A 57,671-nucleotide genomic window follows, 5' to 3' on the forward strand; every position below is an offset into this window, starting at 1 on the left:
GCTGCCTTAACGAGTAGCGGCGGATCAGCGGCAGGCCGCTTATCCGGGTAGTATCGCAAGCACGATTACGAGCAGGATGAACAGGACGATAACCAGTATAGTCCACGAGGTGATCGGCATACGGAAGGCTCCCATCGTCTTGACGTTGGATCATACCCTTCATTATATGCATGCGCTCGCATCCGGACCGAGGCATTCGCCCAACGTTCGCGAAGGCACGTCAAACGCCGACCCGAACGACCGCATTCTCCCAGCGGGGAACGGGAATATGCCGAGCCGACACGATCGCCTCCAGCGCCTGCAGCGACGACGTCTCCATATGCAGCCGTTCGGCGTCGAGCCGCATCGCTTGGAGCGTCTCCGGGGACGCGATCAACGTGAAGACGAGCGCCGTCAGCTCCTCGTCGTCCTCGGCCCGAACGGCTACCCCGGCCCCGGTCAAAAATTCCGCATTATCCTCCTCCTGTCCCGGAAGCGGACGGTACAGCACCATCGGCAGCCGCATGGCGATCGCTTCCGCCGTCGTCAGTCCGCCCGGCTTCGTCACGATCAAATCGCTGGCTCCCATATATTCTTCCATATTGCGAATGAAGCCCGTCACCCGCACGTCATGCCCCGGGGCCTCCAAAGCCAGACGCTCCTCGAGCTTGTGCCGGAGCTTCTCGTTATGGCCGCAGACGACGACGACCTGCATCGCCTTCGATTTCGCGGCCTCCACCGTCAGCCGGATCATGCCGGCGCTCATCATGCCGTAGCCGCCGCCCATGAGCAGCAGCACCGGTTTGTCCGTCCGCAGCCCGAGCTTCGCCCGCAGCGCGGACCGGTCGACGTTCGCGGCGCCCGTGAAAAACGTGGGCCGGACCGGGATGCCGGTTACCGTCACGCGATAATCCGCCACGCCCCATCCTCCGAGCCCCTTGCGCACTTTCTCCGAGCCGACGACGTACCGGTCCGTCCCCGGGTGGATCCAGTAGCTGTGATCCGTATGGTCCGTAATGACGGTTACCGTCGGAATGTCGGTCAGGCCGGCCGTTTTCAGAGCGGACATGGCCGCCGCGGCGAGCGGAAACGTGCTGACGACGACCGACGGCCGAACGTCGTCCAGCAGCTTGACGATCCGCTTCAGTCCGTACCAGCGCAGCCGGGACGTCAAGGACGAGAGCGTCGAAGGCTTGCGCGTCCGCTTGAACAAGTAGCCGTACAGCGAAGGAAACTTTTGCACCCCTTGATGAAATACGGTTTTGCTCAGGCCGTGCAGTCTCGGCAGCGTCCACTCCATGAAATCGACGACGACCGCCTCCGCGTTCGGCTTCGCCAGCTTGCACGTCTCGAGCAGCGCCTGCGCCGCCTGCTTGTGGCCCTCCCCGAACGGCCCGGATAATATCAATATTTTTTCTTTCATGACAACCACCCCGCCCTGTCGGCTTCTTTATGGTTTCATCATAACTCGCGCACGCGGCGATCCGATACGGACTGCCGTCGGTTTCGTCCCCGGACCTAAGTCCAGTCCGATTCCCCGTCCGGTTATCCCTCATAGTTCGATTGATACGAAGTATACGGGACGAAGCTTAATTTTTATGCGGGGAAATTCTGAAGCATTTCTTAATAAAACCGTTTTGTCGTTGACAGCCGGCCGAGCACCCGAAGCGCCGGATTTCTGCTATAATGGACCCAATTCGCATACCGGGGAGAGAACGCCGTGGACGCCGGAACCGTATCCGAGCAAGCCGTATTCGCCGAAGAGCTGCGCATATTGAAAGCCGCCAAAGCCGACGTGGCCAAGGGCAGGACGCCCGAGCCGCATGAATTCGAGCAGTTGACCCGCCACTATGAGAAATTGCTGAAGACGACGATGAAGCTGTCGCGCATCAGCGACATTCAGGGCCGGACGCTCAAGGAGCGGGAGCAGGAATTGAAGGCCGCCCATTCCGAGCTGCAGCACGTCGAACAGCTGCGCCGCCAGCTCATCAGCGACATCTCCCACGAGCTCCGTACGCCGATCACGTCCGTGCAGGGCTACGTGAAAGCGTTTCTGGACGACGTCATTCCGCCCGACGAATCGTACTTGAAGATGATCTACCAGAAGCTTCTGACGATCAGCGACCTCATCTCCGATCTGTTCCAGCTGTCCACGCTCAAGGCGAACCAGCTGCGCTTTCATTTCAATCCGGTTCCGGTCGCGCTCTGGTTCTCGGCGCTGCAGGGCAAGTACGCGCTGGAGGCGGCCCGTTGCGGAGTCGAGCTAACCGTCGGACCGGACATCGGCGTAGACGCCGGCACCGGCGCGTCGCCGGAGCGCGCCCACATCGTCGTCGACTCGCTGCGCATCGAGCAGGTCGTCACGAATTTCGTCGACAACGCATTGAAATTTACGCCGCACGGCGGCTCCGTCCGGATAACCGGCCGGCTAACGGCCGAGCCTCCCGACGCGGCGCCGCCGATCGAGCACGCGGGCGAACGGAAGCCGCCGCTTTGGTTTACGCTGGCCGTGGAGGATACCGGCCCCGGCATCCCGGCCGAAGAGCTTCCGCGCATTTTCGACCGCTTTTACCGGGGAGGCCATTCCGCCGCCCGCGGCGTGCAGGGAACCGGCCTCGGCCTCGCGATCGCGAAGGAGATCGTCGCCCAGCACGGCGGCCGAATCGGAGCGGTCAGCGCCGCGGGCGCGGGCAGCCGTTTTCTGTTTGCCGTACCGGCGTTTCACGACGCCGCAGACGCCGATGGGAATACACCCGATTTCGACACGGACCGGTCGAAACTTTTTTCCACATAGGTCCTTTTTCCTGATAAACTGGGGAGGAAATCATCGCAAGAACAGGGGGAACGAGCCAAGTGATTCACAACCGTTTGTTGCAGGTGCAGTCGATGCTGAGGGACAACGGCATCCTGATCAGCTTCGCCGGCAAGCTGTCGCAAAGCTTGATCGAGGAATACGGCGCCGCGGTGAAGTCGTATTTGGAAAACGAGGAGCGGCCGCAAAACGAAGTGACGCACATTTTCTCCATCTTCATCGAACAGACGCAGAACATCAAAAATTACTGCTCCGGCAAAAAAGACAGCGCGCATTACGACGCGATCGCCCAGTCCAGCATCGTCACGATCGGCAAGACGGACAACGGCCATTTCATCTGCTCGGGCAATGTCGTCGACAAAGCGGACTTGGCCGCCCTGACGGCGCGGATCGATCCGCTGATCGCGATGGACAAGCCGGCGCTGAAGACGTACTACAAGGAAATGCTCCGCAAGGAAACGCCGGACGGATCGGAAGGCGCCGGCCTCGGATTGATCGATATCGCGCGCAAGGCCCGGGATCCGCTCGAATATTCGGTGACGCCGCTGGACGAGCATTTGTCGTTTTTTACTTTGAAGGCGGTCGTATAGGAGTGGATATGATGGAACGATTACATATTGCCGGAACGAAAAGCTCCCCCGCCGTCGACTTCGATCCCGTCGCCAACCGTCTGTCCTTGAACGGCCAATCTTATCCGGAAAACGCCTTCAAGTTCTATGAGCCGATTCTCGATTGGGCGGACGCGTACTTGCGGCAGCTCGCCCCCGACGCGACGACGGTCGTCGAGCTGCGCATGCCTTACATCAATACGAGCAGCACGAAATGCCTCATGATGCTGCTCGACAAGTTCGAGGTCGCCCATGCCGAAGGGAAGGCCGTCTTCATCCGCTGGTATTGCAACCCTGGCAACGAAACCGAGTTCGAATGCGCCGAGGAGCTGAAGGAAGATTTGACGCTTCCGTTCGACATCGTCGCCCAAGAGGAAAGCTCCCCGTGAGCGGCCCCGCCCGAACCCGGCGCTCGGCGATCCGCGACAACCCGCTGTACGATTCCGGCGTGGCGAAGGTGACCGCGTTCGCGGCTGCCCTCATCGTCGTCTCGATCGTCGTCACCGGCGTCATCGCGTATTACATCACGAAGGGCCAGTCGGTCAAGAAGCTGAAGGAAAGCGATCTCGTCTACATCGCCAGCTCGATATCGGCGAAAATCGACGGCAGCATCGAACGGGCGGTCGAAACGTCGCTCATTCTGGCCGAGGACCGCCAAGTGAAGCAGTGGATCGCGGACGGCGAGCGCAGCGGCGAGCAGCGCTCGCAAGTGCTGGACAAAATCGTCGGCTTGAAGGAGCGGTTCGGCTACGACAATTCGTTTGTCGTCAGCGTGCCGACGGGCCAGTATTGGTCGGAGGCCGGGAACGTCATCGACGTCGTCTCCCCGAACGACCCGGACGACGATTGGTTTTACGAGGTGCTGCGGGAAAACAACCCGATCAAGGTGATGATCGACTATAACGACGAACGGAAGGATACGTTCGTGTTCGTCGACGCGATCATGCGCAGCGGCGGCAACCCGCTCGCGATCGTCGGCGTGGGGCTCAGTCTGCGGGACTTGTCCCGCAAGTTCGAGGAGTACAAGTACGGCCGGAACGGCAGCCTGTGGCTGATCGACCGGAGCGGCACGATCTACTTGTCCGACGAGTTCGACCAGAACGGCAAAACGATTCGCGAATTCATGCCCGCCGAAGCGGCCGACCGGGCGATCGCGCTGCTGGATCGCGACCAGCAGGTGCTCGAATACGAATCCGCGGACGGCAAGACGAACGACGCGATCTTGTTCCCGATCCGATCGACCGATTGGCATCTGATGGTATCGGTCGACCGCGAGGAAGCCGTCTCGTTCCTGAAGACGATTCAGGCGCAGACCGCCGCGGCGGTGGCGATCTCGCTGCTGTCCATCGTGTTCTTCTTCTATTATATGTCGCGTAAGCTGGCCGATCCGTACAAGCGCGCGGTGGCGCTGAATGAAGAGCTGGAGCGGCAAATCGCCGAGCGAACGAAGGAACTCGCCGAGCAGAACGGCAAAATCGTCGACAGCCTCGATTACGCGAGCCGTATCCAAGTATCGTCGCTTCCGGCCGAGGCGGAGCTGATGTCGGCGCTGCCCGATCATTTCGTCCTATGGAAGCCGCGAGACCGGGTCGGCGGCGATTTTTACTGGATCAAGCGAATCGACGGAGGGCTGCTCGTCGCCGTCGGCGACTGCACCGGACACGGCGTCCCCGGAGCGCTCATGTCGATCATGACCGTCTCGCTGCTCGATCAGATCGCCGAGCGGGGAACGGCGGACGACCCGGCCGGGCTGCTGTCGGCTTTGAACCGGACGATCAAGACGACGCTCAATCAGGAAGGCAAGGACGGCTTGACCGACGACGGTCTCGACATCGGCCTGTGCCGGATCAAGGACGGCCGCGTCCTGTTCGCCGGAGCCGGATGCTCGCTCTATGTCCGGACGCCGGACGGCGTGACGGAGGTCGAAGGCACGCGCAAGGCGATCGGCTACCGGAAAACGCCGGCCGATTACCCGTTCGTCCATACGGAGCTGACGCCGGGACCGGACGACGGGCTGTTTCTCGCGACCGACGGCTTGGCCGATCAGAACGGCGGGGACAAAGGCTATTCGTTCGGCAAGACGAGGTGGAAGGCGTGGATCGAACGATACGGGGACAGGCCGATGGCCGAGCAGCGGGAGCTGCTCGAGGCGGAGCTGGCGCGTTACCGCGGCGACGAGCCGCAGCGCGACGACGTCACCGTCCTCGGCTTCCGGCTCCCCGGACGCTAACGGCGGCGCCGCGTCAGCGGTCCGCCGTTCCGCGGAACCGGTAGCCCATGCCGCGGACGCTGACGATATATTGCGGATGCGCCGGGTCCGCTTCGAGTTTTTTGCGCATGTTGTAAATGTGAACCATCACCGTCCGCGGATCGTCGTTGCTGTCGCTGCCCCATACGCGCTCGTACAGATCGGTCGCCGCGAACACTTCGCCCGGCCGGCTCGCCAGGAAGGCGAGCAGCTGGAACTCTTTGGCCGACAGCCGCACTTCCCGACCGTCCGCATGGACGGTCATTTTTTTCGTATCGATATGGACGCCCTTGCCCGACACGTTCCGTTCGTGCGCCGCCGCCTGGGGCGCCGCCGGCTCGAACCGCCGATATATCGGCGCCCGCCGGAGGTTCGCCTTCACCCGGGCGACGACGACGGCGGGATCGAACGGCTTCGGGATATAATCGTCCGCGCCGAGCTGGAGTCCGTGTACGATGTCCTCCGATTCGCCGCGGGCGCTGACGAAGATGATCGGCACGTTCGAGACGCCGCGAATCCGCTCGCACACCTCGAGCCCGCTTTCGCCGGGCAGTTGGATATCGAGCAGGACAAGGTCCGGACGGACGTTCTCGAATTCGCGCAGGGCGGTCGCGCCGTCGCTCGCCTCCGCGACGCGAAGGCCGTTCTTGATCAAATAGAGCCGAATGAGCTCGCGAATTTCGTTATCGTCTTCGACGACGAGCACCGTCGCCGTTTTCACGGTTTCCACCGCGCTCCCTCCCCCGTCTGTCTGTCGGCACTCGGTATAAGTCGAGGCTTGCATTCGGTTCCGCTCAACCTATAACGTCGTATCCAGTGTAGCATGTCGGGGGGCGGGTCGCCATACCGTCTTCAGCCGCCGGATACGGTTCTCCGTTTTTCCCGCCCTTCGCGGAACGGCTGCAGGATGTTGTCGGGGTTGTATCGGATGCTCGGCGACCGCGGACGAACACTCCATCCCATGCATCGTTGGCGATGTTCGTCTTGACGTCCGTAATCTTCATTATGATCGAAGCCCGGGCGGGCTTCAGTCTCCCGTCGGACGAATCATCAGCTCCGGGCGGACGAGCCTATCGAACTGCTCCTCCGTCAGCAGCCCCGTCCGGACGGCCGCCTCGCGCAGCGTAAGGCCTTCCTTGTGCGCCGTCTTCGCGACGAGCGCCGCCTTCTCGTAGCCGATATGCGGATTGAGCGCGGTCACGAGCATGAGCGAGCGGTCCAGGTGGGCGCGGATCGATTCGGGAATCGGCTCGATGCCGACCGCGCAATGATCGTTGAACGACACCATCGCGTCGGCAAGCAGACGCGCCGATTGCAGGAAATTGTAAGCGATGACCGGCTTGAACACGTTCAGCTCGAAGTTGCCCTGGCTCGCCGCGAAGCCGATCGTCGCATCGTTGCCCATCACCTGGCAGACGACCATCGTCATCGCCTCGCTCTGCGTCGGATTCACTTTGCCCGGCATGATCGAGCTGCCCGGCTCGTTCTCGGGAATGCGGATTTCGCCGATGCCGCTGCGCGGACCGCTGGCGAGCCAGCGAACGTCGTTGGCGATTTTCATCAGGTCGGCGGCGAGCGCCTTCATCGCGCCGTGCACGTAGACGATCTCGTCGTGGCTCGTCAACGCATGGAATTTGTTCGGGGCGGACACGAACGTTTTGCCGGTCAGCCTGCCGAGCTCCTCGGCCACGAGCTCGCCGAACCGCGGATGCGCGTTGATGCCCGTCCCGACCGCCGTGCCGCCGATCGCCAGCTCCCGCAGCGCGTTCACGCTTTCCTTCAGCATCGCTTCCGTCTTCTCCAGCATCCGGTGCCAGCCGCTCATTTCTTGACCGAGCGTGAGCGGCGTCGCGTCCTGCAAATGGGTGCGTCCGATTTTGATGACGTCCATATACTCGTCGCTTTTCCGCTTGAGCGTCTCCTTCAGCTTCGCGAGCGCCGGCAGCAGCCGGTCCTCGACCGCGATCAGACAGGCGGCGTGCATCGCCGTCGGAAACGTGTCGTTCGAGCTTTGCGACCGGTTGACGTCGTCGTTCGGGTGAATGCGCTTTTCGATGCCCCGCTCCTGCAGCAGCCGGCTCGCGCGGTTTGCGATCACTTCGTTGACGTTCATGTTCGACTGCGTGCCGCTGCCCGTCTGCCAGACGACGAGCGGAAATTCGTCGTCCCACCGGCCGGCGATAATTTCGTCGGCGGCGTCCGCAATCGCCTCCGCCTTGTCCTCGTCCAGCTGGCCGAGCGTCCGGTTGGCGAGCGCCGCACTCTTCTTCAGCATGGCGAACACGCGGATGAGCTCGATCGGCATCCGCTCGGTGCCGATGCGGAAATTTTCGAAGCTGCGCTGCGTCTGGGCCGCCCACAGCTTGTCGGCGGGCACCTTCACTTCGCCGAGCGTATCTTTCTCGATGCGGTACTCCATGAACGATTCCTCCCTCGTGGTGGCGATGCTTCCCTTCCAGTTTGTCCCGCCGGCGGCAGCCGTAATCGCATTCCGAACCGACCGCCCGTCGTAGGCGTCATATGACAAACCGGGGATAGCGGAAGCCGCAGCTTCCGTTACCCCCGGTCGAGGCCGGCGCGTCTCAAGCCGAGCCGGTCTTCACCCGGACGCGGCCGCCTTCGTCGCCCGAGGCGAACAGCGCGTCCATGACGCGCGCTTGCGCCAATATCGCTTCCCCGCCGTCCGGCATCGGGTCGGAAGCCCCGGCCCGCTCCGCGAACCGTTCCGCCTGCAGCCGGAACGGCTCGATCCGGTCGGTGACGAAATCGCGCGTCTCGCCGTTCAGGGTCACCTGCAGCGTAATCGAGCCCGCATCCGCGAACTGCCGTACCTCGAGCCCCCCTCGCGTCCCCTTGATCTCGTAGCCGCAGCCGTACGGCATATCGATCGCGCCCGTCATGTGGGCGGTTCCGCCGCCCGGGAAGGCGAGCGTCCCTGCGAAACGGCGGTCGAGCCGCGTCCCTTCGTCGCGTGTAAACCGGCAATCCGCGTATGTCGGCTCCTCGCCGAACTGGTAGCGGCTCCAGGCGACGAGGTAGCAGCCGATGTCGTACAGCGCGCCGCCTCCCCATTCCTCGACGAGCCGCGTGCTGTTCCCGGCCGCCGTAAACGAGAAGTGGCCGCGGAAAAAGACCGGCTCCCCGATCTTCCCGTCCCGGATCGCCTCGCGAGCCGCCGCGTGCCCTTCCATATGCCGCCAGACGAACGCCTCCTCGACCCGGACGCCGCGGCTTCTCGCCGCTTCGACGATAATCCGGGCATCCCGCTCGTTCAGCGCGAACGGCTTTTCGAGCAGCACGTGCTTCCCCGCCTTGACCGCCTCCAGCGCCCATTCCAGATGCAGATGGTTGAGCAGCGCGATATAAACCGCGTCGATGTCGGGGTCGTCCAGCAGCTCCCGGTACCCGGCATACGCTCTCGGCACGCCGTACGTCTCGGCCGCCCTCCTGCCGTTTTCCGGATTGCGCCCCGCTACGCCGAGCCATTCGCCGTTCGCGGACCGCTGGATGCCGGCCCCCCCTTTGGCGACGATATTGCCGGTACCGAGCACGCCCCAGCGCCATCTCTTCATCCCGATTCCTCCTTCGTTCCCGTTTCATTCCAATTATAACCGGAAGCGGGCACGATGGCACGCGCGACGGAACGGACGGCCATGGAGCAGCCGGACGCCTCTACGGACGGAGCGCTTCTTCATATCCTTCCGGGCGCATCGCCTTCAGCTGCTTCTCGTACAGCTCGCGGTACAAGCCGTTCAGCCGAAGCAGCTGCTCGTGCGTCCCCGACTCCGCGATTTCGCCTTCGTTCATGACGATAATCCGGTCGGCCCGGACGACCGTGGCGAGCCGGTGGGCGATGACGAACGTCGTACGGCCGCGCATGAGCCGGTCGAGCGCATCGGTGACGAGCGCCTCCGATTCGGCGTCGAGCGCCGACGTCGCTTCGTCGAGAATGAGGATGCGCGGGTTTTTCAGCAGCGCGCGGGCGATGGCGAGCCGCTGCTTTTGCCCGCCCGACAGCCTCATGCCCCGTTCCCCCAGCACCGTGTCGTAGCCTTTCTCCCATTTCGAGACGAATTCGTGGGCGTTGGCCGCCTTCGCCGCCGCGACGACATCGAAGCGTCGGGGCGGCCGTACGCGATGTTGTCGTATACCGTGCCGGAGAACAAAATGTTGTCCTGCAGGACGACCGCAATCTGCTTGCGCAAATCGTGGATGTCGTATTCCTTGATGTCGATGCCGTCCAGGTAGACGGTCCCGGCCCCTGCGTCGTAAAAGCGCGGGATGAAGTTGATCAGCGTCGACTTGCCCGCGCCGCTCGGCCCGACGAGCGCAATCACTTGACCGGGAAGCGCATGAAAGCTGACGTTGCGGAGCGCCGTCCGCGTCTCCGTCGTCGTCTGCGGCGGATCGGGCTTCGTCTTCGGCGGGATCCAGTAAAACGACTTCGGCGGACGCTGCCGCTCCACGAGATCCGGATCGAACCCTTGACGCGAACTGCGCGCCACGGGCAGCTCCGTCTCGTAATCGAACGAGACGTTCTCGAACCGGATGTCGCCGCGGCACGTCCGAAGCGGCACGGGATGCTCCGCGTTGCGCACGTCGGGCTCGATGTCGAGCACCTCGAAGATGCGCTCGACGTTCACGAGCGCGTTCTGCACCGTCACGTTCACCTCCGCGAACCGTTGAATCGGGCCGTACAGCTGTCCCAAATAAGCGTGAAAGGCGACGAGCGAGCCGATCGTCATATGCCCCTTCAGCACGAGAGTGCCGCCGACGGCCCACGTGATGAGCGTGCCGGAGTAGCCGACCCCTTGGCTGATTCGGCCGAGGACGTTGGACAGCGTCTGCGCCGCGAGCGAATGCGTCATATGCTGCTCCGCCTGGCGGTCGAACCGGTCCAGCTCCGTTCGTTCCCGGCCGAACGACTGGACGATCTTCATCCCGGAGATGCGCTCGACGAGCACGCCCGATATGCGTTCCATCTGGCGCTGGACCGAACGGGAGGCGAAGCGGATGCGCACGTTCAAGTTCGTGAACGTCAAGTAGTAGACGGGCAATATCCACAGCGACAGCAGGGCGAGCTCCCGGTTCAGCGAGAACAGGAAAAAGGCCGCAAACACGACCATGACCATGTCGAACGCCACGTTGATGACGTTCGTGCCGATCAAGCTTTGCGCGCCGTTGACGTCGTTGATGACCCGGGACAAAATGCTCCCCACTTGCCGGCTGTCGTAAAATTTTTGCGACAGCTTCTGGATGTGCTCGTACAGCTGCCGGCGGATGCCCGCCACCATCCGGCTCCCGAGCCGGGCGGTTACGGCGTTGCGCGCGAAGCTAGCGATCAGGCTGAGCGCGTAGATCGCGGCGAACAGCGAGGCGACCCGCCGCATCGTCCAGCCCGAGTCCTCGCCGCCCAGTACGTCGTCGATCATGATTTTCGTCAGCCATGGGCTGGCGAGCGGCACGACAAACTGGACGAGCCCGAGTGCCGCGATCGCGAGCAAGTAATAGCGGTACGGCTTCACGAACTGCAAATAACGCCGGACGAGCTTGCGCTTGCTCGCCCCTAGGGCGCGGCTCGCCTCCGCGGCCGATCCCGAGGCCGTGCCGGTACTTCGTATCGGCTCCAACGTCCATTCCCCCTAAGCGCCGTTTTTTCGCCTTTATTATAGGCGCGCTCATGTGAAGATGGTGTGAATCCGGACAGCGGAAGACGGAACGGTTCCGGCGCGCGGGGCGCGCCCGTCTCGAATTGATCGTGGAGGACGACAGCGGATCGCGGAAATCAACCGGCGGTTCGTGGAAAGGTGGAAGGGGTTCGAGGTAGTCAGACAGCCGGTCATCGACGAGCTGATCCGCGGCGGCGAGCGATCCCGCGACCCGCTCGGTCCCAAGGAATCGACAGCTTGACGCTGGAGAAGGTAACCGGATACGTCGCTTCTTCCGACGGTCCGTTGACCGCCGAGCAGACGAGCGCGGCGCTCGGCATCAGCCGGTCCACGTCGCGGCGATACTTGGAGTATCTCGTCACGCTCGGCAAAGTGCGCGCCGACCTCGCGTACGGCACGGTCGGCGACCGGAGCGCGTCTACCGGAAGACGTAGCGGGGACGGCCTTGGCCTCACGCATGCAGCGCCTTTCCGACCGGGGACACCCCGGGCAGCGGCAAAACGACGTCGACGACCGTTCCCTCGCCCAACCGGCTTGCGATGCGAATCGAGCCGTTATGGTTTTCGACGATGCGGTGGCTGATCATGAGGCCGAGCCCGGTGCCGGACGGCTTCGTCGTCAGGAAAGGCTCGCCCAGCTTTTGGACGAGCGGCTCGGGGATACCCGGACCGCGGTCGCGAATTTTGACGCTGACGCGGTTCGCCTCGATCCTCTCCGCCGTTACCGTCACCTCGCCTCCGGCCGGCATCGCTTCGATGGCGTTTTTGATCAGGTTGATGAATACCTGCTTCAGCTGGTTTTCTTCGCAGTACAGCTCCGGCAGCGTCTCGTCGGCGTGGAGCGCGAGGTTGACGTTCGTCATGATCGCCTGATGGCTCAAAATCGAAATGACGGTGCCGAGTATCGCGTGCAGGCTACCGAAGCCGAACCGCGACAGCTTCGGCTTGGCGAGCGACATGAAATCGCCCACGATCACATTGATCCGCTCCAGCTCGGTCAACATCAGCTCGTAGTAGGCCGATTGATCGGGATTGCGCGCCTTGAGCAGCTGGTTGAACCCTTTCAGCGACGTAAGCGGATTGCGGATTTCGTGCGCGAGCCCCGCCGCAAGCTGGCCGACGACGGACAACTTCTCCGACCGGATGAGCAGCTCTTCGGCGCGCTTGCGGTCCGTCAAGTCGCGAAGCACGGTCAGCGTGACGGTTTTGCCCATAAAATCGTGGATGCGGATGCTGGACATTTCCGCCTCGATCGATTGGCCGTCGCAGCAGACGAGCATCCGCTCCTGGAACTCGGACGGCTCGTCCGTCTCCATGACGCGGTCGACGACCTGCCTCGACGCTTCCCGCTGCTGCGGGTGGACGAGCCCGAACAAGTCCCGGCCGATCAGCTCGTTCTCGTCGCCCGCCCGGACGAGCTTCATCGCCGATCGGTTCGCGTACAGAATCGTCCCGCCGTCGCTCACGACGATCGGCTCCGGCAAAAACTTGATCAGCCGCTTGTATCGGCCTGCGCTTTCCCGCAGCTCCCGCTCGACGTCCTTCTTGTAGGTAACGTCCTGCACCGTCCCGAGCAAAGCCGCTTCCCCGCGATACGGGATGCGCGTTACGATGCCTTCCAGATGGAGAATCCGTCCGTCCTTCCGGATGGCGCGGAACGCGAAGGGGAAGCTCGAGACGGCGCCTTCGAGCGTCCGGACCGCCAAGTCGAATACCGGCTCCATATCGTCCCCGGCCAGCACCTCCGACAGATCGAGACGAAGCATCTCCTCGCGCGTATAGCCGAGCATGTCCGCCAGATGCGAGTTCGCGTACACCATCTCGCCGTTTTGGTACAAGTAGACGCCGACCATCGCGTTTTCGATCAGACATTGGTATAGATGCTCCGCTTCGAGCAGCGATTCCTCCGCCTTTTTGCGCTTCGACACGTCCCGGAACAGCAGCTGGACGGAGTCGCCGCCGACGGAACGGAACGGCACGATTTTCACCTCGGCGTCGACCGGCGTCCGGTCGCTTCGGATCAGCTTGACCGGAACGATGCTCGACGGCTTCCCGAGCACGCATGCCCTCTCGATCATAAACTGCAGCTCCACCGCGTAGCCGTCATGGAGAAAATCCCGGTACGGCCGGCCGGCGACCGCATCGAGCCGCTCCGCGCCGATCAGCTCGAGCGCAGCCGGATTCGCGTATCGGACGGCGTCGCCCCCGACGACCACGATCGGCTCCGGCGACAGCTCCACGAGCTGCCGGTACCGCTCCTCGCTCTCCGCCAGCTTCTTCTCCGCCGTCTTCTGCGCGGTAATGTCCCGCTCGACTCCGACAAGCGCGACGATCCGTCCCGTTTCGTCCATGACCGGCGACAGAGTGAGGCTGGCGTAAAACGTCGTTCCGTCCTTTTTCAGCTTGACCGTCTCGTAACCGCTTACACAATTGCCGGACAACACTTCCGCATGCAGCCGTCTCGCTTCGCTCAGGAGATGGGGCGGCGTCGCCGGGAGCACCGTCCCGATCACCTCGTCCCTCGTCCAGCCGTGCAGCCTCTCGAACGCCGGGTTCACCTCCAGCACTTTGCCTTCCAGATCGATGATGATGATGCCGTCGCTCATATGCGTAATGAACGATTTCAGCAGCTCGTGTTGTATGGATCCCAAGTTTTCCAATACGTTCGCCATCCGGTCATCATCCCTTTATCGCACGAATATGGTTCGGATCATGTTCAGCGGATCACGGTAACCTATTTTGACAAAAACTTGAAAATCCCTGCCGGCTCGAAAAAAAATAAGAAAGCATGAAAGGGGAGAAGTCGGGTACCCTATCGATGGAAACGGAGCGTTTTCCATATTTTTATCGCTTCGCTCGTTCGAGGAGGGAATGCCATGCAACAGAACCGTTCGCGGTCCGGGCGCCAATCGTTTAAGAGGTACGTAACGATCTATTCCGTCATCGCGGCGATCGGCGGTTTTTTATTCGGCTACGACACCGCGGTCATATCCGGAGCGATCGGCTTTCTCAAAACGCGCTTCGACATGGACTCCGGGCTGCTCGGCTGGACCGTCTCCAGCCTGATCGTCGGCGCCGCGATCGGCGCCGCCCTATCCGGCTCGTCCAGCGACCGGTTCGGGCGCAAGCGGACGCTGCTCGCGGCGGCGGCGCTGTTCACGGTCGGATCGATCGGCTCGGCGGTTCCGGATTCGGTCGCCGGACTGGTGGCGGCACGAATGATCGGAGGGCTCGGTGTCGGCATGGCGTCCACGTTAACTCCGTTGTACATCGCCGAAATCGCGCCGGCCCGACACCGCGGCCGTCTCGTGTCGTACTACCAGTTCGCCGTCGTTACCGGCATATTCGTTACGTTTTTCATCAACGCGGCGATCGCGGGAATCGGCGACGACCGATGGGACGTCGAATACGCCTGGCGCTGGATGTTCGGCTTCGGCGTCGTCCCGGGCGTCCTTTATTTCGCGCTGCTGCTCGCGCTGCCGGAGAGCCCGCGCTGGCTCATGAAGCAAAAGCGCGAGGTGGACGCGCTGGAAGTGCTGGAGAAGATGAACGGCAAAGAAGCGGCGAAGGAGGAGCTTCACGAGATGCTCCGCCTGAAAGACGAGGACGTCGGATCGATCCGCGAGCTGTTCGGACGCTCGCTGCGGCTTCCGCTTATCGTCGGCGTCCTGCTGGCCGTTTTCCAGCAAATGATCGGGATCAACGCGATCATGTACTACGCGCCGGAAATTTTCAAGCAGACCGGAGCGGGGACGAACGCGGCGCTTGTCCAGACCGTGCTCGTCGGCGTCGTCAATTTCGCCTTCACGCTCGTCGCGTTATGGCTGATCGACCGGGTCGGGCGAAGATCGCTCCTGTTGATCGGCGCCTGCCTCATGACGGTCAGCTTGATCGTCGTCGGCATCTGCTTTCGGGCGGAGAGCGTGCCCGTCTACGTCGTGCTCTTCTTTATTTTGTTGTATGTCGCCGCCTTCGCCGTCTCCTTCGGACCGGTCGTATGGGTCATGATCGCGGAAATTTTCCCGACCCGCATCCGCGGCCGCGCGACCGCGATCGCCTCGCTCTGCTTGTGGGCGGCCGACTTCGCCGTTTCCCAGACGTTCCCGATGCTCGTCGATTCGATCGGGACGGCTTCTACGTTTTGGATGTTCGGGGCGATCGCCGCCGCGGCCATCGTCTTCTGCGCCAAAGTCGTGCCGGAGACGAAAGGCAAGTCGCTCGAGCAGATCGAACGCGAATGGTCGTCGCGGTAACGGGTGATTTCGGATTACAGAACGACTCGATGCCACCCCGCTTCGCCGAGGAAGTCATTCCGGGTCAACCCGGTCTCCTTGAATAGAGCGCGATAATGGGTGATCGTGCCGTCATGGGAAACGACGAACGTCCGAGCCGCGCCCTGCCGCCGGATCCAGTCGATCAGCCGGTCGCCCAGCCGCCGAAACTCGGCCGGACTTATCGTATTGATGCCGTCCGTCCATAAGCGTACGTCGTCCCCCTCGTGCGTGATATAATCGGGGTGATGCCGTTTCACATACGATACCGGGCAGACGTCGTCGCATCTCACGGCATGCCGCCCGGGATCGTCCGGCAAAGGAAACATTCTCGGCCCGACAAGCGGACTCGCCATCTTGTGCGGGGCGGTCAAATGCGCCGTCAGAAGGTCGGCCGTCTCGATCGTACGCACGGTCGGACTGACGACGAACAGATCGTCGGCCGTACAGGCGAATACGGACACAAGCCGCCGGACTTGGGCTCTCCCCTTGTCGGTCAAGCGGGGATGAGCTACGTTAAGCCGGTCGGGAATGTCGGTGTTATGGACGCCTTGCCCGTGCCGGATGAAAACAATCTCCATGCCTCTCAGCCTTCCGTCAATTCGATCTCCAGTCCTTGGGAGAGCGTATCGAGCAAGAGCCTTACAAAACCGAGGCGCTCTTGCAACGAAAGCTCCCTGTCGAGAAAGCGCGTTTGAAACGCTTGCTGAAAGCAGGTTCCGAGCAGCATATCTGCGGCGGCACGCGGATTCGCCCCACGGGCGATTCCCCCCCGTTCTTGCTCGCCCCTCAAATACGATTCCACAGCCTCATTTGCCCGATGGGGGCCTTCATTACGCGAAACGGCCGAACGAACGATCCGAAGATCGTCCGCTCGACCGATGCCCTATTCGTCTTCGCGGAATACCGGGCGGATCGTCAGCCCGAATTCGAACTCCTTCTCGTTCAGCCGATACGGCTCCATCAGCTGCGGGCCGCAAGACCCGGAGCCGACGCCGCTCATCTTGTAGTCCAGATGGACGATCGTCTCCTTGCGCTTGACCAGCTCATGGTCGTGCCCGGCTGCGGTCAAATCTTCGGGCGCATAGTGCGAAGCGTTGAACGAAAACGTGCCGCCGGGCGACGCGAACGCCAGCCCCATCCCTTGCGCGTTCGACACGACGGCCCATTCGGTGCCGTACCGGGAGCCGTTTTCCTGCGGCTTGACGTACGGCTCGAACATGTCGTCGACCGTCGTCCGGAACAGGCCCCGTCTCACGCTTTGCCGCTTGTCGACATAGCTCTCGTGCGGCCCGTAGCCGAAATACTCGACCTCGTCGCTGCCGCGCGGCATCGTCAGCTGCAGGCCGAACCGCGGCAAGTAATCGAGATTGTTCTTCACTTGGACGTGAACGCGCAGCGCCACTTCCCCGGACCCGTCCACCGACCAGACCGCCTTGCCCCGCACGATCGGCGAACGGATATAGCCGCCGAGCGAGAAATCGACGGCGATGTCGACGGCCGAGCGGTCCCGCTTCGTCCATTCGCACCGGTACACCTTCATGAAGGCGCGGTCGAATCCTTCCTCGAGCCATTTCTTCTTCGCATACATGTCGTTGTCGGTCGGCGCCCGCCAGACGTTGAACCTCGCCGGCGCGGCCAGCATCGGAACGCCGTGCTTCGACAAGCCGACGAACGTGCCGAGGGACAAGTCGAACCTGTGGCGGAAATCGAACCCTTCGATCGTCAGCACGCCTCCGTCCTCGTTCGCCGTCACGTCGAACGTCTCCCGGACGATCTTACGTCCGGCGTCCGATCCCGCGGCGGCGGGCAGCTCGAACTGGGCGAACGCGATCTCGTGTCCGGGTGCGGCCCATCGTGTCTCCCGATTCAGCCGGACGGACATCGTGAGCACGTAGCGCCCCGGCACCGTGACCGACCGCTCCCAAGGAACCGTCACCGTCTGAGACTGCCGCGGCCCCGCCTCGAGCTCCCACAGCTGGCCTTGCCCGGCTAGCTCGCCGTCCCGCTCGACCGTCCAATGGATCGCCAGATGCGACAGATCGATGAAGTCGTACCGGTTCGTCACCCGGATCGAACCGGCCGCCAGGTCGGCCGCCTCCACGAGGACGGGCGCGATAACCTGCTTCAGCTCCAGCAGACCGGTATGCGGCTTCCGGTCCGGATAGACGAGGCCGTCGATGCAGAAGTTGCCGTCGTTCGGCTTGTCGCCGAAGTCGCCCCCATACGCGTAGAACGGAACGCCCTCCGGTGTCTCGGTCTTGATCCCGTGGTCGCACCATTCCCAGACGCAGCCGCCCATCAGCTTCGGATGCTTGTAGATGACATCCCAGTAATCGCGCAGGTCGCCGGGGCCGTTGCCCATCGCATGGCTGTATTCGCACAGGAACAGCGGCTTCCTGTTGGTCGGATCGGCGGCATACTGCTCCACCCATTCGACGGAAGGGTACATCCGGCTTTCCATGTCGAGACAGTCGACGTTCGGATCGCCGTTGTAGATCGACGCCGCCCCTTCGTAATGGATCGGTCTCGACGGGTCTCGCTCCTTCGTCCATTCCGCCATCGCCATATGGTTCGTCCCGTAGCCGGATTCGTTGCCCATCGACCAGATAACGATCGAAGCGTGGTTTTTGTCCCGCTCGACCATACGGACCGCACGATCGACGAAAGCCGCCTTCCAGTCCGGATGTTTGGCCAGCGTATGGAACGCGCCTTCCGGCACGGCGTCGTAGCTGCGTATACCGTGGCATTCCAAATCCGCTTCGTCGATGACGTAGAAGCCGTATTCGTCGCACAAATCGAGGAAGCGCGGATCGTTCGGGTAATGGGACGTCCGGATCGTGTTGACGTTATGCCGCTTCATCAGCTCGAGATCGCGGATCATGTGGCGGATCGGAATCGTCTGACCCAGCTCCGGATGCGAATCGTGCCGGTTGACGCCCTTCAGCTTCACCGGAACGCCGTTGATCCGGAATACGCCATCCGAAATTTCGATGCGCCGGAAGCCGACGCGGAACCGCAGCACCTCGTCCCCCGCCTTCACGAACAGCTCGTACAAATACGGCCGTTCGGCGTTCCACAGCTCCGGCTTCGCCAAAGCGATCGTCAGGACCCCTTTCCCGTCGACTGCCGCGCTCGCCGTCCGAAGCGTCCTTCCTTCGGCGTCCCTCAGCTCCGCGGTCACGTCCAGACGGCCGTTCGTCTCCACCTCGGCGTACAGCTCGGCTTCGCCGAAATCGTCGGACAGCCGCTGCCTGACGAACGCGTCCCGCACATGCGTCTTGTCCCGCGCCAGCAAGTAGACGTCTCGGAAAATGCCCGAAAACCGCCACAAGTCCTGGTCCTCCAAATAGGTGCCGTCGCACCATTTCAACACCATGACGGCGATCCGGTTCGAGCCGCTGCGGACGTAACGGGAAATGTCGAATTCCGCGGGCACGCGGCTCCCTTGGCTGTACCCGACGAAGACGCCGTTGACCCAGACGTACAGGCACGAGTTCACGCCTTCGAAGACGAGGTACGGCACCTTCTCCGACCAGCTGTCGCGGATCAAGAAATCGCGGACGTACAAGCCCGCCGGGTTCGCGTCCGGCACGTACGGCGGATCGCACGGGATCGGGTAATTGACGTTCGTGTAGTGCAGCTGATCGTAGCCGTTCGTCTGCCAGCACGACGGAACGAGCAGGTCGTCCCAGCCGGCGGTATCCGCACCGTCCGCGTAAAACCCGTCCTCGACCCGGCTGACGGATTCGTAGTAACGGAATTTCCAAGTCCCGTTCAACGTCTGATAATAAGGTGAACGTCCCCGTTTGCCCTCCCGGGCCGTATCCGCGTCCGCATAAGGGATATACGAAGCGCGGGGCGCCTCCCGGTTGACGTGCAGGACGCTCGGGTCCTCCCAATATTTGCCGATCTGCAGCATGTCGCACTCAGCTCTCCTCTCGCATGATGGACCGTCCGGCGCGCCGATCCGGTCCGCTGCCTCCATTATAGTTGTGTTATACTGGGAGAACATAGCGACCAAATCGGACAACATGCCGTACAAAACGGACAAGAAGGAGGAAGCCGTGGAGCTGCTCAAGCTGAGGACCAACCTGCAGGATTCGTTCGGGGATGACGTGCCCGTCTCCGTATATACTGTAGGAACGGAGCATCAAAGCTCGATTTCGCGGCTGAAGGGATTTTCCGCGAACCAGCTGTTTGTGACGTTTTCGGGAACCGGGCTGTTCCGGACGCTCGATCGGGATAAGGACATTTCGGACACCGTCGGTCCGAATACGCTGCTGTACATCCCGGCGGGCTTGCCGCATCAATATTGGCCGCAGGGCGAGGCGCCGTGGAGCGTCGGCTACGTGACGTTCGTCGAGAACCGGCCCGGCTTTCTCGCCGGCTGGGGGTTCGGCGACTCGCCGATCCGGCTGCCGCTTGCGCGAACGGACCGGCTGCACGAGCTGCTCGGCCGGATATGGCGGCGGTCCGGCCCCGACGACTTCGACCCGTGGGGCAGCACCGAGCTGCTGCTGGCGTTCTGCGTCGAAGCGAAAAAGCAGGCCGCCCTCGGCCGCACGGCGGCGACCGACGAAGCGCCGTTCCGGACGGTCCGCTATCGCGACTCCGCCGTCGACAGCGCCGTCCGCTTCCTGCACGACCATCTGCAGCGCGACTTGACGATGACCGAGCTTGCCGCGCACGTCGGCTATTCGCCGAAGCAGCTGAGCCGGCTGTTCGTCCGCTCGCTCGGCTCGACGCCGCTGCAGTATTGGCAGCGGCTCCGCCTGCATACCGCCGCCCTGCTGCTCGCGGAGCAGCCGGGCATGACCGTCCGGCAAGCCGCCGCCCATATCGGCATGGAGCCGGTGTACTTCACCCGGCTGTTCCGTCGAACGTACGGGGTCGTTCCGTCCGCGTACAAAGCGCGGGACCGGGAAGGTTCGCCCTATTGACGCACCGATGCGCGCCCTAGGCGCTCCCCGGGTTCGTCCGCCTTCCGCCCGGCCGCCCTCCGTTCCGCTTCCGCCAAGCGAGAAACGCCCAATACAAAATCGGGACGAGCTGGACGGTGTAGGCAAACGCCGCCCACGACGATTCGAACGCGTGCTGAAGCTCGGCCGAATTCGACGCCAAATGGAGCGACATGCCGACCGCGAGCGCTCCGATCGACAGCGAGAGGGGACGATGGTCTCGCAGACGGAGCAGCCGGGAGGCGATAAGGAGAACGACGTACAGCAGCAGGCTCATTTTGACGAAAAGGGCGGTCGTCCAGATGGCGACCATCAACGGGTCCAAATTTTCCAGAAAGTCGCCGAGCCGGATGTAGCGCACCAGCTCCAGCGCCGGATACGTAAAGTGGGACGTGACGTCCGAGCCGAACAGCAGCATGCAGAGGACGAATTTGATCGCAAGCGCGACGGCGCCGCAGCCGAGCGACCAGGCGAGCGTGCGCGCGGTTTTGTCCGCCTCCCGGAGCTGCGGCAGAAGGAAGAAGACGATGAACGTTTCCCCGAACCACGGCGTCGTCTTGACGATTCCCTTCGTCATGCCGGAAGCGTCCCAATGCGTGGCCAGCGCGACGATCCGGTCGTATTCGAGCTCTCTCGCCACGAGAGGCGGCAGCAGCAGAACCGAAGCGGCGGTTATGAAAAAAAAGCCGGAGCCGCATCGGGCGATCGCCTCGAGACCCGAACGCGCGGCGATCGAGATGGTCGCGCCGAACAGCAGGCTGATCACCCACTCCGGCGTATTCGGCAAGTAGAAATGGACCATGAAATCGTCGTATTCCCTTAAGTTATAGGCAACCAGATGGAGACAAAACAAACCGCACAGCAGCGAGTACGCGCCATGCACCCAACGGCCCAGTCTTCCGCCCGCGTCATCCGCGGGCAGCCGACGGGCCGCCGCGGCCGCCGCCGTTCCGATCGCCCAGCCGCCGGCCGCGCTCGCGAATAAAACGGCCCAGCCTTGATAGGACGCGACGCCGGTCAGCGGTCCGATCAAAAAGCCCGTGGCGGACGAGTAATGGAACAATATGAACATGAGCCCGAGCTGAAGCTGCGTAATTCGCTGCACGGCCATTTCCCCCTATGAAAACCAGCGTTGGATCGGACCGAATATCGCTTCGAGCGCCCGGTTCGGCGACAACCGACCGGGAAAGAAATGGGAGACGGCGTTATAGGCGAACGAAACGGCCATCATGCCCAGCACGATCCGGTACGTTCTTGCTTTCCTTCCGTTACGGCGCAGAAACGCGAGCTCGAAAACCGTAATCGCCCCGTACATCAACACGATCGCGATCATCCTTCGCCTTCCCCTCTCGCCCCGTTCTGCCGAATCATCGAATTGATTTCGCCGCCCGGATGCTTCACCCGGATGCTCGCCTTCACGTCGAATTTCATGTTTCGGTACAGGTCGGGCCAACGATCGCGCACCGCCGTCCACGTTTTCGGATACCGCCATTCGAGACGCTGCGCGAATTGAAACGAATCGACGCCCAGCTTCTGCGTCTTGTCCAGCGCCGAGCGGATGCGGCCGGCGACTTGGTCGGCCAGCGTCTTTTCGAGCTTCGCCATTTCGGCCGGGCTCGTCACGTCGATGGCGGATTCCGAGGAGACGAGGTAGGCGTCCGCCTCGATCCGGATCCGGAACGAAATCGACTCGTCCCGAAGGAGCGGCTTCGTTTTCGTTTGGGCGGATACGACGGAGAAGCTCATCGGCTTCCCGTCGGTCGGGGACGGGATCGAGATGACCGCCCGCTCCATCTCGCCCTTGATCCACATCGCTCCGCGCGTCTCCTGCTTGTCCAGCGTACCCGCGACGCGCGAGTCCGAGAATAGAACGGCTCCGTCGGTTCCGGCCCATGGAGATGCCTGGCCCTTCTCGCTCAACATCTTCTTCTCGCCGATCGTGAGCATGCTCGCGACGGTCGCCCCCCCGAAGCTTTGCGCCTCGTAAAAATCTTTCAGCGTGGCGCGCAGGGCGACGCGGCGTTGCGAATATTCGCGCAGCACCTCCGCCGGAAACCGCTCGAACACCGGAGTCAAGCCGCTCGTATCCCGCGCTTTGCCGCGTGCGACCAAGACGTACGTCTTCGTATGGAACGCCGGGAGTCTCGCCAAAAATTCGAGCACGGGTCCGACTCCCCGTTTGGCGGTTTCCCAGCCGATGACCAAGACGCGGGTATGGCCCCACGCGATTTCCCGGGACATGTCGGACCGGATGCTTTGGTACGCCATCGGAATCGTTTTTCCCGACTTCGTCACGATTGTGTACGGATTGCCCTCGCCGCCCCCGCCGCTTTGCGTTCCTTTCCCGAGACGGTTGGGAAGCGGAAAGCCGAGCGACAGCTCGTAGTCGCCGTTCTCGCCCGAATCCAGGTAAATGGCGGTGACGAAGGCGCGGTCGTTCAGCTCGATGCGGTTCCAGCAGCCGGTCGAGAGCAGCAGCGGCACGACGGCCATGACCAGGACAACGACGTGTTTACGCATTCAATCCTCCGTCGGATCGGATTCCGTCCGTTTCCGGACGCTCATCCGTTGTCGATTCGCGTTGCCGTACAGGACGGGACGCTTCTTCATGAGCCACCAAGGGGCGCGCACGAGCACGTCCTTGAAATCGCCGAACCGGAGCGGTGCGGTCGGGGTCAAGTACGGCGTACCGAACGAACGCAGCGTCACGAGGTGCAGATAGATGAGGAAAATGCCGATCATGATGCCGAACAAGCCGAAGCTGCCGGCCAACACCATGATCGGGAAGCGGAGCAAGCGAAACGTCAGCCCGAGATCGAAGTGCGGGATGATGAACGAAGCGATACCCGTTATCGAGACGACGATCAGCATCGGGGACGATACGATGCCCGCCTCGATCGCCGCCTGGCCGAGGACGAGCGCTCCGATGATCGACACCGTCTGCCCGATCGGCTTCGGGATGCGAAGTCCCGCCTCGCGCAGCGCCTCGAACGTAAGCTCCATCAGAAACGCTTCCACGATGGCGGGGAACGGCACGTTTTCCCTCGCGGCGGCGACCGTCAGCAGCAAATTGGGCGGCAGCATTTCCGGATGGAACGTCGTAATGGCGACGTACAGCGAAGGCAGCAAAAACGAGACGAGCAGAAACAAGTAGCGGATCCAGCGGATCCAAGTCGCGGCCATATACCGCTGATAATAGTCTTCGGCCGACTGCAGCAGCATGTACAGCGTAACGGGTACGAGGAGCGCCATCGGGGTTCCGTCCACGACAACCGCGATCCGGCCCTCGAGCAGCGCGGCGGCCGTCGTATCGGGCCTCTCCGTATATTGCACCTGCGGGAACGGCGAGAACGGATTGTCCTCGATGAATTCTTCGACATAGCTGCTGCCGAGTACGCCGTCGATGTCGATGAGGGACATCCGCCGGCGCAGCTCGTCCACGAGCTCCTTGCGGCACAGCCCTTCGATGTAAAGGATGGCGACGTCCGTTCCCGTATAGGCGCCCAGCTCGACGGATTCCATCTTCAAATCCGGGTGCTTGATCCGCTTGCGGACGAGCGACAAGTTCGTGGCCAAATCTTCGGCGAACGCTTCCTTCGGTCCCCGGATGACGTTTTCGCTCACCGTCTCCCCGACCGGGCGCTTCTTGACCGCGCGCAGCGGCACGACGACCAGCTCGTCGTACGGCTCCGCCATGATCGCGACCGCGCCGTTCAGAACGGCGAGCAGCGTTTTTCGGCAATCGGGCGTCGTGTGCGCGGCCGGGACCGGGATCGCTTTCCGCAGCGCATCCGCCGACGCGACGCTTTCCGCCGGAAGACCGTCGGCGATCGGTCGAAGCAGCTGCTCCCGCAGCACCTTCATGTCGACGATTTCTTCGATGTAGACGATGACGCCCGAGACGGTGTCGGACAGCGCGATTTCGTGAAAATAAACGTCGGAGCAATGCGCCAGCCGATCGCGAAACCAGCCGGGCCGCTCCGGCGGCTCGACGAACGCCGGACTATCGCGGACATCGGCGCGAAAACGCGGCTTCGGGCCGACCGCTCCTCCTTGGCGAAACCACATTCGTTCCCTCTCCCCCCGACGGCAGTAGTTATAGGTTTCCATCCGGGGATCGAGTTCATTCCAGTTTTTTCTCGTAAAACGCCTAGACCGCCGGGCGCACAGCAAAAAACATCCGCGGCCGGAAACGCCCGGCTGCCGATGTTTTTAATGGACAACTCTTCTTTCATTTTGCGACGTCTAGCAGCACCTTTCCGGTGCTTTGCCGGCTTTCCACCCATTCGTGCGCCTTCGCGGCTTCCGCCAGCGGAAACCGTCCGCCGATCCGGATGCGCAGGCTGCCGTCGGCGAGCAGCGGAATGACCTTCTCCGCCGTATCCTGAAGCAGATGCGGCCGTTTGCTCCGCGTCGTGCCAAGGCTAAAGCCGAGCACCGACCGGCAGCTCGCGTGCAGGTCCTGCGTCCGGATCGTCCCCGTCGCGCCCCCGGCGCTGCCGAAATGCACGAGCCGGCCGTACGGCGCGAGGCACTCCATGCTTTTCTCCGACACTGCGCCGGATATCGAATCCAGCACGACGTTCGCGCCTTCCCCGTCCGTCAGCTCGTTCACTCTCGCGGCGAAATCTTCCCGGCCGTGCACGATGACATGGTCCGCGCCCGCCTCCTCCGCGATCGCCGCCTTCTCCTCGCTGCCGACGGTCCCGATTACCCGGCCGGCGCCCAGCAGCTTGGCGAGCTGGATCGCCGTCGTGCCGACGCCGCCCGCGGCCGCGTGGACGAGCACCGTCTCGCCCCGCTCGAGCCGGGCGACGTCCGCGAGCAGCCGGTACGCCGTGAACGACACGATCGGGCAAGCCGCCGCCATGTCGAAGTCGATCGTCTCCGGAATCGCGAACGTCAGCGTTTCGTTCGCGACCGCGTACTCCGCGTAGGAGCCGTGGGCCGGGAAGGCGATGACGCGCTGGCCGGGCTTCAGGTGCCGGACGTCGGCTCCGACGCTGGCGATGACGCCGGCGACGTCCAGTCCCGGAATGAACGGCGGCGTCCCGGCCCCCTTGCCTCCGGTTCTCGATTTGATGTCGGCGTAATTGACGCTCGTCGCCTCTACCTGTATCAAGACTTGGTCGGCTTGAATGCGCGGGATGTCGGTATCCGTGTAACGCAGCACGTCCGGTCCGCCGAATTCGGTTACGATGATCGCTTTCATTCGCTGGCACCTCCTGTTGACGATTCAAAACAAAGCCGGCTTCAACGTCCATGTCTGCAGCTTCGACATCCGGACGACGTTCGGAACGCGCAGCTCCTCGGGGAAAATGATCCAACGCGGCCCCCATAAATCGTCGTCGCCGGCATGCTTGGCCGACTCCAACGCGCCCCGCACGAGCTCGACCCGGTCCCCGTCGCCGAGTCCGTCCGCGATGATGCGGGCCATCGTACAGGTGAGATCGACCGCATGGACCCGCACCCCGCCGACCTCGAACGTCTCCGGCAGCTGAGGCGTGCCGAGCGCTTCGGGATATTCGACCGCAAGCGCCCGCTTGACGTCGTCCACCCGAATCGCTCCGGCTCCGACTTCGGCTCCCGGCGCGGCTGCGTCGGCTTCCGGCCCGTACAGCAGCTCCGGCAGCAGCTCCATTCCGAGCAAATAACGCCGGAATAACGAGTGCAGCTCGGCCGCCGAGAACGAACGCCCTCCGGCGATCCGGAAGCCGAGCGCATTCCCGATTCCGGCGGCCAGCTCCTTCACGAGGGACGGTTCGACCGGACCGGTCCCGGACCGCTCCAAGGCGAGCGCCTGCTCCGAGCCGATATATTCGACGTTCTCTTTCGACAGCGTATAGTCGATGAACCTGCCGAGCATGTCCAAGTACCGCTCCGTCTCCCCTTCGGGGCGCAGAGGGGCCGGCCGCCATTCCTCCCTCGGCGTATTGCGGCCGCGGGCGAAGTTGGCGGCGTCCCAAAAGCCGCGGCAGGCGAATTCGCAGGGGTGATAATAAATGCTGACGAAGCCGACCGGCTCCGAAGCCAGCGACGCGTACAGCTCGTCGAACTGCTCCTTCGCTTTCTCCAATCCGTCCGCGACGAGCTCCATCCGCATCGTGCCGCGCAGGTTCGTCAAGTTCAGCAGCCCGCCGTACCAGAACGGCCGTCCGTCCAGCCGGATATGGTCGTGATCGTCCAAATAGACGGGAATGCCCCAATGCTTCAAGGCCGCATACGTTTGCGGCGCCCACGCGTAGCCGGCTTGGCCGAAGCAGATCGCCGGCTTCCCGGCGATTCGCCGCAAATCGGCGAGTCCGCCCCGTTCGCGAGCCTCGTATTCGACGGCTCCGTCGCGAAAGCCGCAGCGCTCCAAATATTCGGTGCTGACAGGGTGCTCGCTGTGCATGTCGGTATGATACCCGATCTCGTGGCCGGACATCTCCGCCCAAATATCGGTTCGCCCGTCCCGTTCCAGCCTCCGCGCCTTTTCGCCCACGATTTTGAATATTCCTTTTACGTTGCGCCGGTTCAGCATGCGCAGCAGGGCGAGCAGCGATTCCTGCGCCTGCGGCGTGATATAATCCTCGACGTCGAACCATAGCATCACTTTGACGTTGGCCAACCCGTTCACCGCCTTCCAAGGCATTACGATAAGCATACCTCATGTTTCGGGGATATGGAAATAGTCTTCGCAGCGCATGCCGGGAATATCGTCCGTACGCCCGTCCGCGCCGAAGAAACAAGTATCGCGGCAGCTACGAAAAAAAGCGGCATGACGAACGATTCATCGTGCCGCAGTACGTTTTTCAATGCCCAGGATCGCTCTCTCCCGGCCAGCTCCACCGCTCCAAATCGTCGCTCCAGGCGATTCCGATGCAGGCGTGCGTGTCGAAGATCACGTCTTCCCCTTCCGGTCCCGTACCGTGAAAGAACAACAAATAACGGCCGATCCCTTCCACATCCCAGCAATCGAGCAGGAAGCCCGCCGTTATTCGGCCTTTCGCCCAATCCCAGTCCCGTTGGCCCAACGTCAACAGCGTCTCCTTGGGGGTCCAGCGCATCAGGTCCGGGGAAGTCATCAGGCCGATCCCGTTCTCCGGAGAGTGAAGCATCAGGTACTGATCGTCGACCGGAACGATGCATACGTTCTCCCCGGCATTTTCATGACCGTAGTACGTCCAATGCGTCAGATCGTAAGAGTACGACAGACTGACCCCGTTCTGCTTGTAAAAGCACCACCATTTCCCCGGCTCCTCCCGGCTCTCGACCAGATAAGGGTCGATCATCCGGCCCATGTCCTCCGCCGGGACCCCGTCTCCCTTCACCCGAAGCAGCTTCGGCTCCGTCCAGCGGACGAGATCGAAGCTCTCCATGGTGAAGATCCGCGCCCGATCGTTGGCGTATTTCTCCCCGTTCGGACGCGGATAGCTTTGCAGGCACAGCACCCAACGGTCCCGGAAGCGGACGATGTTGCCCGGGCTCGAATAATTCAGGCCGGCGTCCTTCGACGTCAGCCGCTTCGGCTCGCTCCAGCCGATCAGGTCGCGGCTCTCGCTCGTCGCCGTGTACAGATACACCCGCCCGTCGGGCTCCGTTTCCACCAGCGTATAGAAGAGCCGGAATACGCCCTCGTGGTATACGGCGCACGGATCGCGGTAAGCGATCCGTTCATTTCCTTTCAGCAAGATCGGAGAAGTCAATCGTTCCAGCTTCCATCCCGGCACCTTCCATCCCCCACATCGTCGTTTTCATCGGGCGGCCTTTCCCCTTATCCATTATATGCCAATCGGACCTGGGCCCGTCAACAGAAGAAGCTCGGGTCGAGGTACATGACCGTCGGGCCTGCTCCCGCGACAAAACGACCCAAACGCCCGTCCCGCTGCGAACGATATGGGATACGAATCCGATCGAGGGGCGCGGCTTATGAAATTCGTTACGGAAACGAGATTGAACTTGCTGGAACGGCTGATCCGGTCGATTCCCGATCCGGAGGAGCGAAGCTACGCGCTTCATCTGCTGAATTCGATTCGCGACGATATCGATCGCAACTACGCGTCGATCGAAAGACCGGTCCGGCTGGGCGGCCTTCCCCGGCCGTCCGCCGACGATCGGTGAGCTTGCCCGCAGGAAACGGCCGAAAAAGCCCTTGCCGGTTCCCCGCAAACCGGTAACCGCAATCGTACGGTCATCGTTTGCGGGAGCGTCGACAAGGGCTTTTTGTTCGAAAACTCGTTCCCTGCTTACTCGGAAGGCGGACTGCGATCCGATTCACCATCGACACCGCCGGATTTTCCGGATTGATCGTGCGGCACGACGATGACGGCCGTGGCGTCGGTCCGGTTGCCGGCCCGGTCGGTTGCCGTGTACGTGACGGTGTAGACGCGGCCCTTTTCCGCCCGCAGCTCGAACGCGGTGGCGTTCGTGCCGACGGAAGCCCGGATGTCGTTTCCGGCGCTTGCCGGCTCGCTGCTGGCGACCGACGTCAAGACGACGGAGGCGACGCCGGAAGCGGAATCGCTCGCATAAACGGCGGCCTGGACGGTCACCATCTTATGATTCGCCGGCCATATCGAGGTTCGGTCCGGCTTCACGGACAGAACCGGCCCCGTTTTGTCCAACCGGATCTCGATCGTTTTCGCCGCTTCCGCGTTGCCCGCCTTGTCGACGGAACGGTACTGCACCCGATGAACGCCTTCGTCCGTCAACGTCAATGGCGCGGTATAGAGGGTCCACTCCCCGTCTTCCCCGAGCAGGTACTCCGTTCGCTCGACGCCGGACAAGGTATCGGTCGCGGTTAAGGACACCGTCGCGTCGGAGCCGTACCAGCCGTTCGTACCCGGCTTGTCGACGGCCGCCGCGGTGACGGGGGCGGATGCGTCCACCGTCAACGTCAGGCCGTCCTCCAGCGTCGTCCCCCCTGCGGTTACGGTGACGCGAACTTGGGCCGTCCCTTCTCCGATCGCGGTCGCTCTTCCGCTGGCATCGACGGTCACGACATCGGGGCGATCGCTCGCATACACAATGGAAGCTTGGCTCAAGTCCGCCGGAGACCCGTCTGACAGCCGTCCGCCGACCGACAGGACCGCCGAAGCTCCGGGAGCCAGCGTCGTCTTGTCGGCCGTCAAGTCGACCTGCGCGAGCGTCCGGTCGATTTGTACCTCCAAATTCGAGATGACCGCCTTCACCGGCGGCTTCTCTTTCCCCGCATACATCCCGATCCCCGCGAGGAAGCGATTGCCGCTGAATTCGACCGTGGTCGATCCGATGGAGAGCCAAGCCCCGTCCTTGAAGTAGTAGCCGCTAACCGTGTCGCCTTCCTTGACCAGCTTCAGCCGGAACGGTGCGGTCATGCTTTTGCCGGCGTAATCCAGCAAAAGACCGGTTGCCGATCCCCAATATTTTTGCTGGTCGGGAGGCTTCTGGGCGTCGAGGATGCTCTCCTCGTTACGGAAGACGTACCTCAAAATTTGACCGGTGCCGTCCACGCGGAAATGGACGTGCTTCGAGTCCGCCGTGTCCCGGTCCCGGATCATGAGTCCGACCGACGCCGGATCGGGAGAGCCGAACGAGTCGATCGTAGCGGTCAGCGTCACCTTCGTCTTCGGATCGGCGAGCTCGACGAGCTTGCTAAGGTAGACGAAGTCGTCCGACACGTTCCATACGTTGTCGCCCATGCCCACGAACGAATAAACGCCGTCTTTCTCGGTAACGAAGCCTTGGCCGTTCGCACCGTACGCCCGGACCGTCCACTCCGTTCCTCCCGGCTGCGGCTGCCGCGGGAAAACGGTCACCGTCTGCGTGGCCGCTTTGGTGACGCCGTCCTTCGTCGCGGTCGCCCGGATCGTCACCTGACCCGGAGCTAGCGCCGTGTACGACGCGTCCGCCCGGTTGCCGACGTCGATCCGCAGGACGGAGGCGTCGCTGGACGTAAATTCGATCTCCGCGGACGACAGATCCGCCGGTTTGCCGTTTTGCAGCGTTCCGGTCAAGTCGAACGTGCCTTGATCCTCCTCCGTGACGATGACGGAAGGCGCGCCGAGGCTCACTTCTTTCAGCAGCGACTGGCTGACGCCGGGATCGAACGGCGTAATTTCGAACAGCCCGACGTCGTCCGCGTACGAGAAGCCGGTTGCCGCATTGCTTTTGTAAATGCGCACTCTTGCGTCCGTATTGGTCGCGCCCGTCCGGAACACCACCTCGTGCCGCGTATATGTCGTATCCTTCGACGATATGTCGATCGCGGTTCCTCCGTAGTTCAGCACGCCGATCTGGATCGCTTCCCCGGGCTCGTTATACACCCAAGCGACGAATTTGTATTCGGTATCCGGCTTCAGCCCGGTTACCTTCTGTTCGACGCCGCCGCCCTTGCCGAGCCGCAGCTTCGTCTGGTAGCCTCTCTTTTCCCACTTCTCCCCGGAAACGGGCACTTGGACGAACGTGGTCGTATCCACGGACCATTTCAGCCAATCGTCCAAGCTTCCCGAGAAGCCGCTGTTCTTGACCAGATTCATGTACGGGGTGTTGATCGGACTCGGCTGCGGATCGGGGGGGTTGGCGAAATCGGGCCCCGCCGTCCAATCGGGCCCTCCGTACTCGTAAGCGCCCGCGTCCGGAGCCGCTCCGACATAATCGTCCGTTATGCCCGGAATGACGGCTCCCGTATTGATCGCCGTAGAACCCGGCGTCAGCCGGTAATCGTTCGCGGCCGGATTCGCGAATTTGACGCCGGCCTCGGACAGCGTATTGAAGCCGTTTGCCGTATCGGGCGTGAACGATACCGGGTTCGTGAAGATGTTGTTGAACACCCGCGTCCCGTACAGCTCCTTGTCATAGGGGGCCGAGCCCCAGTACCCCAAGCCGCTCCGGGGGTTGTTCACGACCGTGTTGTTGTAGATGAGCTTGTAGTTGCCGGGCGTATTAAGCTGGATGCCCACGTCGTTGTTGTAGATGAGGTTATGATGAACGACGGCGTTGGCGGTGTAATTGTCGAAGTAGAGGCCGACGCTCATATCCGTCCCCTTGCTGTCGTGAATCCAATTGTGGTGGATTTCGCTGTTGCCCATATCCGTTCCCCAGCTGTAGATCAGGGCGCCGTCGCGCGAAAGCCACATGCCGTTGGAAATGTCGTTGTACTGGATCTCCGCGCTGCCTCTCGACCAATAGATGTTGTAGCGCCCGGATTCCCGGATTTCGTTGTGGCTGATCAGGTTGGAGGAGCCGCTCGACAGCTTGACCAACGGATCGTAGGAGGCCATATAGCTGCCTTCGCGAATGAGATTGTTGACGATGCGGTTGTTGCTGCCTTCGATATTGACCAGCGTGCCGGAGGAATAGGCGACCTTGCTGTTTTTCAGCACGTTGTTGTTCCCGGCGATTTGGATGCCGTTCTTCAGCTGGTGCGGGACCGACGTCCCGGTCGTTTTGTTCGAGAAGTAGAGGTAGTCCGCCTGGATGCCGTCCAGCACGTTGTCGTTCGCGTTGTTCATCTGGATATTCGCGCCGAAGATGCGAATCCCTTCGATGCGGATATGGGATTTCTGATTCAGGTTGAAGGCGGTCAGCCGTTTCTTCATCTCGACGCCGGAAGGCACACCCCCGGCAGACGCCCACAAATACACCTTCTTAGCCGCCTCGTCCACATACCATTCATGCGGCGCATCCAATTCGCTCAAGAGACCGGTCAAGTAATAGGTAGTGCCGAGCCTCGGGTACATATAGTCGAAATTGCCGGGCATCGGCTCGTAAGTCAGCGTATGGGTGGCGCTGTCGAAGCCGGTCACCTTGCTGGACTGGCCGACATAGGCGTCGCCGCCCCGTTCCCAGATCGTCGCCCCCTTCCAGTAATCGTCCGGCTGCGTCAAGTCGGCATCCACGAGCGTCGTCGCCGATCCCCCGTCCGCTACGCCCACCGCCCGCTTCAGCTCCGGCAGGCTGTATGCGTCAATATTCGGCCAGCGCGCTTCCCACAAGGCGGTGAATGCCCCGCCTTCGCGGATGAACAGCTGGTTCTCGTGTCCGAGACTCCACGCAAGATCGGCCGTATAGATGTTCCCGTTATAAGGCGTCCAGCCGCCGATCGGTTCGGTACCGCTTACAATTACGGTCGCGCCCGGCGCCGCGCGGAACGTGATGGGCCGTCCGCTCTCTCCGCTGTTCACCGGCGTAACCGTCTCGCGATACGTTCCCGAGTCGATGACGCACGTATCGCCCGGCGCCATCGCTTGGGCGCACCGGTTGATCGTCCGGAACGGACCGGACGGCGACGTCCCCGGGTTGGCGTCGTCCCCCGACGTCGACACGTAATACGTCGCCGCCGCCGCCCGGACGACCGATGCGGGCAGCACACCGCCGACGACGGCGATGACCGCCGCCATCGCCAGACTGAAGATGGACTTCGGATTGTTCGGCAAGAAAAATAACCTCCTCGTTCATGGATTCGCGGATCGGGTCCGCACCTCCATCATTAACGGGAACCCCGACAAAAAAAAGTGCAATATCCGCACTTTTCTCCATTAGCGGGGTGATCAACCCGGCTTTTTGTGAACCGGGTCCGACCCCGCTACGGATTCATCGCTTTTTTGATCCGATAATCCTTGGGCGTCGTGCCGAACCGTTTCTTGAACAGCTTGAAGAAGTAGCTCGGAGAGCTGAAGCCGACCTTCTCGGACACCTCGTTCACCGGCAAATTTTCCTTCTCCAGCAGAACGACCGACTGCAGCAGCCGAATTTCGTTGATATAATCCGCGACGGAGACGGTTTCGCTTTTTTTGAACATTCTCCCGACGTAGGCGGAGGACATTTTCAGCATATCGGCGATTTCCTGCAGGCTCAAGTTCGGATTCGTATAGTTCGCCCGAACGACGTCCTTGATCGTATCGACGATGACCCGATCTTTGCTCTCGTCCACCCGCTTCTGGTCCATGAAGATGGCGCCGAGGATCGCCCCGAACTCGGCAAAAATGTCGTCCAGCGTCTCCTTCTCGAACACGAGCCGGTCGACGGAGCGCAAGTCGATCGACAGCGGCGCCAGCTTGTTCCGGTTCATATCCCGCACCGTCTGCTTGATCAGGATGCCCAGATGGATGACGGCTTGGATGACCGCGTCCGGGCTCATGCCGGCGATCTCCCGGCGGATGCCGTCCAGCTCCCGGTACGCTTCCTCTTGCCGGTTCGCCTTGATCGCTTCGACGAATTTGCGCTCCAGCTCGGGCGAAATTTGCGTATCCCGCTGCTTCCAATGGCGCCGCACCAATTGCGGCGTGATGACCGTGTTCAGGCCGAAATTCATTCGATAGGCCAAGTAGTCGAGCGCTCGCTCGCAGTAGGACGTCATTTCTTTGTAATGGGGCACGACGTCGCTCAAGGCCACGGTGAACGTGACGTGATAGTAGTCGTTCACGACTTTTTGAGCCCGCCGGATCAACGCCCCGATCCGCGAATGAATGTCGTCCTGGGAATCCGGCGCTTCGTAGATCAGCACCAGATGCTCTCCGCGAATATCCGCCACGTCGCTGCGAAGCTCCTCGGACACGATCTCCTGCACGATGTTCGCGATGGAGAAATGAAGCAGGCGAAGGTCCATCCCCCTCGACTGGTCCTTGAACGCCGAATAGCCGTCGACCTTGAGTACCCCGATGACGCATTTCTGATCCAAATCCACGCTCAAATACCGGCGTTCCGCGCACTCGCGCCTTTCCTCGTCCGTAAACCCCGCGCTGTCGGTCAGCAGCTTCCGCAAATAATAGGAGCGGATGATCGCTTCGTTGTCTTCGTGCCGGCTCTGCTCCTTCATCAGCCTCTCGACCAGATGGTTGTAGCTGTAGGAAATGTAGCGGAGTTCGTCTTTCTCCTCGAACGGCTCCGCGTCGACGTCCGGCAGCCGCTTCGTCTCCTTCAGCAGCACGTTGATCGGGGAGTACAGCTTGCTGGACACGAACAACGAAGCGAGCAAGGCCAGCGCGAGACTGACGGCCGCGACGGTACCGAACACGACCTTCAGCTTGTCGACGGCGGCCACGACGCCGGCATACGGCTCCATATCGACGACGACCCAGTTGATGGAGCCGTTCACCATATAGTTGACGATCTGTTTCTCGCCGCCGACGGTAGCCGTAAACTGGGCGACTTGACCCGGGGACGCGGCCATATGGCGATAAATGTCGCTCTTCAATCCGGCGACGTCCGGTCCCGTCCCTTCGTCGGAGCTGTACATCTCTTGATTTTGGTCCAAGATGAAGATGCGGTTGGCCGGGTTCGCCGAGCGACGGTTCATCAGCTCCAGCTTCTGAAACAGCCACTCCGGCTTGATGTTGACCACGAGCGCGCTTTCCGCCTTCGAGTAGGCCGCCAGCGAATCGTACATGAACAGGGAGAAGACGATTTGCGTTCGCTCCGGGTGCTTGGCGTCCGGGATATATTCGACCGGCATGAGCTGCATTTTGTAAATCGGCTTTGCGCCCTCCAGGAAGCCGTTCAGAATCGACATCAGATTGCTGGTCCCGTCGCTGATCGCGTCGTCGCCGCCGGTGAAAAACGTATTCCGCTTGCTGTTGTAAAGCACGATCGAGTGAATGAACGAGTTGTAGGCGAACGTCTTGTTCAATTTGTTGATCCGGGTAAGGTCTTCAAACCGGTCCATTTGGCTGCTGTACAGCAAATGGGCCATGTCGTTGTCGTAGAACAGCGAAATCGCGACGTTTTTGACCGTCTCGTTCATGTACGAAATATTATAGTTGATTTGCGAGAGTACTTTTTCGTTCGCTTCCTTCTGCATGTCGAGACTGATTTTTTCGGAGTACCAATACGCCGACAGCAACGAAACGAGCATAAACGAAACGATCAGCAGGTTGATCGACAGGATGATGCGCATGAAATATTTACGTTCTCTATATTTTCGCAAATAGGTCGTCATAGCGTCATCCTCTCTTCGGATTGGGGGCGATGCCGGTCAAGGCTCCATGCGCCCCGGCATGTGACGGGCCTGTTCCGCCCGCCGGAAGTAATCGTCGATTCCTTCAAGACCGAACTCTTCCATAATGTCGGCCGCGGTAAAGCGCTCCGACTCGCTCGTCAGCAGCACGCAGCCGAGAAAGCCGGGATCGTGAATGTTGACGTCGGGGCCGTACTTCCGCTTGATCTCGGGGAATTTGGCGGCATTCTCGTCGATATGAATGACGGCGTAATCGAGGTTCACCCGGGCCGTGACGAACGGATAGTAGTTCGTGCTCCTCGCCGCAACCTCTCCCAGCGGAGTGACAACGGTACAGGGCGGGCCCGCGATCGCCCCCGCGAAGTAGGCCCGGCACGAATAGGCCCAGTAGTTCTGCATCAGCCCGCCGTGATACATGGACGGGAAGACGATCAAATCCGGCTTCGCCGCCTCCACCCGCTTCCGCAGCTCGTCGAAATTCAGATCGAAGCAGATCGCCGCCGCCACTTTGCCGAAATCGCATTCGAAGACGGCAACGTCTTTCCCGTACAAAATATTCGTCTTCTCATACTCGTCCGGCACCAGATGATTCTTATGATACACGCCCATTACGCCGCCGTCACGACCAATCAGCTGCATCGCGTTGCGCCAGCTGCCGTCCCCCGCTTCCGTATGAGCCGGATACGTGATATAGCAGCGGTGGCGCTTGGCGATATCCGCGAACCGATCGCGAATCCGGTCGCCCCGGACCCGGTAGTAGGCCCGTCTCGCCTCCAACGGAAACTTCGTCGTATTCGGCCGGTCGCACGCCTCCGGCAGGACGATCAAGTCCGGCCGGTCGGGCAGCACCCGGTCGAGCTGCATTTGCCAATGGTCGATCATGCGCTCCACCGCCTCTTCGGGCGGAACCGCCGCGTCGATCTCGAGCGGCCGCGGCCCTACGCAGGCGATCGTGATGTAGTTCGCCATATCGGTTCTCCCTTCGCACAGCACAAGTCCACCCTCCGGTCGGACGGAAGGTGGACCTGCCCGAATGAATCGTTGAGATCAAGCCAGCACGTGCATCTGCTCCTCCCGCACTTCCCCGTTCAACGGGCGCCCCTCGATAAACGCCGTTAAATCTTGGATAACGGCATGGGCGATTCTCGCCAATCCGTTGTTGACGGCGCCCGCGATATGCGGGGTGAGAATGACGTTCGGCAGACGGCGGAACGGATGGTCCGGCGGCGGCGGCTCGGGATCGGTGACGTCGAGGCAGGCGAACAACCTCCCCTTGCCCAATTCGGCCGCCAGCGCCGCCTCGTCGATTACGGAGCCGCGCGCCGTGTTGATCAGGACGCAATCGTCCTTCATCATCGCCAGACGGGCTTCGTCGAACATCCGATACGTCTCCGGCAAAGACGGAACGTGGATGGAGACGACGTCGCTCGCCCGGAGCAGCTCCTCGAGCTCCGCCTTCTCGGCCCCCATTTCCCGCGCCCTGTTCTCGTCGACGAACGGGTCGTAGAGCAGAATCCGTACGTCGAACTGCCGCATCAGCTTGACATAATGCGAGCCCGCCCGTCCTCCTCCGACTACGCCGATCGTCAAACCGTACACTTCGCGGACGCCGGAAACCGGTCCCCAACCGCCTTCCCGAGTCCCCCGGCTGAGCCGCCACATGTCCTTCAAAGAGACGATCGTGAAGCCGAGAGCCGTCTCCGCCACCCCCTTGCCGAGCGCCTCCGTCGCATTGGACACCCGGATGCCGCGCCGCCAGAGGGCGTCCGTGACGATCGGCTTGACCGTACCCGCGGCATGGAGCACGAGCTTGAGATTCGGCGCGTTCTCCAGAACCTTCTCGGTCAGTGGGCCGCATCCCCACGACGTAATCGCAACGTCGGCCCCTGCCATCAGCGAGCGAGCCCGCTCCTCGGTCGGATTCCCGCTTTCTTCGTTAAGCGTCACGTCCCCGAACTCCCGCAGACGCGCCAGATGCTCGGGACGGAACACTTTCTCGCGCGTTTCTTTCCCTTGCAGCATCGCGATCTTCACTCGAATTCCTCCCCGGAACGAAACGGAAGGGGAATAGAGCGGGATGTCCCGTCTATTCCCGCCCCTTCGCATTGATCGAGCCGGCTACTTCTTGCCGTTCGCCTTGAGCCATTCGTCCAGCTGCTTTTGCATCTCGGCGACGATTTTGTCCGCTCCGGCCTTTTGCAGCTTGTCTTCAAAGATCGGCAAATATTTTTCCGGATCGAGCGTACCCGATCCCAGGCCGGCGCCGTATTCATCCTTGACCGCTTTTACGTTGGCTACCTCCGTCTTGACCGGGTCCGAATTGAACACAAAGCCGTTATATTTGGAAACGTAGGCCTCATTGTTCAATTTGATCGTCTGCGCCAGCTTGTCGGCCGGTACGCCCTCCGGCAAATATTCGTTGCTGATATTGCCGAACACCCAGTCCGTGTTGGTGAAATAACCGGCATCCTGGTTAATCTTGATGTAGTTGCCCGTCGTTTTCGTATAATGCTTGCCTTCGATTCCGTAGACGAGCGTGTTGTACAGCTCCTTGTCGGTGTTCACGAGCTCGAGGAACATCATGGCGCGCTCCGGGTTTTTGGAAGTCCGGCTGATCGCATTCAGCGTGCTGGCCGCACCCGTGAAGTTCGCCTTGGACAACGGAACCAGCACGACGTCGAACCCGCCGGCCGCCGCCTTGAATTCGACCTCCGAGCCCGGTTTCCCGGTCCAGTCGAACCAGACCGCCGTCGTCCCTTTGTTGTAAGCGTCTGCAGGAGCTTTCAAGGTCGCCGCATCCTGGTTAATGTAGCCTTTGGTGTACCAGGAATGAGCCAGCTTATAATTCTCCCTCATTTCCTTGGTGACGTCGGGGAGCACTTTGTTATTCGGATCGTTCTCGTAAACCGGTACTTTCACGTCGATATTGTACAGCATGCCGGTGTAAAAGCCTTTCGTGGTGCCGAACGGCGTAATGCCCGGCTCGTTATCCTTGATTTGCTTCAGGAACGGCTCGATGTCCTCGATTTTTTTGATCGTGCTGATGTCCAGCTTGTATTTGTCCACGAACCGCTTTTGGATGACCAATCCGGCCCGGCTTGCGGAAAATTGAAAGTTCGGCACGGCGTAAATTTTGCCTTCCAGCTTGGCGTCGTCCCAAAACTTCTGCTCCAGGGACGCGAACAGCTTCTGCCCTTTCGTTTTCAGCAGATCGTCCAGCGGCTGGAACACGCCCTTCTTCTGGTTCGCTTCGAATTTGAACAGCCAGTTCGAGTTCCAGATGATATCGAACGGCTCGCTCGCCGCCACGACCGTATTCATTTTCTGCTCGTACGTCCCGAAATCGACCGGCCGCAGCTTGATCGTCGCGTTGATTTTCTCCTTCGTTATTTTGTTAACCGCTTCGTTGACGAGCGCCAGATCGGGATTGGCTTTGTTTTGCGGGTAATACCAGGTCAATTCGACCGGTTCCAGCGCTTTGCCCGCATCGGACGTCGCCGACGGCGACGAAGCGCCGCCCGGGTTTTCCGTCGCGCCGGAGCCCGACGATGAGGAGCAGCCCGCCGCGGTCATCGCAAGTGCGGAGCCGAGGGCGATCGCCGTTAACCACGGGGACCGTATCGTTTTACCGAATGCTTGTTTCAATCGAGTAACCTCCCTGTTTTTCTGAATGATGGCTATATGGCAAGTAAAGGCGGAACGCCGGCGCGGTGCCGTCCGTTTCCGCGCTTCACCGGTACCCCGGGCTGTTTAGCCTTTGATGGCGCCGATCGTCAACCCTTTGACGAAGAAACGTTGAAAGAACGGGAACACGAGCAGCATCGGTCCGGCCGATAGGACGGCTACGGCGAATTTGGCCGACGTTTTCGGAAAAGCCGCCATGTCCAGACTGACCCCCGCCGTTAAAAATTCGGGCCGCGACGTGATGATGTCGAGCGAGCTCAGGGCGCGAACGAGCAACAATTGCAGCGGCACCAGCTTCTCGTCGTTGATGAACAGCAGCGCGTTGAACCATTCGTTCCAGTAATTGAACATAATGAACAAGCCCAAGGTGGCCAGCGAAGGTTTGGACAACGGAAGGATGAGCTGTACATAGATTCGCCATTCGCCCGCCCCTTCCATCTTGGCCGACTCGATAATCTCGATCGGAATTTTGGCCATAAACCCTTTCATGATCAGGACGTAGAACGGGCTTAGCAAGCCGGGAACGATCAGCGCCCAGATCGTGTCCTTCAAATGCAGCACCTGTGTCATCAAAATGTAGAACGGCACCAATCCGCCGCTGAACAGCATCGTAAAAAACACGTAAAACGAAGTGACCCGATGCAGCGCGTAGTCCTTTCTCGATAGCGTATACCCCATCGTGGACGTCAGAACCAGGCTGAGCAGCGTTCCGACGATGCTGACGGTAATCGTGACGCCGTAGGCGCGGAGTATGGTGTCCGGCGTCTTGAGAAAGTACTGGTACGACAAGAAGGTGATCTTGTCCGGGATCAGCTGGAAGCCGTTATGCAGGATCGACTGTTCGTCGGACAAGGAGATGATGACGACCATCGCGAACGGAACGAGCATCGCAAACGTAAACAGGATGAACGTCAGGTGAATGATCGCGGTCGACCAGGACAGCTTGTGGCGTGTAAGCAAGTTGGCAGCCTCCTAGAACAAAGAGTTTTCCTCGTTGATTTTGCGCACCGTAAAGTTGGCGGCGATGACCAGAACGAAGCCGACGAACGATTGGTACAAGCCGACGGCGGAAGCCATGCTGATATCCCCGACTTCGCTGAGCGCCCGGTAAATATAAGTATCGATAATATCCGTCGTCGGATAAATCATGCCGCTGTTGTTCGGAATGAAGAAGTGCAGCCCGAAATCGCCGCGGAACATGTTCCCGATACTCAAGATCAACAAAATGACGATCAGCGGAGTAAGCTGCGGCAGCGTGATATGCTTCACCAGCTGGAAGCGTTTCGCCCCGTCGATCCGCGCCGCTTCGTACAATTCCCCGTCGATGCCGAGAATGCCGGCATAATAGACGAGCGCCGAGAAGCCGATCGCTTTCCATAAATGAACGGCGTTCAAAATGAACGGCCAATACTCCGGCTCGAAGTACCATTTGATTTTCTCGAAGCCGAAGGCGGACAGCCAGCCGTTCATAAATCCGCTCTGGTGGTCCAGGAAGGCCAGCGTAATGTAGCTCATCACCACCCAGGATAAGAAAAACGGCAGGATCATCGCGGTCTGGTAAATTTTCAGCCATTTTTTGGCAATCTCGTTGAGCAGGATGGCGACCGCCAGCGCGCAAATCGTCGTCAAGGCCATATACCCGATGTTGTACAGCACCGTGTTGCGGGTAATGCGGAAGGCCGTTTCGCTTTTGAACAAAAATTCGAAATTTTTAAAGCCGACCCATTCGCTTCCCAGTATGCCTTTGTCGTACTTGTAGTTTTTGAAGGCGACCACCACTCCGAACATCGGAATGTACGCCATGACGAAAATGTAGATGGCGGCCGGAAGCGAAAGCGTAAACAATTCCATGTGCCTGCCGATCCGTCGGAAAGACTTGATGCGTTTCATCGTTCCGGGTGTCCTCCTAGCTTTCGTGTATGAGTTGTCGATCTGGCTTGATTTCCACGATAATCAGAAAACGGTTCCGCGAACAGTGCAAAAATTGTACTTTTCTCTCCGAAGCGGATGCACGATCCGCATTTTTCTGGCGATATGGCGGGGAAATGCGCAAAAAGGCCGCCGGAACATTGTTCCGGCGACCCGTTGTTTACGGAGCCGCATTACGGCTCGTCCTTCCTCCGCTCGACCGCCTCAAGCGGCGCCGCGAAGCCGTCCTCCGAACCGTCCGACTCCACGTACCGCTTGAGCGCGGACAGCTTGTTTTCCCAATACCGCTCGTAATAGGCGAGCCACCGCTTCAGCTCGAGCAGCGGCTCCGGCTCGAGCCGGTACCGCGTTTCGCGGCCGACCTTCCGCTCGGTCAGCAGCCCGGCGTCCGTCAAAATGCGGAGATGCTTCGATACCGCCGTACGGCTCATCGGAAAATGGCCGCTGATCGCGGTGACGGGCATCTCTTCGTCGCCGAGCATGCGGAGCAGCTGCCGGCGGGTCGGATCGGCGATCGCCTGAAACACGTCGGTCTTCGGCGATGCGGCATCCATGGTCAAGCCTCGACCAAGGCGGCAAGCTTCCGCCCGATCCCGCTCCAGCCTTGCTCCATTCGCTCGCGGACGACCGTATGGGGTTCTCCGAACTCGGTCACTTGGTCGGCGCTCCATCCGGAATGGATCAACGTAAATTCCGTCTTGTCTCCCGTCTCGATCAGCTCGAACGTAAGCGTCCAGTCTTTCCCCCACGAGAACGACAGCCGGCGGGGCGGATCGAGCTCCGTCACTTTGCACGGGGACTTGCCGAACGGTCCGGCCTCCAGGGTGAACTCGTACCCCGGCTCGGGACGGAAGTCGTTCGGCATGAACCAGGCGGCGATGCCTTCCGATGTGGCGACCGCGTCCCATACTTTGCGGATCGGAGCGTTCAGCGTAATCGTTTGCCGAATGTCGGGCAGACGTTCGGACGTTTTGTTTTGTTCCATGGATCGGACCTCCATTGTCATCGCAATTGATTGCAAAACCTTTTGGTTTCATTTTTATTATATGAAACCTTTAGGTTTCATGTCAATCGGTTGTTGCGATTAGAGTACCCCAACCGGCCGGACATTTATTTATAATAATTATAAATAAATATTGATTTTCCATTGATAAGTGTTATCATAGTAATCAATTCATCGTCATATCCTTTTTCCGAGGTGATCTTATTCATGAGCGATACTACGAATCGTTTGACGACAAGCTGGGGAGCGCCGGTGGGCGATAACCAAAACTCGATGACGGCCGGCTCGCGAGGACCGACTCTCATTCAGGACGTCCATCTGCTAGAGAAGCTGGCTCATTTCAACCGGGAGCGCGTCCCGGAACGCGTCGTGCACGCCAAAGGCGCCGGCGCCCACGGCTATTTCGAAGTGACGAACGATTTGTCCAAGTATACGAAAGCGGCCTTTTTATCCGAGGTCGGCAAGCGGACGCCGCTGTTCGTCCGGTTCTCGACGGTCGCCGGCGAGCTCGGCTCGGCCGATACGGTACGCGACCCCCGAGGCTTCGCGGTGAAGTTTTACACGGAAGAAGGCAACTACGATCTGGTCGGCAACAACACGCCGGTGTTTTTCATCCGCGACGCGATCAAGTTTCCCGACTTCATCCATACGCAGAAGCGCCACCCGCAGACGCATTTGAAAAACCCGAACGCGGTTTGGGATTTCTGGTCGCTGTCCCCCGAATCGCTTCACCAAGTGACGATTTTGATGTCCGACCGCGGCATTCCGGCTACATACCGGCATATGCACGGCTTCGGCAGTCATACGTTCAAGTGGGTCAACGCTGCGGGCGAAGCCGTCTGGGTGAAATACCATTTCAAGACGGAGCAGGGCATCCGCAACTTGGACGTCGAGCTGGCCGCGAAGCTGGCGGGCGAAAACCCCGACTACCATACCGAGGACCTGTTCAACGCCATCGCCCAAGGCGACTTCCCCGCATGGAAGCTGTGCGTGCAGATCATGCCGCTCGAGGACGCCGATACGTACCGGTTCGACCCGTTCGACGTGACGAAGGTATGGTCGCAGAAAGACTATCCGTTGATCGAGGTGGGCCGCATGGTGCTCGACCGCAATCCGGACAATTACTTCGCCGAGGTCGAGCAGGCGACGTTCTCCCCGGGCTCGTTCGTTCCGGGCATCGAGGCTTCCCCGGACAAAATGCTGCAAGGCCGGCTGTTCGCCTATTCGGATGCGCACCGGTACCGGGTCGGCGCCAACCATAACGCGCTGCCGATCAACCGGCCGAAGGCGGAAACGAATACGTACCAGCGCGACGGGCAAATGCGCTTCGACGGCAACGGCGGCGGCTCGGTCTATTACGAGCCGAACAGCTTCGGCGGTCCGAAGCAATCGGCCGAGCATAAGACGGCCCCGTTCCCGGTATCCGGCACGGCGGCGAGCGTCGCGTACGACCATGCCGACCATTACACGCAGGCCGGCGACCTGTACCGCCTGCTGAGCGAGGAGGAACGGGCGCGGCTCGTCCGCAACATCGTAAGCGCGATGAAGCCGGTGGAAAAGGACGAGATCAAGCTGCGCCAAATCGCCCATTTCCATAAAGCCGATCCGGAGTACGGCAGACGCGTCGCGGAAGGGCTCGGCCTGCCGGTGCCGCGGGACGACGGCTGAAACCGGAAGGCGGCGAAAAAGGACATCGTACGGCGTAAAGCCGTCGCGATGTCCTTTTTTAAGCCGCCTCTTTTTAGAAACTTCTTCGGGCTTTGATGTATAAAAACGCCCCCGAGCTTTCCCAAGGGGAACATCGAGGGCGTATGCGGCCGCGATTACGAATGAAAATCTTGTCCCGACCGAACTTCCTTGACGTAGCCGGCGCGAATGACGAAGTCGCCGAAATGCTCGCCGTCCCGCCGTTCCTTCGCGTAATGGCCGATGATCGGCCGCAGCGAATCCAATATTTCGGCTTCGCCGATATTTTCCTTGTACAGCTTGTTGAGCCGGTTCCCGGCAAAGCCGCCGCCCAAGTACATGTTATATTTGCCCGGCGCCTTGCCGATGAACGCGATTTCCGCCAGCATCGGCCGGGCGCAGCCGTTCGGGCAGCCTGTCATCCGGATGACGATGTCTTCCTCGCGCAGGCCGGCTTCGTCGAGCATCGGCTCGATTTTGTTCAGCAGGTCCGGCAGGTAGCGCTCCGATTCGGCCATCGCCAGTCCGCACGTCGGCAGGGCGACGCAGGCCATCGAATTTCTCCGCAGCGCGGACAGGTGGCTGCCTTCGCTCAAGCCGTATTCCTTGAGCAGCTCCTCGATCTTTTTCTTCTTCTGGCTGCTCACGTTGCCGATGATCAGGTTCTGGTTGGCCGTCAGGCGGAAGTCGCCGTTGTGGACGTTGGCGATTTCCCGCAAGCCCGTCATGAGCCGCTGCTCGCCTTCGTCCTTGACCCGTCCGTTCTGGATGAACAGCGTGAAATGCCATTTGCCGTTGCTGCCCTTCACCCAGCCGTAGCGGTCTCCGCTATGGTCGAACCGGTACGGGCGGGCGGGCTCCAAGCTCCAGCCGAGCCGGGCGTGCAGCTCGCCCACGAACCAGTCGATGCCGCGGTCGTCGATCGTATATTTGAACCGGGCGTGCTTCCGGACCGACCGGTCGCCGTAGTCGCGCTGGATCGTCACCGTCTTCTCGGCCACGTCGACCGCCTGCTCCGGCAAGCAGAAGCCGATCACTTGGCCGACTTGCGGGTACGTCTTCGGATCGCCGTGCGTCATCCCCATGCCGCCGCCGACCGATACGTTGAACCCTTTCAGCTTTCCGTCCTCGACGATCGCGATAAAGCCGAGGTCTTGGGAGAAGACGTCCACGTCGTTGGACGGCGGAATCGCCACCCCGATTTTGAACTTCCTCGGCAAGTAGACGGGACCGTAGATCGGCTCCTGCTCTTCGCCGGCTTGGCTGTCCAGCACCTTCTCGCCGTCGAGCCATATTTCGTAATACGCCTTCGTCCGAGGATCGAGATGCGAGCTGATCCGGCTCGCCCATTCGTACACCTCGCCGTGAACGTCGGATTGGTGCGGGTTCGGGTTGCACATGACGTTGCGGTTCACGTCGCCGCAGGCGGCCAGCGTGCTCAGCATCGCGTCGTTCACTTCGCGGATCGTCTTCTTCAAGTTCCACTTGATGACGCCGTGCAGCTGGAACGACTGGCGGGTCGTCAGCCGGATCGTGCCGTTGGCGTACTTTTGCGCCACGCGGTCCATCATGAGCCATTGCTCCGGCGTCACGATCCCCCCGGCCGCGCGTACGCGCAGCATGAATTGGTAGGCCGGCTCCAGCTTTTGCTTGCTCCGCTCGGTACGCAAATCCCGGTCGTCCTGCATGTAGCTGCCGTGAAATTTCATCAAACGGTTGTCGTCCTCGGGAATCGAGCCCGTGATCGGATCTTCGAGCGTCTCCGTAAGACTTCCCCGCAAGTAGTTGCTTTTGCGCTTAATATGCTCGACGTCGCTATGCGGCGCGCTGTTCGGGGACATCAAATTGTTGTCCGACATGCTTGCGATTCTCCTCTCCTATCGATCTCGGGCCGGCTTAATAAACATCCCGCTGATACCGTTTTTGCTGCTGCATGCGGAGCAAATATTCCGCCGCCTCCTCCGGACTCAAGCCGCCCTCCTGCTCGAGGATCGTAGCCAAAGCGGCATGGACGTCGTGCGCCATCCTCTTCTCGTCGCCGCATACGTACACGCAAGCGCCTTCCTGAATCCACCGGTACAGCTCCTTGCTCTTCTCGAGCATCCGGTGCTGGACGTACACCTTCTTGTCGGTATCGCGCGAGAACGCCACGTCCATGCGCGTCAATACGCCGTCCTTCAGCCAGCGCTGCCATTCGACCTGGTACAGGAAGTCCGTCGCGAAATGCTGATCGCCGTAGAACAGCCACGTCTTCCCTCCGGCTCCCGTCTCCTCCCGCTCGCTCAGAAACGCCCGGAACGGCGCGACGCCCGTCCCCGGCCCGATCATGACGATCGGCGTATCCGGCTGCTCGGGAAGCTTGAAGTTGGAGTTGTGCTGGATGAACACCGGCAGCTTGTCGCCCGGCTGCACCCGCTCGGCCAGATGGACGGAGCAGACGCCGTAGCGCTCTCTTCCCCGCGCTTCGTATCGTACCGCGCGAACGGTGACGTGAACCTCGTCGGGCGACGCCTTCGGGCTGCTCGCGATCGAATAGAGGCGGGGAGGCATTTTCCGGAGAATCGATACGAATTCGGCCGCGGGCAAGCCTTTAAAGGAGTAATCCTGCACCAAATCCAACAAATCCCGGTCCTTGATATACGCCCGCAGCTCCTGCTCGCGTCCGGCGTCGAGAAGCTCCTTCAGCCCGCTTCCGGCGAAAAGCGACGCGGCCTGCTCGAGCAGCGGCTTCGTCAGCACCGTAATTTCGTAATGTTCGAGCAGCGCGTCGCGCAGCGGACGGGTGTCGCCGTTCTTCGATACGGGAACGGGCTCCTCGGCCTTCCAGCCCATCGCCCCGATCAGCTCGTCCACGAGACGCGGGTCGTTTTGCGGGTAGATGCCCAGGCTGTCGCCCGGCTCGTACTGCAGGTTCGAGCCTTCGAGCGAAAGTTCGACGTGGCGCGTTTCCCGCTCCGAGCCTCGTCCGTTCAAATTGATATTGTCCAGCACTTCCGCGTGAAACGGATTCGCACGCGAATAATCGGACGCGGCGGCGGCGGCTCCTCCGGCCTGCGCTCCCGACCGCTGTCCGGCCGATGCGGCTCCCGTACCCGCTCCTTCGGACAAGGCGGCCACCACTTGAGCCATCCATGCCGAAGCGGGCTCTTCGTAATCGACATCGCAGTCGACCCGCGGCACGATCCGCTTCGCGCCGAGCTCCTCCAGCCGCTTGTCGAAATCTTTGCCCGTCTGGCAAAAAAACTCGTACGACGTATCGCCGAGCGCCAGTACGGAATAGCGCATGCCGTCCAATTGCGGAGCGCGCTTGCCGCCTACGAACTCATGGAAGGCGATCGCGTTGTCGGGCGGCTCCCCTTCCCCGTGGGTGCTGACGATCAGAAGCAGGTTTTCGACTTTTTTCAAGCCGTTCGTCTTGAAATCGCTCATCGAGGAGAGCGTGACCGCAAAGCCCTGCTCCTCCAGCTTCTTGGTCAGCCTTTTCGCGAGCCCGTGACTGTTGCCGGTTTGCGATCCGTACAGAACGGTCACGTCCTTCGATACGGCGGTCGCGCTCGCGGCCGGCAGCGCCGTCGGCGCGGCGGCTGTCGGCACGGCCGAAGCAGCCGAACCCCTTACGGCGGCCAAATACCCGCTCAGCCAAATGCGCTGCGATTCGGTCAACGTCGGCACGAGCCGATTGAGCAGCTCGACCTGCTGCTGGTCGAACGGACTGTTTATGACTTGAAATTCCAACACTATTCACCCCGTCTAACGATTCGCGATCGTATTTCCCAGTATTCGCATCTTCATTCATTCACTCTCTTGAACCCTATCACAGCGCGCTATTCGGGTCAATTAGAATGATCTGATGACATTTATCAAATATACTGATAAATCGACACGTTACGGCAAAGCCGCCGTGCCGCGCTTTCGATTTCGGTACAAACAAAGGCTCACCCTTCGGTGAGCCCCGTCCGGAAGGCCGGTCACTTCCGATACAGCTCCGCAAACCGGCGCCGCAGCTCGTCCCGCGACATGTTGTTCTTATGCGGGAGCCGCTTCATCTCGATCCGGCCGTCCATAATCGTCATGTAATGCGTCTCGTTCGACGGGTCGTCGGGCCGGTTATAGCCCACGCTGCCCGGATTGAGCCATAAGCATTCGTTATCGAGGTACGTGACGCTTTGCCGGTGCGTATGGCCGAAAATGAGCCGTTTCCTCGGGTTGTCCCGGTACTTCTCCCCCGTTTGCCGGCTCCAGTAGCTCTTGAATTCCGAATAGCACACAATCGTCTCGTAGCCGTTATACATATGCTGCATGCTGTAGGCCGCGCCGTCGATCTCGAAATCGACCCGCTCCGGCAAGCTTTCCAAATAAACGATGGACGCCTCGTCCAGCCATCTGGCGTTGAGTATCGGCCACGTCAGCTCCGCGGGCGGCACATCCTGCAAATGCAGGCCGCTGCGGTACGTCTCGACGACGAGGCGGTCGTGATTTCCCTGCACGCATACGACGTTACGGCTTCTTGCCCAATGTACGACGTCCTGCGGCCGGAAGCCGACGTCGACCAAATCGCCGGCGCAATAAATCTCGTCGCTATCGGGTTCCTGCTCCATAATCGCCTCGAGCGAATCCATGTTGCTATGAATGTCCGACAAGATCAAGAGCTTCATCGCGTCTTCCCCCATCCTTCGGCTCGCGTTTCCTTTAAGACTGCCACAGTCCCAGTCGGATCGCCAGCGGGGAGAATTGTCTTTTGCCCGGTCCGTTTTATTCTGTTCCCGAGCGTATGGCGATTGCAGCGCGAAAAAGGCAGCGAAGAGGGAATCCCTCTCGCTGCCTTTCGATATGCCCGGCGAAGCCGCGGAAAATCGCCGCGCTTCTACTCCGGCCTTGCGCTTATACGGAAGGCTCTCTCCACGCCTTGCGGGCGACGCCGGTCCGGTAAGCCGCTTCCACAACCGCTTCCTTTACTTTCTCCACGACCTTCATATTAAATACGCTCGGAATGATGTACGTTTCGCTCAATTCCTCGTCGGTGACGACGGAGGCGATCGCCTGCGCGGCCGCGAGCTTCATCGCTTCGTTGATTTCGCTCGCCCGGCAGTCCAGCGCGCCGCGGAAAATGCCCGGGAAGCACAGCACGTTGTTGATCTGGTTCGGCTTGTCCGACCGTCCCGTCGCCATGACGCGGACGTACGGCTTGGCTACCTCCGGATCGATTTCCGGGACCGGGTTCGCCATCGCGAAGACGATCGGGTCTTTCGCCATCGACCGGACGTCGTCCACCGTCAAAATATTCGGAGCCGACACGCCGATGAACACGTCCGCCTGCCGGATCACGTCGGACAGACTGCCGGTCTCGCCATGCGGATTCGTCATGTTGGCGAATTCGGTCCAATGCTTGTTGTCGTAATGCGCATCGCGGTGAAGAGCGCCGCTGCGGTCGACGCCGATCAAGTTGCGCGCGCCCGCGGCCAGCAGCATTTTCGAGCAGGCGATGCCGGCAGCCCCGATCCCGTTCACGACGATTTTGATATCCGCCATCGATTTGCCCGTTATTTTAAGCGCGTTCAACAGGCCGGCCAGCAAAACGACGGCCGTTCCGTGCTGATCGTCGTGGAACACCGGAATATCGAGCTCCCGCTTCAGCCGTTCCTCGATTTCGAAGCAGCGCGGCGAGGAGATGTCCTCCAGGTTGATGCCGCCGAACGCCGGCGCCATCGCCTTGACGATGCTCACGATCTCGTCCGGATCTTTCGTGTCGAGACAGATCGGGAAGGCGTCGACACCCGCGAACTCCTTGAACAGCATCGCCTTGCCCTCCATGACCGGCATCGCCGCCATCGGTCCGATGTCGCCGAGGCCGAGTACGGCCGTCCCGTCGGACACCACCGCGATCGTATTGCGCTTGATCGTCAGCGAATACGCTTTGTTCGGCTGCTCCGCGATCGCCGTACATATTTTGGCGACGCCCGGGGTGTATACCCGCGACAAGTCGTCGCGGTTTTTGACCGGAATTTTCGAGGTGACCTCGATCTTGCCGCCCAAGTGAACGAGGAACGTCCGGTCCGAGACGTGAATCACTTGAACGCCTTCCAGCCGTCCCAGCGTCTCGCCGATCCGATCGCTGTGCGCCTGATCGGATACGTTGACGGTAATATCGCGGACGGTGCTCGAGCGGCCCGACGAGATGACGTCGATGCCGACGATGTCTCCGCCCGCTCTTTCGATCGCGGCGGCGATTTCGCCGAGCGAGGCGTGCTCCTTGTCGATTTGAAGACGGTAAATCATATAAGTGCTCGAACTGCTTGATACGGACATGTGGCGACACTCTCCCCTATGAATGTTGAATCCGTTTTCGGTAAACCGTCGATCGTTATTCCTTGTCCAGCAGCTCCGCTCCCGCGATGCCCGGGTTCGTCATCTCGTACGGATCGAGAATCATGTCGAGCTCCCGCTCCGTCAGCACGTTGTGGAGCAGGCACAGCTCGCGTACCGGGCGCCCCGTCTCGATCGCCTCGCGGGCGATTCTCGCCACCGTTTCGTAGCCGAGGTGCGGATTGAGCGCGGTAATGACGCCGACGCTGTTCTCCACGTACGCCCGGCACCGGTCGACATTCGCTTCGATGCCTTCCAGGCAATGAACGCGAAACGCGCGGAACGCTTGATCCATCATGCCGAGCGACTGCAGCAGGTTGAACACGAGCACGGGCTCCATGACGTTCAGCTCGAGCTGGCCGGCTTCGGACGCGAGGCAAATCGTATGGTCGTTGCCGATCACCTGGAACGCCACCTGATTGACAACCTCGGCCATAACCGGATTCACTTTGCCCGGCATGATCGACGAACCGGGCTGACGCGCGGGCAATTGCAGCTCCCCGAGCCCGGCGCGCGGTCCGGAGGCGAGCAGGCGCAAGTCGTTGGCGATTTTGGACATATTGATCGCGCACACCTTCAGCGCGCCGGACACTTCCGTATACGCATCCGTATTTTGCGTGGCGTCCACCAGATGCTCCGCCCCGACGAGCGGCAGTCCGCTAAAGTCGGCCAACAGCTCGACGACCCGCTTCATGTAGCGGGGATCGGCGTTCAAGCCCGTCCCGACGGCCGTCGCCCCCATATTGACCTCGTACAAATGCTCGCGCGTCCGCTCGATCCGCTTCCTGTCGCGCTCCAAGACGCGGGCGTACGCCTCGAATTCCTGCCCGAGCCGGATCGGCACGCCGTCCTGCAAGTGGGTGCGTCCCATCTTGATGACGCCGTCGAACTGCTCGGCCTTGCGGCGAAACGCCGCGACCAGCTCCTCCATCGTCGCGAGCAGCCTGCCGACCATGACGAGCGTCGCGATATGGATCGCCGTCGGAAACGCGTCGTTCGTCGATTGGGCCATGTTGACGTGTGTGTTCGGGCTCACCTGGAAATAATCGCCCCTCGTCCCCCCGAGCAGCTCGATCGCCCGGTTGGCGATCACTTCGTTGGCGTTCATGTTGATCGACGTGCCGGCTCCGCCCTGAATCGGATCGACGATAAATTGGTCGTGCCACCGGCCGTCCGCCATCTCCTGCGCCGCTTGCGCGATCGCGTTCCCGATCCGCGGATGGAGCCGGCCGATCTCCATGTTCGCCTCGGCGGCCGCCCGCTTGACGACGGCCATCGCGCGGATCAATTGCTCGTGGACGCGATAGCCGGTGATCGGGAAGTTTTCGACGGCGCGCATCGTCTGGATGCCGTAATACGCGTCGGCGGGCACTTCCTTCGTGCCGAGAAAATCTTTTTCCGTTCTGTAACGAGCCGTTGTCATAAAGCCGTTCCCCCTTCTATGCGGCGATTAGGCCGCCTTCTTGACGGTTTCCAAATACCGGCGCCCCTTGTTCGCGTCGTATTGCCCTTCCCATTTCGCCATGACGACGGCGGCCATCGAATTGCCGATGACGTTGACGACCGTTCGCGCCATGTCCAATATGCGGTCGATGCCCGCAATAAACGCGAGCCCCTCGAGCGGAATGCCGACCGAGCCGAGCGTGGCCAGCAGCACGACGAACGAAGCGCCCGGCACGCCGGCGATCCCTTTGGACGTCAGCATCAGGACGAGCACCAACGAGACTTGCGCGCCGACCGACATGTCGATCCCGTACATTTGCGCGATGAACAAGGCGGCGATCGCTTGATACAGCGTGGACCCGTCCAAGTTGAACGAGTAGCCCGTCGGCACGACGAACGAAGTGATCGCCTTCGGCACGCCGAACTTCTCCATCTTCTCCATCATTTTCGGCAGCGCCGTTTCGGAGCTGGCCGTCGAGTAGGCGAGGATGAGCTCGTCCTTCAAAATGCGCACGATCGCCATCAAGCTCGTTCCGCACAGCTTCGCGATCAAGCCGAGCACGATCGCGACGAACAGGAACATGCCGGCATAAACCGCGAGCACCAGCTTGCCGAGCGGAAGCAGCGAGGCGACGCCGAATTTCGATACGGTCATCCCGATCAACCCGAAGACGCCGATCGGCGCGAATTTCATAATCTGGTTCGTCACCCAGAACATCGACTCGGAGACGCCTTGGAAAAAAGCGAGCACCGGCTTGCCCTTCTCCCCGATGGCGGCGACGCCCAAGCCGAACAACACCGAGAAAAAAATGATCGCGAGCATGTCGCCGGCGACGAACGACTCGAATACGTTTTTCGGCACGATATTGACGAACGTATCGACGAAGCTGTGGCCGGTTACTTTCTCGGTCGTTTCCACGTATTTCGAAATGTCCGACTTGGCCAGTCCGGCCATATCGACGCCGGCTCCCGGCCGGAACAGGTTGGCGATCAGCAGGCCGAACACGATGGCGACCGTCGTCACGAGCTCGAAATACAAGATCGTTTTGCCGCCGAGCCTGCCGAGCTTCTTCATATCCCCGACACCGGCCACGCCGACGATCAGCGAAGAGACGACGATCGGGACGACGATCATTTTAATCAACCGAATGAAAATGTCCCCCGCCGGCTTCAAGTAGCTTTCGACGGACGGATTGCCGTAGAAGACGGCACCGACGGCGACCCCCAACAGCAAGCCGATCAATATTTGAAACGCCAAACCGAACTTTTTCATTTCGATTCCCCTTTCCCCTCTTGTAAAAGCGCTTTCTATTCTGTTTCTCATCAAATCAGTGCCAACGAAAAGTATTGTACGGGCGATCTACCGAAATCGACGAGAACCTACATCTTTCTCCGTTTTTATTTTTACATGTCGCCTTCGCATGCCGGTTCCCCGATCTTGGAACAATAAGCAATCAGAGTATCGCAAGGAGGCTCCGAAGACGATTGAACGACAAACGGCTGCTCGTCCTGCTGATGGTCGTCGCGGTACCGGTTGCGGGTGAGCTGCATTTCTTCCCGTTCCATACCGATTTTCGGGTAAGCTTGGGCACCCCCGTCTTTTTTCTGTTTCTGCTTTGGGTCCGGTCCGTCCCGCCGGTCGTCTCCGGCTTGCTCGTCGGCGCCTCGGTGGCGGCGTTCCGCATCGGACTCGAATGGACGCTCGCGCCGCGGGGCGACTGGGGGGACGCGCTGCGCCACCATGAGCCGGCGTTTCTTTATTACGCGACATACGGCCTCGCCTTCGCCGCCTTTCGCCTGAACCGATATCGGCACCGTCCGATCGCGCTCGGCGCGCTGGGGGTCGCCGTCGAGCTCGCCGCGTCGGCGGCGGAGCTGCTGCTGCGCCGTTCGGCGGCCGACGGGCTGACGCAGGCCGCGACATGGAACCAGATCGGACTGCTCGCCGTTTTCCGCAGCTTTTTCGTCGTCGGCTTCTTCAATCTCGTTCAGCTGAAGCAGACGCGGGCGGCCGAAGAGCGGCAGCGCAAAGAAAAAGAAACCATGCTCATGCTCGTCACCGGGCTGTACGAGGAAACGATCCACCTGAACAAGACGCTGCGAAGCGCGGAGCGTATCGCCCAGGACTGCTACGGGCTGTACCAATCGCTGAAAGGGGAAACGCCCGTCCCGCGCGAACGGCTCGCGCAGCAGGCTCTCCGGATCGCCGGGGAGGTGCACGACATCAAGAAGGACAATCAGCGGATATATGCGGGGCTGTCCGGCCTGATCGCGCACGACGGGGACTACATGCCGTTGGCGGAATTGGCGGGCATCGTCCGGCGCTCGAACGAAAAGTACGCCCTGTCGCTCGGCAAAAAGATCGGGATCGGCTTGCGGACGGAGGGCGATCTCCCTTCCTGTCATGCCTACGCGACGCTGTCGCTGTTGAACAACCTCGTCGCCAACGCCGTCGAAGCCATTCCGGAGTCCGGTCATATCGCGATCGAGGCGAGGCGCGAGGACGATACGATCGTACTCGAAGTGGCCGACGACGGACCGGGCGTCACGCCCAAGCACCGGGACAACGTCTTCGTACCCGGCTTTACGACGAAATACGATTCGACCGGCAAGGCCTCGACGGGCATCGGCTTGGCTTACGTCAAGCAGGAGGCCGAGCGGATGTCGGGAACGGTCCGGTACCGCCCCGGCAGCGGCGGAACCGGCGCCGTCTTCACCGTCGCCCTGCCCGCCAGCCGAATCGGAAAGGAGGAATAGCGCGATGCGGTTTTTTATCGTCGACGACGATCCGGCCGTCCGCTCCATGCTGGAAACGATTATCGAGGACGAGCAATTGGGAACGGTGGCGGGCGACGCCCCGGACGGAAGTCATATCGATCACGGCTTGCTCGCCTCGCAGCGGGTCGACGTCCTGCTGATCGATCTGCTGATGCCGGGCCGCGACGGCATCGAAACCGTTCGCGAGCTGGCCGGCCGGTTCGAAGGGAAAATCGTCATGATTTCGCAGATCGAATCCAAGGAGCTGATCGGCAAGGCGTATGCCGCCGGAATCGAATATTACGTGACGAAGCCGATCAACCGGCTGGAGGTGGTCGCCGTCCTGCGCAAAGTCGCGGAGCGGCTGCGGCTGCAGCATTCGATCCGGGACATTCGAAAGACGCTCTCCGCCATCGGCTTCGACGGCGCGGCCTCCGGGAAAGGAACCGCCGCACCCGAAAAAACGATTGTCGACAGCGGGAGCGACGTGCTGTCCGACCTCGGACTCGTCGGCGAAGCCGGCGTCCAAGATTTGCTGGACATCCTCGAGGTGCTGTCCCGGCACGAAAGCGAACGGCCGGGGGAGCCGGGCTTTCCGCAGCTGCTCGACCTGTATCGGGACATTGCCCGGAGGAAGCTCGGCCCGTCCGCATCCGAGGCGAACGTCAAGAGGGAGGTCAAGGCGGCCGAGCAGCGGGTGCGGCGGGCGGTGCATCAGGCGCTCGTCCACGTCGCCTCCCTCGGCTTGATCGATTACGCGAGCCCGAAGTTCGAGCAGTACGCGACCGTCTTTTTCGATCTGGGCGATATCCGCAAAAAAATGAAGGAGCTGGAGGACGAAACGTCTCCCGCTCCCGGTTCGATCCGGCAAAACACGAAAAAGTTCATTCAGGCGCTTTATCTCGAATCGAAAAAGCGGATGGCGTAGCGCGGCATGAACGTCATGCGCGAACAAGACGAAAAAAGCGGTTGCCGCCCAAGGCAACCGCTTTTTCGCGAAGTCGACGAAGCTTTATTCGTTTAACCGCAATTGTTCCCGGTACTGCGTAGGGGTTTTCCCGGTCAGCTTCAGGAAGGCGCGACGAAGCGCCTTTACATGGTCGAACCCGACTTCGACGGCGATGTCCACTACCTCCATATCGGTCGTGGCGAGCAGACTGGCCGCCCGTTGAACGCGCAGCGCATACAAGTAATGGATGAACGTTTGTCCGACGTGCCGCTTGAACAGCCGGCTGATATAGGTAGCGTTCCAATGGAACCGTTCGGCAAGACCGGTCAAGGATAGCTGCTCGTGGTAGTTCAGATGGACGTAATGGAGCAGCTCGGCCCATTGATGAGGAGACGGATTCGCGGACGGGGCCGGCTCGGGGCGCCCGATAAACGTCCGGGTCAAAAACACCAGCACCTCCAGCAGCTTGGCGCGCAAAGACGATTCCTTCGCGAACCGGTCGCTTTCGTACTCCAGCTTCACCGATTCGAACCACCGGATCATATAGACGGTTTGCTCCTCGTCCAACTCGTAATGCGACGGCAGCAGCTCGCCGGTCTTCATGACATAGCGGCTCAGCTCTTGGTCGGACGCATTCAGAAATAAATGGTGGATGTCGAACATGCAGTTGTATTTATGAACGGGAGGCCGATCCAAGCGGATTTCGTGGATGTGGTGAGGCAATAGCAGCGAAACGGTTCCGCGCTTGAACCGGTGGGGCTTGCCGTTTAATATTTCCGTTCCGGTGCCGCTGACGACCAGGCTGAGCTCCGCCAAGTTATGGTAGTGAAGCGGATAGTCGCGCATCATCTGCTTTTCCAAAATAAAAAACGGCAGCCGGCTTTTCCCGTACAGGTCGTGCCTCAAGGCGTCTTCGAATCGTGGGGAGAGTACCATACGCGTCTCCTTCCAACTCCGGATATCCATATTGTAGCACAGCTTCCGGCGCTCCCGAGGATAAAAAGTGGACGTCGTACGCTCATTTCGTGTCCCTCGCCCGGACAAGTTTTCTTCTATAGTGGTGGGTAGGAGACGAGTCATGGAGCTGAAGCCGCTGCGACCTGCGGACGAAGGAGGTGACGATCGGCGGACAGGCGGACGGTTTGTCCGTTTCGTCAGGGGTAACCGTTAAAGGAAACAACGTTGGAACCATCGCTTCGCATACCAATCGGTCGGGAGGAATTACGCAATGAAAAGAAAACGCCTTCAAGCACACGGACTGCGACGCAAACTGGCATCTTCCGTGATGGCGGCTGTTGTCGCGCTATCGGGCTTTGGATCCGGCGCTTCGGCTGCGGATATCCGAGGAGCGAATTTCGGCTTTGAAGACGATCTGTCCGGGTGGACGACAATCGTGGACAAGGACAACGGCAACGATCGGGACGAGCAAGGCAGCGGCATTGAACGATCGGACGTTCGGGCGAGCGAAGGAACGTACAGCGCACGGCTGTACGACGCCAAAGCTTCCCGCGCCTTCGGGCTGGAAAGCGACAAGCTCGACGTGGAAGCGGGGACGTCCTATACGGCTTTTGCCGATGTGTGGGTCGAAACCGGGGAAGCCGAGCTCGTACTGAACTTTTACGACGGCAGCGGGAGACTGCTGGATAACGCGGTTACGAAAGCGGTCTACCAAGACGGCTGGCAGACGGCGCAGGTCAGCCGAGTCGCGCCGGACGGAGCCGTTCGCGCCGCCGTTATGCTGTATTCGGACAAAGGCAATAAAGGGACTTCGTATTGGGACCGCGTCCGCTTGACGAAGGATTATACGAATTTGGGCGTTCAGGTGGGCAGCGCCGCACCGCTCGGGGCCGCCTTCGGCATCGGCGATCGTCAGCACGAGATTTACGCGGTCGTGACGGGCAATCAGAACGATCGCCCCATTATGGAGGTCATCGACGTCAACACCGAAAAGGTGACGACCAGCGTTACCCTTCCCGGCGCCAGCGTCAATCCGACGGGGGCGTGGGCGGCCGCGACGGCGACGGACGGGACGGTATACCTGGGAACGTATCCGAACGGCCGGCTCTATCGATACGTTCCGGGCGAATCGTCCATTTCCGACTTGGGGCAGCCGCTGCCGGGGGAATCGTACGTCTTCGACTTGGCCGTAGGCGCCGACGGGAAGGTGTACGGCGGTTCGTACGGCCGGGCGGGGTTTTTCGAGTACGACCTGGCACAAGGCGCCTCGCAAATCGGCGGCTTCCCGTTTTACCAGCCGCCGGGACAGACGTACCGGTATCTCCGGGCGCTGGCGCACGACCGGGAGCGCGGCGTCTCCTACTTGGCCATGGGCGCGAACGCTTCCATCCTGCGCTATGACCACCATACCGGGCGGCTTGACGACATTTTGCCGG

At 61.0% G+C, this 57,671-nt stretch carries 41 protein-coding genes and 2 pseudogenes (1 of these 43 cut by a window edge); 12 read left to right on the forward strand and 31 right to left on the reverse strand.

Annotated features, from left to right (window positions below):
• Positions 1–220: 220 nt before the first annotated feature.
• Positions 221–1,402, reverse strand: a complete 1,182-nt coding sequence (locus DLM86_RS23665) for an MGDG synthase family glycosyltransferase (RefSeq protein ID WP_110842538.1) — start codon at positions 1,400–1,402, stop codon at positions 221–223.
• Positions 1,403–1,699: 297 nt separating this feature from the next.
• Between DLM86_RS23665 and DLM86_RS23670 the strand changes: the two genes are divergently transcribed.
• The 4 genes from DLM86_RS23670 to DLM86_RS23685 are packed head-to-tail and all read left to right on the forward strand — an operon-like array spanning position 1,700 to position 5,629.
• Positions 1,700–2,773, forward strand: coding sequence for a sensor histidine kinase (locus tag DLM86_RS23670; RefSeq protein WP_110842539.1), 1,074 nt, complete (start codon positions 1,700–1,702; stop codon positions 2,771–2,773).
• 59 nt (positions 2,774–2,832) lie between these two features.
• Positions 2,833–3,381 carry a SiaB family protein kinase gene (locus tag DLM86_RS23675; protein ID WP_110842540.1) on the forward strand — a complete coding sequence of 183 codons (549 nt, stop codon included), beginning with the start codon at positions 2,833–2,835 and terminating at the stop codon, positions 3,379–3,381.
• Positions 3,382–3,392: 11 nt separating this feature from the next.
• Positions 3,393–3,788, forward strand: coding sequence for a DUF1987 domain-containing protein (locus DLM86_RS23680; protein ID WP_110842590.1), 396 nt, complete (start codon positions 3,393–3,395; stop codon positions 3,786–3,788).
• On the forward strand, positions 3,785–5,629 hold the full coding sequence (locus DLM86_RS23685; RefSeq protein ID WP_158289631.1) for a SpoIIE family protein phosphatase: 1,845 nt from the start codon (positions 3,785–3,787) through the stop codon (positions 5,627–5,629). The genes DLM86_RS23680 and DLM86_RS23685 overlap by 4 nt, the downstream gene beginning before the upstream one ends.
• A gap of 13 nt (positions 5,630–5,642) precedes the next feature.
• Here DLM86_RS23685 and DLM86_RS23690 read toward each other — a convergent pair whose 3' ends face one another.
• From DLM86_RS23690 to DLM86_RS23710, 4 genes and pseudogenes are all read right to left on the reverse strand, one after another.
• Positions 5,643–6,377, reverse strand: coding sequence for a response regulator transcription factor (locus DLM86_RS23690; RefSeq protein ID WP_245954857.1), 735 nt, complete (start codon positions 6,375–6,377; stop codon positions 5,643–5,645).
• Between the two features lie 297 nt (positions 6,378–6,674).
• Positions 6,675–8,066, reverse strand: coding sequence for a class II fumarate hydratase (gene fumC, locus DLM86_RS23695; protein ID WP_110842542.1), 1,392 nt, complete (start codon positions 8,064–8,066; stop codon positions 6,675–6,677).
• A gap of 163 nt (positions 8,067–8,229) precedes the next feature.
• Entirely contained in the window at positions 8,230–9,219 is a 990-nt protein-coding gene (locus DLM86_RS23700; protein WP_110842543.1) for a Gfo/Idh/MocA family protein, read from the reverse strand.
• A 100-nt stretch (positions 9,220–9,319) separates the two neighbouring features.
• Positions 9,320–11,172, reverse strand: a pseudogene (locus tag DLM86_RS23710) (ABC transporter ATP-binding protein).
• A gap of 282 nt (positions 11,173–11,454) precedes the next feature.
• Here DLM86_RS23710 and DLM86_RS33230 point away from each other — a divergent pair.
• A pseudogene (locus tag DLM86_RS33230) lies at positions 11,455–11,709 on the forward strand (helix-turn-helix domain-containing protein); the annotation flags it as partial.
• 58 nt (positions 11,710–11,767) lie between these two features.
• On the opposite strand, the gene DLM86_RS23715 reads toward DLM86_RS33230, so the two are convergent.
• Entirely contained in the window at positions 11,768–13,987 is a 2,220-nt protein-coding gene (locus tag DLM86_RS23715) for a PAS domain S-box protein (RefSeq protein WP_110842546.1), read from the reverse strand.
• A gap of 204 nt (positions 13,988–14,191) precedes the next feature.
• Here DLM86_RS23715 and DLM86_RS23720 point away from each other — a divergent pair, with 204 nt between their 5' ends.
• The gene (locus tag DLM86_RS23720; RefSeq protein WP_110842547.1) at positions 14,192–15,568 is read left to right on the forward strand and encodes a sugar porter family MFS transporter; all 1,377 of its coding nucleotides are present in this window, start codon (positions 14,192–14,194) and stop codon (positions 15,566–15,568) included.
• Between the two features lie 14 nt (positions 15,569–15,582).
• Here the strand turns inward: DLM86_RS23720 and DLM86_RS23725 are convergent, their stop codons facing one another.
• Both DLM86_RS23725 and DLM86_RS23735 read right to left on the reverse strand, forming a co-directional pair.
• The gene (locus DLM86_RS23725; protein ID WP_110842548.1) at positions 15,583–16,167 is read right to left on the reverse strand and encodes a histidine phosphatase family protein; all 585 of its coding nucleotides are present in this window, start codon (positions 16,165–16,167) and stop codon (positions 15,583–15,585) included.
• 305 nt (positions 16,168–16,472) lie between these two features.
• Positions 16,473–19,508: a glycoside hydrolase family 2 TIM barrel-domain containing protein gene (locus tag DLM86_RS23735; RefSeq protein ID WP_110842550.1), complete on the reverse strand. Its 3,036-nt coding sequence runs from the start codon at positions 19,506–19,508 to the stop codon at positions 16,473–16,475.
• A 112-nt stretch (positions 19,509–19,620) separates the two neighbouring features.
• Between DLM86_RS23735 and DLM86_RS23740 the strand changes: the two genes are divergently transcribed.
• On the forward strand, positions 19,621–20,529 hold the full coding sequence (locus tag DLM86_RS23740) for an AraC family transcriptional regulator (RefSeq protein WP_245954859.1): 909 nt from the start codon (positions 19,621–19,623) through the stop codon (positions 20,527–20,529).
• A gap of 16 nt (positions 20,530–20,545) precedes the next feature.
• Here DLM86_RS23740 and DLM86_RS23745 read toward each other — a convergent pair whose 3' ends face one another.
• The 7 genes from DLM86_RS23745 to DLM86_RS23775 all read right to left on the reverse strand — a co-directional run bounded on the left by DLM86_RS23745 (position 20,546) and on the right by DLM86_RS23775 (position 28,259).
• Entirely contained in the window at positions 20,546–21,652 is a 1,107-nt protein-coding gene (locus DLM86_RS23745) for a GerAB/ArcD/ProY family transporter (RefSeq protein WP_158289632.1), read from the reverse strand.
• Positions 21,653–21,664: 12 nt separating this feature from the next.
• A complete protein-coding gene (locus DLM86_RS23750) occupies positions 21,665–21,880 on the reverse strand; it encodes a hypothetical protein (RefSeq protein WP_110842552.1) in 216 nt (71 codons plus the stop codon).
• On the reverse strand, positions 21,877–23,067 hold the full coding sequence (locus DLM86_RS23755; protein WP_110842553.1) for a Ger(x)C family spore germination protein: 1,191 nt from the start codon (positions 23,065–23,067) through the stop codon (positions 21,877–21,879). The genes DLM86_RS23750 and DLM86_RS23755 overlap by 4 nt, the downstream gene beginning before the upstream one ends.
• A complete protein-coding gene (locus tag DLM86_RS23760) occupies positions 23,068–24,615 on the reverse strand; it encodes a spore germination protein (protein ID WP_110842554.1) in 1,548 nt (515 codons plus the stop codon).
• 163 nt (positions 24,616–24,778) lie between these two features.
• The gene (locus DLM86_RS23765) at positions 24,779–25,759 is read right to left on the reverse strand and encodes a quinone oxidoreductase family protein (protein WP_110842555.1); all 981 of its coding nucleotides are present in this window, start codon (positions 25,757–25,759) and stop codon (positions 24,779–24,781) included.
• A 24-nt stretch (positions 25,760–25,783) separates the two neighbouring features.
• Positions 25,784–27,157, reverse strand: coding sequence for a polysaccharide deacetylase family protein (locus tag DLM86_RS23770; protein WP_146250277.1), 1,374 nt, complete (start codon positions 27,155–27,157; stop codon positions 25,784–25,786).
• 184 nt (positions 27,158–27,341) lie between these two features.
• Entirely contained in the window at positions 27,342–28,259 is a 918-nt protein-coding gene (locus DLM86_RS23775; RefSeq protein ID WP_146250278.1) for a glycoside hydrolase family protein, read from the reverse strand.
• Positions 28,260–28,458: 199 nt separating this feature from the next.
• Between DLM86_RS23775 and DLM86_RS23780 the strand changes: the two genes are divergently transcribed.
• On the forward strand, positions 28,459–28,650 hold the full coding sequence (locus tag DLM86_RS23780) for a hypothetical protein (protein WP_110842558.1): 192 nt from the start codon (positions 28,459–28,461) through the stop codon (positions 28,648–28,650).
• 125 nt (positions 28,651–28,775) lie between these two features.
• On the opposite strand, the gene DLM86_RS23785 is transcribed toward DLM86_RS23780, so the two are convergent.
• The 9 genes from DLM86_RS23785 to DLM86_RS23825 form a co-directional block, all read right to left on the reverse strand.
• On the reverse strand, positions 28,776–32,945 hold the full coding sequence (locus DLM86_RS23785) for an OmpL47-type beta-barrel domain-containing protein (protein WP_110842559.1): 4,170 nt from the start codon (positions 32,943–32,945) through the stop codon (positions 28,776–28,778).
• Between the two features lie 149 nt (positions 32,946–33,094).
• Complete coding sequence (locus DLM86_RS23790) at positions 33,095–35,446, reverse strand: AraC family transcriptional regulator (protein ID WP_110842560.1); 2,352 nt, start codon at positions 35,444–35,446, stop codon at positions 33,095–33,097.
• 36 nt (positions 35,447–35,482) lie between these two features.
• Entirely contained in the window at positions 35,483–36,433 is a 951-nt protein-coding gene (locus DLM86_RS23795) for a carbon-nitrogen hydrolase family protein (RefSeq protein ID WP_110842561.1), read from the reverse strand.
• Between the two features lie 78 nt (positions 36,434–36,511).
• The gene (locus tag DLM86_RS23800) at positions 36,512–37,498 is read right to left on the reverse strand and encodes a hydroxyacid dehydrogenase (protein WP_158289633.1); all 987 of its coding nucleotides are present in this window, start codon (positions 37,496–37,498) and stop codon (positions 36,512–36,514) included.
• An 84-nt stretch (positions 37,499–37,582) separates the two neighbouring features.
• A complete protein-coding gene (locus DLM86_RS23805; protein ID WP_110842563.1) occupies positions 37,583–39,109 on the reverse strand; it encodes an ABC transporter substrate-binding protein in 1,527 nt (508 codons plus the stop codon).
• A 105-nt stretch (positions 39,110–39,214) separates the two neighbouring features.
• A complete protein-coding gene (locus DLM86_RS23810; protein ID WP_342773114.1) occupies positions 39,215–40,108 on the reverse strand; it encodes a carbohydrate ABC transporter permease in 894 nt (297 codons plus the stop codon).
• A 12-nt stretch (positions 40,109–40,120) separates the two neighbouring features.
• Positions 40,121–41,038 carry an ABC transporter permease gene (locus tag DLM86_RS23815; protein ID WP_245954860.1) on the reverse strand — a complete coding sequence of 306 codons (918 nt, stop codon included), beginning with the start codon at positions 41,036–41,038 and terminating at the stop codon, positions 40,121–40,123.
• Between the two features lie 212 nt (positions 41,039–41,250).
• Positions 41,251–41,631: an ArsR/SmtB family transcription factor gene (locus tag DLM86_RS23820; protein WP_110842564.1), complete on the reverse strand. Its 381-nt coding sequence runs from the start codon at positions 41,629–41,631 to the stop codon at positions 41,251–41,253.
• 2 nt (positions 41,632–41,633) lie between these two features.
• Complete coding sequence (locus DLM86_RS23825; RefSeq protein WP_110842565.1) at positions 41,634–42,062, reverse strand: SRPBCC family protein; 429 nt, start codon at positions 42,060–42,062, stop codon at positions 41,634–41,636.
• 225 nt (positions 42,063–42,287) lie between these two features.
• Between DLM86_RS23825 and katA the strand changes: the two genes are divergently transcribed.
• Positions 42,288–43,748, forward strand: a complete 1,461-nt coding sequence (gene katA / locus DLM86_RS23830) for a catalase KatA (RefSeq protein WP_110842566.1) — start codon at positions 42,288–42,290, stop codon at positions 43,746–43,748.
• 155 nt (positions 43,749–43,903) lie between these two features.
• Here the strand turns inward: katA and cysI are convergent, their stop codons facing one another.
• From cysI to DLM86_RS23860, 6 genes are all read right to left on the reverse strand, one after another.
• Entirely contained in the window at positions 43,904–45,625 is a 1,722-nt protein-coding gene (gene cysI / locus DLM86_RS23835; RefSeq protein WP_110842567.1) for an assimilatory sulfite reductase (NADPH) hemoprotein subunit, read from the reverse strand.
• Between the two features lie 37 nt (positions 45,626–45,662).
• On the reverse strand, positions 45,663–47,501 hold the full coding sequence (locus DLM86_RS23840; protein ID WP_110842568.1) for an assimilatory sulfite reductase (NADPH) flavoprotein subunit: 1,839 nt from the start codon (positions 47,499–47,501) through the stop codon (positions 45,663–45,665).
• Positions 47,502–47,734: 233 nt separating this feature from the next.
• Positions 47,735–48,421 carry a metallophosphoesterase family protein gene (locus DLM86_RS23845; RefSeq protein ID WP_158289634.1) on the reverse strand — a complete coding sequence of 229 codons (687 nt, stop codon included), beginning with the start codon at positions 48,419–48,421 and terminating at the stop codon, positions 47,735–47,737.
• 226 nt (positions 48,422–48,647) lie between these two features.
• Positions 48,648–50,072, reverse strand: coding sequence for an NAD-dependent malic enzyme (locus tag DLM86_RS23850; protein ID WP_110842570.1), 1,425 nt, complete (start codon positions 50,070–50,072; stop codon positions 48,648–48,650).
• Positions 50,073–50,127: 55 nt separating this feature from the next.
• Positions 50,128–51,552: an aspartate ammonia-lyase gene (aspA, locus tag DLM86_RS23855; protein ID WP_110842571.1), complete on the reverse strand. Its 1,425-nt coding sequence runs from the start codon at positions 51,550–51,552 to the stop codon at positions 50,128–50,130.
• Positions 51,553–51,579: 27 nt separating this feature from the next.
• Entirely contained in the window at positions 51,580–52,845 is a 1,266-nt protein-coding gene (locus tag DLM86_RS23860; RefSeq protein WP_110842572.1) for a cation:dicarboxylate symporter family transporter, read from the reverse strand.
• Positions 52,846–53,057: 212 nt separating this feature from the next.
• On the opposite strand from DLM86_RS23860, the gene DLM86_RS23865 reads away from it, so the two are divergent.
• Positions 53,058–54,329: a sensor histidine kinase gene (locus DLM86_RS23865; RefSeq protein WP_245954861.1), complete on the forward strand. Its 1,272-nt coding sequence runs from the start codon at positions 53,058–53,060 to the stop codon at positions 54,327–54,329.
• 4 nt (positions 54,330–54,333) lie between these two features.
• Complete coding sequence (locus DLM86_RS23870) at positions 54,334–55,257, forward strand: response regulator (protein WP_110842573.1); 924 nt, start codon at positions 54,334–54,336, stop codon at positions 55,255–55,257.
• An 84-nt stretch (positions 55,258–55,341) separates the two neighbouring features.
• On the opposite strand, the gene DLM86_RS23875 is transcribed toward DLM86_RS23870, so the two are convergent.
• Positions 55,342–56,214 (reverse strand): AraC family transcriptional regulator, encoded by an 873-nt coding sequence (locus DLM86_RS23875; RefSeq protein WP_158289635.1) that lies wholly within the window; start codon positions 56,212–56,214, stop codon positions 55,342–55,344.
• Between the two features lie 457 nt (positions 56,215–56,671).
• On the opposite strand from DLM86_RS23875, the gene DLM86_RS23880 reads away from it, so the two are divergent.
• Positions 56,672–57,671: the start of a ligand-binding sensor domain-containing protein gene (locus tag DLM86_RS23880; RefSeq protein WP_146250279.1), read on the forward strand. It continues 1,385 nt past the right edge of the window; 1,000 of the gene's 2,385 nt are visible here — the first part of the coding sequence; its start codon is at positions 56,672–56,674; the stop codon falls past the right edge of the window.

Source organism: Paenibacillus flagellatus, from assembly GCF_003217775.1.
Classification (GTDB): domain Bacteria; phylum Bacillota; class Bacilli; order Paenibacillales; family NBRC-103111; genus Paenibacillus_AB; species Paenibacillus_AB flagellatus.

Coding starts and splice junctions, on each gene's coding strand:
- DLM86_RS23850 (WP_110842570.1), bottom strand. CDS start 50,072: ATGTCCGTATCAAGCAGTTCGAGCACTTATATGATTTACCGTCTTCAA.
- DLM86_RS23870 (WP_110842573.1), top strand. CDS start 54,334: ATGCGGTTTTTTATCGTCGACGACGATCCGGCCGTCCGCTCCATGCTG.
- DLM86_RS23790 (WP_110842560.1), bottom strand. CDS start 35,446: ATGACGACCTATTTGCGAAAATATAGAGAACGTAAATATTTCATGCGC.
- DLM86_RS23700 (WP_110842543.1), bottom strand. CDS start 9,219: ATGAAGAGATGGCGCTGGGGCGTGCTCGGTACCGGCAATATCGTCGCC.
- katA (WP_110842566.1), top strand. CDS start 42,288: ATGAGCGATACTACGAATCGTTTGACGACAAGCTGGGGAGCGCCGGTG.
- fumC (WP_110842542.1), bottom strand. CDS start 8,066: ATGGAGTACCGCATCGAGAAAGATACGCTCGGCGAAGTGAAGGTGCCC.
- DLM86_RS23765 (WP_110842555.1), bottom strand. CDS start 25,759: ATGAAAGCGATCATCGTAACCGAATTCGGCGGACCGGACGTGCTGCGT.
- DLM86_RS23780 (WP_110842558.1), top strand. CDS start 28,459: ATGAAATTCGTTACGGAAACGAGATTGAACTTGCTGGAACGGCTGATC.
- DLM86_RS23665 (WP_110842538.1), bottom strand. CDS start 1,402: ATGAAAGAAAAAATATTGATATTATCCGGGCCGTTCGGGGAGGGCCAC.
- DLM86_RS23820 (WP_110842564.1), bottom strand. CDS start 41,631: ATGGATGCCGCATCGCCGAAGACCGACGTGTTTCAGGCGATCGCCGAT.
- DLM86_RS23860 (WP_110842572.1), bottom strand. CDS start 52,845: ATGAAAAAGTTCGGTTTGGCGTTTCAAATATTGATCGGCTTGCTGTTG.
- DLM86_RS23715 (WP_110842546.1), bottom strand. CDS start 13,987: ATGGCGAACGTATTGGAAAACTTGGGATCCATACAACACGAGCTGCTG.
- DLM86_RS23795 (WP_110842561.1), bottom strand. CDS start 36,433: ATGGCGAACTACATCACGATCGCCTGCGTAGGGCCGCGGCCGCTCGAG.
- cysI (WP_110842567.1), bottom strand. CDS start 45,625: ATGTCGGACAACAATTTGATGTCCCCGAACAGCGCGCCGCATAGCGAC.
- DLM86_RS23725 (WP_110842548.1), bottom strand. CDS start 16,167: ATGGAGATTGTTTTCATCCGGCACGGGCAAGGCGTCCATAACACCGAC.
- DLM86_RS23815 (WP_245954860.1), bottom strand. CDS start 41,038: ATGAAACGCATCAAGTCTTTCCGACGGATCGGCAGGCACATGGAATTG.
- DLM86_RS23875 (WP_158289635.1), bottom strand. CDS start 56,214: ATGGTACTCTCCCCACGATTCGAAGACGCCTTGAGGCACGACCTGTAC.
- DLM86_RS23735 (WP_110842550.1), bottom strand. CDS start 19,508: ATGCTGCAGATCGGCAAATATTGGGAGGACCCGAGCGTCCTGCACGTC.
- DLM86_RS23740 (WP_245954859.1), top strand. CDS start 19,621: ATGCCGTACAAAACGGACAAGAAGGAGGAAGCCGTGGAGCTGCTCAAG.
- DLM86_RS23755 (WP_110842553.1), bottom strand. CDS start 23,067: ATGCGTAAACACGTCGTTGTCCTGGTCATGGCCGTCGTGCCGCTGCTG.
- DLM86_RS23750 (WP_110842552.1), bottom strand. CDS start 21,880: ATGATCGCGATCGTGTTGATGTACGGGGCGATTACGGTTTTCGAGCTC.
- DLM86_RS23760 (WP_110842554.1), bottom strand. CDS start 24,615: ATGTGGTTTCGCCAAGGAGGAGCGGTCGGCCCGAAGCCGCGTTTTCGC.
- DLM86_RS23680 (WP_110842590.1), top strand. CDS start 3,393: ATGGAACGATTACATATTGCCGGAACGAAAAGCTCCCCCGCCGTCGAC.
- aspA (WP_110842571.1), bottom strand. CDS start 51,552: ATGACAACGGCTCGTTACAGAACGGAAAAAGATTTTCTCGGCACGAAG.
- DLM86_RS23825 (WP_110842565.1), bottom strand. CDS start 42,062: ATGGAACAAAACAAAACGTCCGAACGTCTGCCCGACATTCGGCAAACG.
- DLM86_RS23720 (WP_110842547.1), top strand. CDS start 14,192: ATGCAACAGAACCGTTCGCGGTCCGGGCGCCAATCGTTTAAGAGGTAC.
- DLM86_RS23845 (WP_158289634.1), bottom strand. CDS start 48,421: ATGAAGCTCTTGATCTTGTCGGACATTCATAGCAACATGGATTCGCTC.